The 54,606-nt window shown below is 69.9% G+C and carries 56 protein-coding genes and 2 tRNA genes (2 of these 58 only partly in view); 33 read left to right on the forward strand and 25 right to left on the reverse strand.

Going from position 1 to position 54,606, the window contains the following annotated elements; all coding sequences use genetic code 11:
* The 4 genes in view from K4L06_RS14555 to K4L06_RS14570 are tightly spaced (at most 41 nt apart) and all read left to right on the forward strand, a layout consistent with a single transcriptional unit that may run on beyond the window.
* Positions 1-859: the 3' portion of an efflux RND transporter periplasmic adaptor subunit gene (locus K4L06_RS14555; protein WP_221672060.1), read on the forward strand. Its footprint begins 302 nt before the window's first position; 859 of the gene's 1,161 nt are visible here — the last part of the coding sequence; its start codon lies beyond the left edge, outside the window; its stop codon occupies positions 857-859.
* Positions 856-4,026 carry a multidrug efflux RND transporter permease subunit gene (locus K4L06_RS14560; RefSeq protein ID WP_305068580.1) on the forward strand — a complete coding sequence of 1,057 codons (3,171 nt, stop codon included), beginning with the start codon at positions 856-858 and terminating at the stop codon, positions 4,024-4,026. Before K4L06_RS14555 ends, K4L06_RS14560 begins: the two co-directional genes overlap by 4 nt.
* A gap of 41 nt (positions 4,027-4,067) precedes the next feature.
* Positions 4,068-4,778 (forward strand): heavy metal response regulator transcription factor, encoded by a 711-nt coding sequence (locus K4L06_RS14565; RefSeq protein WP_221672061.1) that lies wholly within the window; start codon positions 4,068-4,070, stop codon positions 4,776-4,778.
* A complete protein-coding gene (locus tag K4L06_RS14570) occupies positions 4,775-6,169 on the forward strand; it encodes a heavy metal sensor histidine kinase (RefSeq protein ID WP_221672062.1) in 1,395 nt (464 codons plus the stop codon). Before K4L06_RS14565 ends, K4L06_RS14570 begins: the two co-directional genes overlap by 4 nt.
* Positions 6,170-6,185: 16 nt before the next feature.
* On the opposite strand, the gene rnk is transcribed toward K4L06_RS14570, so the two are convergent.
* Positions 6,186-6,620, reverse strand: coding sequence for a nucleoside diphosphate kinase regulator (gene rnk, locus K4L06_RS14575; protein WP_221672064.1), 435 nt, complete (start codon positions 6,618-6,620; stop codon positions 6,186-6,188).
* 250 nt (positions 6,621-6,870) lie between these two features.
* On the opposite strand from rnk, the gene K4L06_RS14580 reads away from it, so the two are divergent.
* The 3 genes from K4L06_RS14580 to idi all read left to right on the forward strand — a co-directional run bounded on the left by K4L06_RS14580 (position 6,871) and on the right by idi (position 9,030).
* Positions 6,871-6,955 (forward strand) — tRNA-Leu (locus K4L06_RS14580).
* Positions 6,956-7,553: 598 nt separating this feature from the next.
* Positions 7,554-8,087: a hypothetical protein gene (locus tag K4L06_RS14585; RefSeq protein WP_221672065.1), complete on the forward strand. Its 534-nt coding sequence runs from the start codon at positions 7,554-7,556 to the stop codon at positions 8,085-8,087.
* 388 nt (positions 8,088-8,475) lie between these two features.
* Positions 8,476-9,030: an isopentenyl-diphosphate Delta-isomerase gene (gene idi / locus K4L06_RS14590; protein ID WP_221672067.1), complete on the forward strand. Its 555-nt coding sequence runs from the start codon at positions 8,476-8,478 to the stop codon at positions 9,028-9,030.
* 59 nt (positions 9,031-9,089) lie between these two features.
* On the opposite strand, the gene K4L06_RS14595 is transcribed toward idi, so the two are convergent.
* Positions 9,090-9,557 carry a GNAT family N-acetyltransferase gene (locus K4L06_RS14595; RefSeq protein ID WP_221672069.1) on the reverse strand — a complete coding sequence of 156 codons (468 nt, stop codon included), beginning with the start codon at positions 9,555-9,557 and terminating at the stop codon, positions 9,090-9,092.
* Positions 9,558-9,671: 114 nt separating this feature from the next.
* Between K4L06_RS14595 and K4L06_RS14600 the strand changes: the two genes are divergently transcribed.
* From K4L06_RS14600 to K4L06_RS14610, 3 genes are all read left to right on the forward strand, one after another.
* Positions 9,672-10,151 (forward strand): VOC family protein, encoded by a 480-nt coding sequence (locus K4L06_RS14600; protein WP_255595146.1) that lies wholly within the window; start codon positions 9,672-9,674, stop codon positions 10,149-10,151.
* A gap of 125 nt (positions 10,152-10,276) precedes the next feature.
* Positions 10,277-10,555 carry a hypothetical protein gene (locus K4L06_RS14605; protein ID WP_255595147.1) on the forward strand — a complete coding sequence of 93 codons (279 nt, stop codon included), beginning with the start codon at positions 10,277-10,279 and terminating at the stop codon, positions 10,553-10,555.
* Positions 10,556-10,668: 113 nt separating this feature from the next.
* Positions 10,669-11,052: a nuclear transport factor 2 family protein gene (locus tag K4L06_RS14610; protein ID WP_221672070.1), complete on the forward strand. Its 384-nt coding sequence runs from the start codon at positions 10,669-10,671 to the stop codon at positions 11,050-11,052.
* Positions 11,053-11,147: 95 nt separating this feature from the next.
* On the opposite strand, the gene K4L06_RS14615 is transcribed toward K4L06_RS14610, so the two are convergent.
* From K4L06_RS14615 to rnd, 11 genes are all read right to left on the reverse strand, one after another.
* Entirely contained in the window at positions 11,148-11,405 is a 258-nt protein-coding gene (locus tag K4L06_RS14615) for a hypothetical protein (protein ID WP_221672072.1), read from the reverse strand.
* Positions 11,387-11,914 carry a hypothetical protein gene (locus tag K4L06_RS14620; protein WP_221672073.1) on the reverse strand — a complete coding sequence of 176 codons (528 nt, stop codon included), beginning with the start codon at positions 11,912-11,914 and terminating at the stop codon, positions 11,387-11,389. Before K4L06_RS14620 ends, K4L06_RS14615 begins: the two co-directional genes overlap by 19 nt.
* Before the next feature lie 17 nt (positions 11,915-11,931).
* On the reverse strand, positions 11,932-12,336 hold the full coding sequence (locus K4L06_RS14625) for a hypothetical protein (RefSeq protein WP_221672074.1): 405 nt from the start codon (positions 12,334-12,336) through the stop codon (positions 11,932-11,934).
* Between the two features lie 65 nt (positions 12,337-12,401).
* Complete coding sequence (locus K4L06_RS14630) at positions 12,402-12,614, reverse strand: hypothetical protein (protein ID WP_221672075.1); 213 nt, start codon at positions 12,612-12,614, stop codon at positions 12,402-12,404.
* Positions 12,615-12,782: 168 nt separating this feature from the next.
* Positions 12,783-13,034 carry a hypothetical protein gene (locus tag K4L06_RS14635; protein ID WP_221672076.1) on the reverse strand — a complete coding sequence of 84 codons (252 nt, stop codon included), beginning with the start codon at positions 13,032-13,034 and terminating at the stop codon, positions 12,783-12,785.
* 26 nt (positions 13,035-13,060) lie between these two features.
* The gene (locus K4L06_RS14640; protein WP_221672077.1) at positions 13,061-13,621 is read right to left on the reverse strand and encodes a hypothetical protein; all 561 of its coding nucleotides are present in this window, start codon (positions 13,619-13,621) and stop codon (positions 13,061-13,063) included.
* Positions 13,622-13,684: 63 nt separating this feature from the next.
* Positions 13,685-13,933 carry a hypothetical protein gene (locus tag K4L06_RS14645; RefSeq protein ID WP_221672078.1) on the reverse strand — a complete coding sequence of 83 codons (249 nt, stop codon included), beginning with the start codon at positions 13,931-13,933 and terminating at the stop codon, positions 13,685-13,687.
* Between the two features lie 83 nt (positions 13,934-14,016).
* Entirely contained in the window at positions 14,017-14,277 is a 261-nt protein-coding gene (locus K4L06_RS14650) for a hypothetical protein (protein ID WP_221672079.1), read from the reverse strand.
* Positions 14,278-14,383: 106 nt separating this feature from the next.
* Positions 14,384-14,830, reverse strand: a complete 447-nt coding sequence (locus K4L06_RS14655) for a hypothetical protein (protein WP_221672080.1) — start codon at positions 14,828-14,830, stop codon at positions 14,384-14,386.
* 291 nt (positions 14,831-15,121) lie between these two features.
* Positions 15,122-15,197, reverse strand: a tRNA-Ala gene (locus K4L06_RS14660).
* 40 nt (positions 15,198-15,237) lie between these two features.
* Positions 15,238-16,341, reverse strand: a complete 1,104-nt coding sequence (rnd, locus tag K4L06_RS14665; RefSeq protein ID WP_221672082.1) for a ribonuclease D — start codon at positions 16,339-16,341, stop codon at positions 15,238-15,240.
* 191 nt (positions 16,342-16,532) lie between these two features.
* Here rnd and K4L06_RS14670 point away from each other — a divergent pair, with 191 nt between their 5' ends.
* Together K4L06_RS14670 and K4L06_RS14675 are read left to right on the forward strand one after the other, a co-directional pair.
* Positions 16,533-18,371 (forward strand): formylglycine-generating enzyme family protein, encoded by a 1,839-nt coding sequence (locus K4L06_RS14670; RefSeq protein WP_343225766.1) that lies wholly within the window; start codon positions 16,533-16,535, stop codon positions 18,369-18,371.
* A gap of 128 nt (positions 18,372-18,499) precedes the next feature.
* The gene (locus K4L06_RS14675) at positions 18,500-19,420 is read left to right on the forward strand and encodes a M48 family metallopeptidase (protein ID WP_221672085.1); all 921 of its coding nucleotides are present in this window, start codon (positions 18,500-18,502) and stop codon (positions 19,418-19,420) included.
* Between the two features lie 255 nt (positions 19,421-19,675).
* Here K4L06_RS14675 and phbB (K4L06_RS14680) read toward each other — a convergent pair whose 3' ends face one another.
* From phbB (K4L06_RS14680) to gluQRS, 4 genes are all read right to left on the reverse strand, one after another.
* Positions 19,676-20,416 carry an acetoacetyl-CoA reductase gene (gene phbB, locus K4L06_RS14680; protein ID WP_221672086.1) on the reverse strand — a complete coding sequence of 247 codons (741 nt, stop codon included), beginning with the start codon at positions 20,414-20,416 and terminating at the stop codon, positions 19,676-19,678.
* A gap of 114 nt (positions 20,417-20,530) precedes the next feature.
* Positions 20,531-21,016, reverse strand: a complete 486-nt coding sequence (phaR, locus tag K4L06_RS14685; RefSeq protein ID WP_221672088.1) for a polyhydroxyalkanoate synthesis repressor PhaR — start codon at positions 21,014-21,016, stop codon at positions 20,531-20,533.
* 166 nt (positions 21,017-21,182) lie between these two features.
* Positions 21,183-21,923, reverse strand: coding sequence for an acetoacetyl-CoA reductase (phbB, locus tag K4L06_RS14690; RefSeq protein ID WP_221672089.1), 741 nt, complete (start codon positions 21,921-21,923; stop codon positions 21,183-21,185).
* A 42-nt stretch (positions 21,924-21,965) separates the two neighbouring features.
* Entirely contained in the window at positions 21,966-22,952 is a 987-nt protein-coding gene (gene gluQRS / locus K4L06_RS14695) for a tRNA glutamyl-Q(34) synthetase GluQRS (RefSeq protein ID WP_221672091.1), read from the reverse strand.
* Positions 22,953-23,108: 156 nt separating this feature from the next.
* Here gluQRS and htpX point away from each other — a divergent pair, with 156 nt between their 5' ends.
* Positions 23,109-24,023 (forward strand): protease HtpX, encoded by a 915-nt coding sequence (gene htpX, locus K4L06_RS14700; RefSeq protein ID WP_221672092.1) that lies wholly within the window; start codon positions 23,109-23,111, stop codon positions 24,021-24,023.
* Positions 24,024-24,232: 209 nt separating this feature from the next.
* Here htpX and K4L06_RS14705 read toward each other — a convergent pair whose 3' ends face one another.
* Both K4L06_RS14705 and epmB read right to left on the reverse strand, forming a co-directional pair.
* The gene (locus tag K4L06_RS14705) at positions 24,233-26,326 is read right to left on the reverse strand and encodes an EAL domain-containing protein (protein ID WP_221672094.1); all 2,094 of its coding nucleotides are present in this window, start codon (positions 26,324-26,326) and stop codon (positions 24,233-24,235) included.
* 177 nt (positions 26,327-26,503) lie between these two features.
* A complete protein-coding gene (gene epmB, locus K4L06_RS14710; RefSeq protein ID WP_221672095.1) occupies positions 26,504-27,529 on the reverse strand; it encodes an EF-P beta-lysylation protein EpmB in 1,026 nt (341 codons plus the stop codon).
* A 234-nt stretch (positions 27,530-27,763) separates the two neighbouring features.
* On the opposite strand from epmB, the gene efp reads away from it, so the two are divergent.
* From efp to K4L06_RS14750, 8 genes are all read left to right on the forward strand, one after another.
* Positions 27,764-28,330: an elongation factor P gene (efp, locus tag K4L06_RS14715; protein WP_221672097.1), complete on the forward strand. Its 567-nt coding sequence runs from the start codon at positions 27,764-27,766 to the stop codon at positions 28,328-28,330.
* A gap of 296 nt (positions 28,331-28,626) precedes the next feature.
* A complete protein-coding gene (locus tag K4L06_RS14720) occupies positions 28,627-29,961 on the forward strand; it encodes a TRZ/ATZ family hydrolase (protein ID WP_221672099.1) in 1,335 nt (444 codons plus the stop codon).
* Positions 29,962-30,111: 150 nt separating this feature from the next.
* On the forward strand, positions 30,112-30,891 hold the full coding sequence (ubiG, locus tag K4L06_RS14725) for a bifunctional 2-polyprenyl-6-hydroxyphenol methylase/3-demethylubiquinol 3-O-methyltransferase UbiG (protein WP_221672101.1): 780 nt from the start codon (positions 30,112-30,114) through the stop codon (positions 30,889-30,891).
* Positions 30,888-31,583, forward strand: a complete 696-nt coding sequence (locus K4L06_RS14730; protein ID WP_221672103.1) for a phosphoglycolate phosphatase — start codon at positions 30,888-30,890, stop codon at positions 31,581-31,583. Before ubiG ends, K4L06_RS14730 begins: the two co-directional genes overlap by 4 nt.
* Positions 31,565-32,320 (forward strand): phytoene/squalene synthase family protein, encoded by a 756-nt coding sequence (locus K4L06_RS14735; protein WP_221672105.1) that lies wholly within the window; start codon positions 31,565-31,567, stop codon positions 32,318-32,320. Before K4L06_RS14730 ends, K4L06_RS14735 begins: the two co-directional genes overlap by 19 nt.
* An 89-nt stretch (positions 32,321-32,409) precedes the next feature.
* Entirely contained in the window at positions 32,410-33,348 is a 939-nt protein-coding gene (gene folE2 / locus K4L06_RS14740; protein WP_221672106.1) for a GTP cyclohydrolase FolE2, read from the forward strand.
* A gap of 197 nt (positions 33,349-33,545) precedes the next feature.
* Positions 33,546-35,264 (forward strand): diguanylate cyclase, encoded by a 1,719-nt coding sequence (locus K4L06_RS14745; protein ID WP_221672107.1) that lies wholly within the window; start codon positions 33,546-33,548, stop codon positions 35,262-35,264.
* On the forward strand, positions 35,261-36,106 hold the full coding sequence (locus K4L06_RS14750; protein WP_221672108.1) for a hypothetical protein: 846 nt from the start codon (positions 35,261-35,263) through the stop codon (positions 36,104-36,106). Before K4L06_RS14745 ends, K4L06_RS14750 begins: the two co-directional genes overlap by 4 nt.
* A 22-nt stretch (positions 36,107-36,128) precedes the next feature.
* Here K4L06_RS14750 and K4L06_RS14755 read toward each other — a convergent pair whose 3' ends face one another.
* The 3 genes from K4L06_RS14755 to yidD are packed head-to-tail and all read right to left on the reverse strand — an operon-like array spanning position 36,129 to position 38,532.
* Positions 36,129-37,028: a M23 family metallopeptidase gene (locus K4L06_RS14755; RefSeq protein WP_221672109.1), complete on the reverse strand. Its 900-nt coding sequence runs from the start codon at positions 37,026-37,028 to the stop codon at positions 36,129-36,131.
* Positions 37,025-38,356, reverse strand: coding sequence for a dihydroorotase (locus K4L06_RS14760; protein ID WP_221672110.1), 1,332 nt, complete (start codon positions 38,354-38,356; stop codon positions 37,025-37,027). The genes K4L06_RS14755 and K4L06_RS14760 overlap by 4 nt, the downstream gene beginning before the upstream one ends.
* Positions 38,341-38,532: a membrane protein insertion efficiency factor YidD gene (gene yidD, locus K4L06_RS14765; RefSeq protein ID WP_255595651.1), complete on the reverse strand. Its 192-nt coding sequence runs from the start codon at positions 38,530-38,532 to the stop codon at positions 38,341-38,343. The genes K4L06_RS14760 and yidD overlap by 16 nt, the downstream gene beginning before the upstream one ends.
* A 408-nt stretch (positions 38,533-38,940) precedes the next feature.
* Between yidD and dksA the strand changes: the two genes are divergently transcribed.
* The 3 genes from dksA (at position 38,941) to K4L06_RS14780 (ending at position 40,943) form a co-directional block, all read left to right on the forward strand.
* Complete coding sequence (gene dksA, locus K4L06_RS14770; protein WP_221672112.1) at positions 38,941-40,050, forward strand: RNA polymerase-binding protein DksA; 1,110 nt, start codon at positions 38,941-38,943, stop codon at positions 40,048-40,050.
* Positions 40,051-40,177: 127 nt separating this feature from the next.
* Positions 40,178-40,339, forward strand: coding sequence for a hypothetical protein (locus K4L06_RS14775; RefSeq protein ID WP_221672113.1), 162 nt, complete (start codon positions 40,178-40,180; stop codon positions 40,337-40,339).
* A 259-nt stretch (positions 40,340-40,598) separates the two neighbouring features.
* A complete protein-coding gene (locus K4L06_RS14780) occupies positions 40,599-40,943 on the forward strand; it encodes a hypothetical protein (protein ID WP_221672114.1) in 345 nt (114 codons plus the stop codon).
* Positions 40,944-40,961: 18 nt separating this feature from the next.
* Here the strand turns inward: K4L06_RS14780 and K4L06_RS14785 are convergent, their stop codons facing one another.
* The 3 genes from K4L06_RS14785 to cysS form a co-directional block, all read right to left on the reverse strand.
* Positions 40,962-42,191, reverse strand: a complete 1,230-nt coding sequence (locus tag K4L06_RS14785) for an MFS transporter (RefSeq protein ID WP_221673648.1) — start codon at positions 42,189-42,191, stop codon at positions 40,962-40,964.
* A 116-nt stretch (positions 42,192-42,307) separates the two neighbouring features.
* Complete coding sequence (locus tag K4L06_RS14790; RefSeq protein WP_221672115.1) at positions 42,308-42,760, reverse strand: SufE family protein; 453 nt, start codon at positions 42,758-42,760, stop codon at positions 42,308-42,310.
* Between the two features lie 22 nt (positions 42,761-42,782).
* The gene (gene cysS / locus K4L06_RS14795; RefSeq protein ID WP_221672116.1) at positions 42,783-44,186 is read right to left on the reverse strand and encodes a cysteine--tRNA ligase; all 1,404 of its coding nucleotides are present in this window, start codon (positions 44,184-44,186) and stop codon (positions 42,783-42,785) included.
* Positions 44,187-44,636: 450 nt separating this feature from the next.
* Here cysS and K4L06_RS14800 point away from each other — a divergent pair, with 450 nt between their 5' ends.
* The 9 genes from K4L06_RS14800 to argH form a co-directional block, all read left to right on the forward strand.
* Entirely contained in the window at positions 44,637-45,104 is a 468-nt protein-coding gene (locus K4L06_RS14800; protein WP_221672117.1) for a hypothetical protein, read from the forward strand.
* Between the two features lie 388 nt (positions 45,105-45,492).
* Positions 45,493-46,497, forward strand: a complete 1,005-nt coding sequence (locus tag K4L06_RS14805) for an N-acetylornithine carbamoyltransferase (RefSeq protein WP_221672118.1) — start codon at positions 45,493-45,495, stop codon at positions 46,495-46,497.
* A 153-nt stretch (positions 46,498-46,650) separates the two neighbouring features.
* Entirely contained in the window at positions 46,651-47,847 is a 1,197-nt protein-coding gene (locus K4L06_RS14810; protein WP_221672119.1) for an argininosuccinate synthase, read from the forward strand.
* Positions 47,848-48,013: 166 nt separating this feature from the next.
* Positions 48,014-49,108, forward strand: coding sequence for an acetylornithine deacetylase (locus K4L06_RS14815; RefSeq protein ID WP_221672120.1), 1,095 nt, complete (start codon positions 48,014-48,016; stop codon positions 49,106-49,108).
* Complete coding sequence (locus K4L06_RS14820) at positions 49,105-50,433, forward strand: acetylglutamate kinase (RefSeq protein WP_221672121.1); 1,329 nt, start codon at positions 49,105-49,107, stop codon at positions 50,431-50,433. Before K4L06_RS14815 ends, K4L06_RS14820 begins: the two co-directional genes overlap by 4 nt.
* Entirely contained in the window at positions 50,433-51,059 is a 627-nt protein-coding gene (locus K4L06_RS14825) for a GNAT family N-acetyltransferase (protein WP_221672122.1), read from the forward strand. The genes K4L06_RS14820 and K4L06_RS14825 overlap by 1 nt, the downstream gene beginning before the upstream one ends.
* Positions 51,052-52,017: an N-acetyl-gamma-glutamyl-phosphate reductase gene (gene argC, locus K4L06_RS14830; protein ID WP_221672123.1), complete on the forward strand. Its 966-nt coding sequence runs from the start codon at positions 51,052-51,054 to the stop codon at positions 52,015-52,017. The genes K4L06_RS14825 and argC overlap by 8 nt, the downstream gene beginning before the upstream one ends.
* A 188-nt stretch (positions 52,018-52,205) precedes the next feature.
* Positions 52,206-53,537: a proline--tRNA ligase gene (gene proS, locus K4L06_RS14835; protein WP_221672124.1), complete on the forward strand. Its 1,332-nt coding sequence runs from the start codon at positions 52,206-52,208 to the stop codon at positions 53,535-53,537.
* A gap of 87 nt (positions 53,538-53,624) precedes the next feature.
* Positions 53,625-54,606, forward strand: partial view of an argininosuccinate lyase gene (argH, locus tag K4L06_RS14840; protein WP_221672125.1) — the 5' portion only. Its footprint extends 308 nt past the window's final position; the window shows 982 of its 1,290 coding nt (coding positions 1-982); it begins with the start codon at positions 53,625-53,627; its stop codon lies off the right edge, out of view.

Consider the following 54,606-nt stretch of genomic DNA (forward strand, 5'->3'; position numbering starts at 1 on the left):
CCAGTTGTTGGCGCGCATCGACGACCGCGCGATCCGCGCCGGTCTCGACGGCGCCCAGGCGCAGCGCGAGCGCGACGCCGCGCAACTGCGCGCGGCCCAGTCCGACCTGGGCCGGTTCCGCCAGCTGTCCGGCGCGCAGCTGATCGCCAAGCAGATGCTCGACCAGCAGGCCGCCTCGGTGCAGCAGTTGCAGGCCACCGCGCAAGGCAGCCAGGCGGCGATCGACGCCGCCCAGGTGCAGCTGTCCTACACCCGCATCGTCTCGCCGATCGACGGCCGGGTCGGCTTGCGCCGGGTCGATCCGGGCAACCTGGTGCGCAGCGGCGACGAACAGGGATTGGTCACGGTGCAGCAGGTCGATCCGATCTCGGTGGTGTTCGCCCTGACCCAGGACCAGTTGCCGGCGCTGCGCGCGGCCCAGGCCGCCGGGCCGGTCGCGGCGCAGGCGCTGGACCGCGACGCCGGCCAGGTGCTGGGCGAAGGCGAACTGCGGGTGATCGACAATCAGGTCGACGAAGCCACCGGCACGGTGCGTTTGCGCGCGGTATTCGGCAACGCCGGCGACCGCCTGTGGCCGGGCCAGTTGGTCAGCGTGCGGGTGCGCACCGGCGAAGAGCGCGGTGCGACCGTGGTCGCCAGCGACGCCGTGCAGCGCGGCGTCGACGGCAGTTTCGTCTACCGTCTCGGCGGCGACGGCAAGGTCGCGGCGGTGCCGGTGCAGGTCGGCTACCAGGACGAGGCGCTGGCGGTGGTGCGCGGGGTCGCCCCGGGCGACACCGTGGTCCGCGACGGCCAGTCGCGGCTCAAGCCCGGCAGCGCGGTGGTCGCGGCCAAGCCCGCGCCGACGGTGACGCGATGAGCGCGCCGTCCGGCCGGCACGGCGCCGGCTCGACCACCCAACGGCTGGTGCAGCGCGCCTCGATCTCGGCCTGGTTCGTGCGCCATCCGGTCGCGACCACCCTGCTGACCGCAGCGGTGGTCCTGCTCGGCGTGTTCGCCCAGCCGCGCCTGCCGGTGGCGCCGCTGCCGCAGGCCGAGTTCCCGACCATCCGCATCGGCGCCAGCCTGCCCGGGGCCAGCCCGGACACCATGGCTTCGGCGGTGGCCACGCCGCTGGAGACCCAGCTCACCGCGGTGCCGGGCATCACCGAGATGACCTCCAGCAGCGCGCTGGGCACGACCTCGATCACCCTGCAGTTCGCGCTCGGCAAGAGCATCGACACCGCCGCGCAGGAAGTGCAGGCGGCGATCAACGCCGCCGCCGGGCGGCTGCCCGCGGACATGCCCTCGCTGCCGACCTGGCGCAAGGTCAACCCGGCCGACAGTCCGATCCTGGTGCTGAGCGTGGTCGCGCCGCAGATGTCGCTGACCGAACTCAGCGACCTGGTCGAGACCCGGCTGGCGCGCAACCTGACCCAGATCGACGGCGTCGCCGAAGTCTTCATCGCCGGCCAGCAACGGCCGGCGATCCGGATCCAGGCCTCGCCCGAGCGCCTGGCCGCGCTGGGCCTGACCCTGGCCGACCTGCGCGAGGTCGCGCGCAACGCCAGCGTCAACCAGGCCAAGGGCGCGCTGGTCGGCGAGCGGCGCATGTCGACCCTGGCCGCGAACGACCAGTTGTTCCGCGCCGAGGACTACGAAAAGCTGGTGGTGACCTACCGCGACGGCGCGCCGGTGCGCCTGGGCGAGGTGGCCAAGATCGGCTTCGGCGCCGAGAACGACTACGTCTACGCCTGGCCCAACGGCCAGCCCGGCCTGGCCCTGGTGATCAACCGCCAGCCCGAGGCCAACATCATCGCCACCACCGACGCGGTGCTGGCGGCGTTGCCGCGATTGCAGGCCGGCTTGCCGGCCAGCGTCGAGGTCGCGGTGCTCAACGACCGCACCCGCACCATCCGCGCCTCGCTGCACGAGGTCGAACTGACCCTGGGCGTGACCGTGCTGCTGGTGGTGCTGGTGATGGGTCTGTTCCTGCGCCAGCTATCGGCGACGATGATCGTCGGCGCGGTGCTGCTGGTCGCGCTGGTGGCGACCTTCGCCGCGATGTACGCGCTGGGCTACAGCCTCAACAACCTGACCCTGGTGGCGCTGGTGATCGCGGTCGGCTTCGTCGTCGACGACGCGATCGTGGTGATCGAGAACATCCACCGCCACCGCGAGGCCGGGTTGGGCGCGCTGGAGGCGGCGCTGAAGGGCGCCGGCGAGATCGGCTTCACCGTGGTCTCGATCAGCCTGTCGCTGATCGCCGCCTTCATCCCCTTGCTGTTCATGGGCGGCGTGGTCGGGCGCTTGTTCGCCGAGTTCGCGATGACGGTGACGGTGGCGATCCTGATCTCGATCGTCGCCTCGCTGACCCTGGCGCCGATGCTGGCGGCGCGCTACATGCGCGCGCCGCCGAAGCACGACGCGGCGCGCCCCGGCTGGCCGCAGCGCCTGATCGCCGGCTACGACCGCAGCCTGCGTTGGGCGCTGGACCGCCAGCGCGCGGTGCTGGCCGCGTTCGCCGCGACCCTGGCGGTGGCGGTGCTGGCCTACAGCCTGATCCCGAAGGGCTTCTTCCCGCTGCAGGACACCGCCTTCGTGTTCGCCACCACCGAGGCGGCGCAGGACATCTCTTTCGAGCAGATGCGCGCCAAGCACCTGCAACTGGCCAAGATCGCCGAGGGCGACCCGGCGATCCAGACCTATATGCATTCGGTCGGCGCCACCGCCGGCAGCCAAAGCCTGTCCAACGGCCGCTTCTGGTTCATCCTCAAGGACCGCGGCGACCGCGACGTCTCCGCCGACCAGTTCATCGACCGGATGCGGGCCAAGTTCGCCGCGGTGCCGGGCATCGCCATCTATATGCGTTCGGCGCAGGACATCAACCTCGGCGTCGGCCCGGCGCGCACCCAGTACCAGTACGCCCTGCGCGGCCAGGACAGCCGCGAACTGTCGGTCTGGGCCGACCGTCTGACCGAGCGCCTGCGCGCGCTGCCGCAACTGCAGGACGTGTCCAACGACCAGCAGATCGGCGCCGCGGTGACCCGGCTGAGCATCGACCGCACCGCCGCGGCGCGTTTCGGCCTCAGCGCCGCCGACATCGACCAGGCCCTGTACGACGCTTTCGGCCAGCGCCAGATCAACGAATTCCAGACCGAGACCAACCAGTACAAGGTGATCCTGGAAATCGACCCGCGCCTGCGCGGCCGGGTCGACAGCCTGGCGTATTTCCACCTGCGCTCGCCGATCAGCGGGCAGATGGTGCCGTTGTCGGCGGTGGCCAAGGTCGAGCCGGCCGAGAACGGCCCGCTGTCGATCGGCCACAACGGCATGCTGCCGGCGGTCAACATCTCGTTCAATCTCTCGCCCGGCGTGGCCTTGGGCGACGCGGTGAGGCTGGTCGAAGGCGCCGCCGGCGAGATCGGCCTGCCGGCGTCGATCTCCGGCAATTTCCAGGGCAGCGCGCAGGCTTTCCGCGATTCGCTGGCGACCCAGCCGCTGCTGATCCTGGCCGCGCTGCTGGCGGTCTACATCATCCTCGGCGTGCTCTACGAGAGCTTCGTCCATCCGCTGACGATCCTGTCGACCCTGCCGTCGGCCGGGGTCGGCGCGGTGCTGATGCTGTGGCTGTGGAAGCTGGATTTCTCGATCATGGCCCTGATCGGCATCGTGCTGCTGATCGGCATCGTCAAGAAGAACGGCATCCTGCTGGTCGACTTCGCCCTCGACGCCCAGCGCCAACGCGGCCTGTCGCCGCGGGAGGCGATCCACGAGGCCTGCCTGACCCGGTTCCGGCCGATCATGATGACCACCTTGGCGGCGCTGCTCGGCGCGGTGCCGCTGATGCTCGGCCTGGGCACCGGCTCGGAGCTGCGCCAGCCGCTGGGCGTGGCGGTGGTCGGCGGCCTGCTGGTCAGCCAGTTGCTGACCCTGTACACCACGCCGGTGATCTACCTGGCCCTGGACCGGCTGTTGCTGCAGCGTCGCCGCGTGGCGGCGATGCAGGCGCCGGCGGACGCTTCCGCGGCCGTCGCGGAGGGGTAGGATGAGCCCCCGGAGCCCCTAGCGATGAAGCGCCTGCCGCGATGAAGCTGCTGATCGTCGAAGACGAGGTCAAGACCGCCGACTACCTGCGCGACGGCCTGGCCGAGCAGGGCTGGACCGTCGACGTCGCCCGCGACGGCGTGTCCGGCCTGCATCTGGCGCGCGAACTCGACTACGACGTGATCGTGCTCGACGTGATGCTGCCGGGCATGGACGGTTTCGCCGTGCTGCGCGAGCTGCGCACGCGCAAGCAGACCCCGGTGATCATGCTGACCGCGCGCGACCGCGTCGACGACCGCGTGCACGGCCTGAGCGCCGGCGCCGACGATTACCTGGTCAAGCCTTTTTCCTTCATCGAACTGCTGGCGCGGCTGCAGGCGCTGGTCCGGCGCGGCCGCCAGCAGGAGCCGACCGAGCTGGTCGTCGGCGACCTGCAGATCAACCTGATCGCCCGGCGCGCGTTCCGCGACGGCGTGCGCCTGGACCTGACCGGCAAGGAGTTCGCCCTGCTGGCCCTGCTGGCCCAGCGCCGCAGCCAGATCCTGTCCAAGACGGTGATCGCGGCGCAGGTCTGGGACATCAACTTCGACAGCAACACCAACGTGGTCGAGGTCGCGATCAAGCGCCTGCGGACCAAGATCGACGGCCCGTTCCGCAGCAAGCTGCTGCACACCGTGCGCGGCATGGGCTACGTGCTGGAGGTGCGCGAGGACGAGCGCGAAGGCCTCGCGCCCGGGCGGGTGCCGGCATGAGCCGCCTGTCGATCGCCCAGCGCCTGGCGGCGATGTTCGCCCTGGCCGCCTTGCTGGTGTTCGCCCTGGTCGGGGTGGTGCTGCACCAGGTGCTGCGCGACCAGATCGTGCGCTACCAGCACGCCGAACTCAGCACCAAGCTGCGCTCGGTCGCGCACAGCGTGGCGCTGTGCGACTCGCCGGAGCGCTGGCGCAAGGTCCAGGACAAGGTCGAGAACCTGACCACCAGCGAGCGCAATACGCGCTTCTGGGCCTGGAGCGACAGCGCGAATTTCCGCATCGGCGCCGACCACGTGCTGCCGGTGCGCGCCGCCGCGGCCCGCGATTTCGGCATGGGCACGCTCGAACAGCCCGGCATGAGCTCGCCCTACCGGACCCTGGAGCAGGTCGTGCCGGCCTACGGCCAGCGGCCGGCGGTGCGGTTGTGGATCGGCATCGATTCGCAGCCCTACGTGGCCGCGCTGCGCTCGTTCGCGCTGGCCTTCGTCGCCCTCGCCCTGGTCGGCACCGCCCTGGTGGCCTTGCTCGGCCACTGGATCGCCCGGGTCGGCCTGCGGCCGCTGCAGCGGCTGTCGAGCCAGGCGCGGACGCTGAGCCCGAGCAATCTGTCGCAGCGCCTGCGCATCGAACAGTTGCCGCCCGAGCTCGGCCACCTCAGCGGCGCCTTCAACGGCGCCCTGGACCGGCTGGAGGCGGCCTATACCCGGCTCGACGCCTTCAACGCCGACGTCGCCCACGAATTGCGCACGCCGCTGGCCAACCTGATGGGCCAGACCCAGGTCGCGCTGTCGCGGCCGCGCGAGGCGGCGCAACTGGAAGAGGTGCTGCAGTCGAACCTGGAAGAACTCGAGCGCATGCGCGGCATCGTCAACGACATGCTGTTCCTATCGCGCGCCGACCAGGGCGACATCGCCCTGGACCGCGCCTGCGTGCCGCTGGCCGCGGAGGTGGCCAAGACCGGCGAGTTCCTCGAGTACCTGCTGGAAGAGGCCGGCATGCGCCTGCGCATCGACGGCGCGGTCGACGCCTGGATCGACTCGGCGCTGTTCCGCCGCGCCATGACCAATCTGCTGCACAACGCGGTCCAGCACGGCGCGCCGGGTTCGGAGATCGTGGTCGAGCTCGGCCCCGGCATCGTCGCCGGCGGCGCCCGGGTGGCGGTGCGCAACCGCGGCCAGACCGTGGCCGCGGAGCATCTGGGGCGGATGTTCGATCGCTTCTACCGCGCCGACGCGGCGCGCGAGCACCGCGGCGAGCGCCACCACGGGCTCGGCCTGTCGATCGTCAAGGCGATCGCCGTGCTGCACGGCGGAGCGGTGTTCGCCGACAGCGGCGACGGCGTCACCACGGTCGGCTTCAGCCTGGCCGAACCGGCCGCGTTGCGCGCCTGAGGCGCGGGCGCCGCGCTCAGCGGTGCAGGTCGCCGGCGGCCTCGGGCTGATAGCGCAGGCCGAGCACGCGCAGCTGCGCGCTGCGTCCGCCCGGCAGCGGCCAGGCGATGCGCGCGCCGACCCGCAGGCCGAGCAGGGCGCTGCCGACCGGGGCCAGGATCGAGATCCGTTCGGCACGGCCGTCGGCGTCGCGCGGATAGACCAGGGCGGCCTCGCGTTCCTCGCCGGTGGCCTCGTCGACGAAGCGGATGATCGAATTCATGGTGATCACGTCGGCCGGCACCTGGGCCGGTTCGACCACCTCGGCGCGATCGAGCTCGCGGCGCAGGCCGCCCAGGTCCAGGCCGGGCGGGGCCTGGTCGAGCAGGGCTTCCAGCCGGTCGCAGTCCAGCCGCGACAGCAGCAGCGGCGGCGGCAGGCCGGAGGGGTGGGGCAGTTGTCGTTCGTTCATTGCGGGCTCCATAAGCGAGAACGGGCGACGCACTGCGTGCGCCGCCCGCGGTTCAGGGATGTCCGCGGACCTTAGCCCGCGCCCGCGGGCGCTTCAAGCCGGCCCCGACGCAAGCCGTTCCCAGGCGGAGCGCGCCTGTGCCGGATCGGGCGGCAGGCGGCGGATGAAAAAATTTATGACAAAGTCGTTGACAGCCGGTCCGCTGCAAAGCAACATACGCGCCTCGCAACGCTGAACGGCGACGCGAAAGGCCCAGGTGGCGGAATTGGTAGACGCACTAGTTTCAGGTACTAGCGGGTAAAACCGTGGAGGTTCGAGTCCTCTCCTGGGCACCAACGATAAACGACGACGAAGCTGGTAAATAGATTCGACGTCGAAGACAAGGCGAGCTGAGAAGCTCGCCTTTTTCTTTTTCTTTTTCTTTTTCCGTTTCGTTTCCTTCGCGCCGTCCGCGCATCGTCGCGGCCGATCCGCGCAACGCCCGTCGGACAGCAACCGCGCTCCGGGCGCCGGCGTCCGTCCATGCGGCATGGCCGCGCCCGGCAAGACGGCACGTTTTCTTCCCCTGTCGGCGGTACCGTCCGCCCCGTTCGGACGCTGGCCGGGGTCGCAGCCAGGGCGACGGGCGAGGCTTAACCTGTCGGTCCGCTTCGTTGCGGTGGGGGCGGCCAGTGCCGGCCTTCCCTTTCGTGGAGTGAATGCTCCAGCGCCGGATTCATAAACTTGACCGCGGTCACGGTCGAATTCAGGAAATTGCCTGGTCATAGACCATCGGCTAGGCTTTGCCGGGCAGCACCGGCCGTACAGGCCGCCGCCGTGGGGAGGCCGGGAGCGATCTCGGGGTCCGGCGGACCGCCTGCGCGGTGGACCCGGGGCGCGCCGTCGCATCCGCCGGGCCACGTTAGGAATTTCAGTTCACTAAGGAGAGGTCCCATGAAGAAGTTTGGTCTGACGGTCGTGCTGATGCTCGCGACGACGTCCGCCGCGGCGAATGAATTCATTCCCTACTACGGCAACAACCCGTTCGTGTTCTGCAAGGTCGGCGTGCCGCAGGACTGCTGGGTGCCGAAGAACATCGCCACCGGCGAGTACCGCGTGCTCAGCCGCAAGTGCTTCAAGCCTTGGTCGGCCAAGCTGTTCTCGCGCGTGTGCAAGCAGGCCTTCCCGAACGGCATGCCGGCCGGCGGCGACGCCGCCCTCGGCGCAGCGGCGGTCGGCCAGGCGGCGACCACCGGCAACTACGACGACATCAAGGACAAGGCCGACGCTTACAGCAAGGACAATTCGTCCTACGCCGACGCCTACGAGAAGAAGATGAACTACTCGCAGATCGAGAAGAAGGCGAACGCGAGCGGCCAGAACTTCAACGACATCAAGGCCCGCGCCGACGAGTACAGCCGCAGCACCGGCTTCGACCCGAACGCCTACGTGTCCGAGCAGCGCGATCCGGCCCGTGTCGATCCCTGATCGAAGCCGAGTCGGTTGCGTCCGCGACGGCCCCGAGCGATCGGGGCCGTTGTCGTTTGCGCCTGCGGACTTGGGTCCGACCGAACGGCCGGGCCTGCGGGCCTCGGCAGTGCGCGCGCAGGATCGAGCCCGCAGGAGCGGGCGCGCAGGAACGAGCCCGGCGTCGCCCGCTCGCCGGTTCCTCGCTTCGCTGCTCGCCCCGACCCGGCCGCCCGGTCGCGGCGTAACCTTCGGCTAACGTCCCGGACGAGACGCCCGGCGCACCCGCGCCGAGACGCGCGGCGCGCCGTGGGCAACGCGGCGGCGCGGGCTTGCCCGGCCGTGACGCCTCGCACGGATGCGCGCGGCAGCGCTGGCATAGTCCTGTCCGGGGAAAGAGGGGCCGACAATGGAAGAACGTCTGATCCTGGTCGACGGCGACGATCGCGCCGTGGGCGTCGGAGAGAAAATGCGCGTGCACCGCGACGGGGTGCTGCATCGCGCGTTCTCGATCTTCGTGTTCGACGAAGCCGGGCGGCTGATGCTGCAGCAGCGCGCCACCGGCAAGTACCACTCCGGCGGACTGTGGAGCAACACCTGTTGCGGCCATCCGCGCGAAGGCGAGGCCACCGAGGCCGCGGCGCACCGGCGCCTGGGCGAGGAGATGGGCTTCGATTGCGAGCTGCGCGGGGTCGCCCGCATCGTCTACCGGATCGAGGTCTCGCAAGGCCTGATCGAACACGAATACGACCATATCTTCGTCGGCCGCTACGACGGTCGGCCGCGGCCGAACCCGCTGGAAGTGCGCGACTGGGCCTGGCGCAGCGCCGCCGACCTGGATGCGGCGCTGCGCGACCGGCCGCAGGACTTCAGCGGCTGGCTGCGCTACATCCTCGAGCGCGGCGGTCCGGAAGAGCTGGAGCGCTGGCGCGAAGCGGCCGGCGAAGGCCTGGCGTCGCGCTGAGCGGCGCCAGGGCATGAAGACCGCCTGGGCCGGCGCGGCGAATGCGGCGGCCGAAGCGGTTACTGCGCCGCGCGCAGCGCCAAGGTCATGAACACGCTGTTGGGATCTTCGGCGTAGTCGGCGAACGGCGCGCACTCGACGAAGCCGTGGCGCGCATACAGCGCCCGCGCCGGGGCGAACCCGGCCATCGAGCCGGTTTCCAGGCTCAGCCGGCGGTAGCCGCGGCGGCCCGCCTCGGCGAGCAGGTGCCGCAGCATGTGCGCGGCCACGCCCTTGCGCCGATGCGCAGCGGCGGTGCGCATCGACTTGATTTCGCCATGCCCGCGGTCCAGTTCGCGCAGCGCGCCGCAGCCGAGCAGCCGGCCCTGTTCCCACACCGTCCAGAAGCTGATCCCGGGCTGGCGCAGGCCGTCCAGGTCGAGGGCGTGGATGCTTTCCGGCGGCGAGAGTTCGGCCATGTTGCGCAGGTGTTCCTGCAACAGGGCGTGGATCTCGGGGCCGCTCAGGTCGTCGGGTCGGATGTCCATCGGCAAGTTCGGGCCAGGGCGGCAGAGTGAGCGGCGGTCGCGGACGGCGCCGGTGCGCCCGCGTGCCTTAGGGGGCGTGTCGTAGGGCCGCGTGTCGTAGCGCAGGTTAACGCAATGACGGGCCGCGTCGCTCACGTGCGCCGTACGCGGCGGCGACTACAGTCGGGCCCTCCCGCGCATGCCGGACCGGAGAGCGCCCATGCCGACCCAAGCCCGTCCCTTCCTGATGTTCACCGGCCAGGCCGAGCAGGCGATGAACCGCTACGTCGCCCTGTTCGCCGACGGCCGCGGCTCGACCTGCGCCGCTACGGCGCCGAAGGGCCGGGGCCGGAAGGCAGCATCCTGGTCGCGCGCTTCCGCGTCGCCGGGCTCGAAGTCATGTGCAGCGACAGCCACGTCCAGCATGCCTTCGGCTTCACCCCGTCGATCTCGCTGTTCGTCGATTGCGACGACGAGGCCCAGCTCGACGCCCTGGCCACCGGCCTGAGCGAGGGCGGCTCGGTGCTGATGCCGCTGGACGATTACGGCTTCAGCCGCCGCTTCGCCTGGGTCGCCGATCGCTACGGCGTGTCCTGGCAGCTCAATCTGCCCTGAGCCGGGCGCGCCCGGCCGTCCGACGCGGCCAATAGCGTGACTTGTGCACGTTTTGCGCGGCGTAATTGGAGCCCGCCAGGCGCGCGGGTAGGATGAAGCCAACGCAGGTCCGGGTTTCGTCCGCGATGGCGAAGGCGGGCGACACCGAGGTGGTCATGGTCGAACGCGAACGCCGCAACAGCGACAAGAAGCTCAATGCCGCCGAACTGCGCGCCGGGCTGACGCCGGCGCAACTGGACGCTTTGACCACGCTGGAATTCTTTCGCTGGGAGCTGCGCTTCGTGCGCCGGCCGCTGTTCCAGGACCCGATCCCGGTGGTGTTCAATCGCGACGGCAGGAAGTACGCCGTGCTCGAGCCCGACGGCAGCCTCAACGAGAATCCGGGCTTCAAGATCCGCGATTGAGGCGCTTGCCGGTGGCGGCGGCGCACTGCAAGATCGGAGCGCCGCGCATCGCGCAAGCGCGCTCGCTTCGCCGCATTGCGGCGGTACTCGTTCCCTATCCCGGATGGAGCCCCATGGACGCCGCCCAGGCCCGCGCCCTGATCGAACGCTATATCGCCGCCTACAACGCCTTCGACATCGACGGCATGCTCGCGACCCTGTCGCCGCAGGTGCGGTTCGAGAACTGGAGCGGCGGCCAGCTGACCGCTGAGGCCGACGGCATCGAAGCGTTTCGTGTCTTGGCCGAACAAGGCGCGCAGTTGTTCGCGCAGCGCGAGCAGCGCGTGCTCGGCCTGCGCCTGGACGGCGCCCGTGCCGAAGCCGACATCGGCTACCGCGGCCGCCTGGCGCTGGACCTGCCCGGCGGCCCGCCGGCCGGCACCGTGCTGGAACTGCAGGGCGCCAGCGAGTTCGGCTTCGCCGACGGCTGCATCGTCCGCATCGTCGACCGCAGCTGAGACGGGCGGGCGCGGTCCACCGCTGCAGGATGCGCAGCTTCTGCGCCGGGTTTGCATTGGCTGGATCCAGCTGTCTCGCTGCGACGAGAAGAGGCTCAAGCTCGGCCGGACGGCTTGCGGATCCTGAAAGACAGCCAGGAAACGGGCAGGCAGAGCAAAAAAGCGACGGCCAATGAGGCCGAGCTCGATATCCAGTCGCCTGTATGGTGCAGTTGGTAGTAGCACTTGCCAGTAGGCGGGCAGGGCGCAACCACATAGGCGATGTACAGGAAGAGCACGCAGATGGCGGCAGCATAGGCGCCGAGCAGCGCCAGAAGCAGGAGCAGCGCGCGTTTCAGGATTCTGGGCGGCATTGGTTCTCTGGAGCCCCGTCGGCGGGCGTGGAGGGCGGCGCTGATTGAGACCCACCGAACGCCGCGCAGAAATGGTGTACCTCGCCGCGTCTGTTCGTATAGGGCGGGTACACCGCCAGGCATTTGTTCAGAGCCGATTCCCGTTGCGATGCGGTCAAGACTTCGGGCGCTTGCTCGACCATGCTGCCCAGCAGGCCGATGTAGCTCATCGAGACGAATCCTTCGTCCCGTGTTTCGATACGATCGAGCAAGCGAGTAGCCATCGTGGGAGGCCGATCGGTCACATAGCGTTCCGGAAATCCGATGTTGGGCGGATGCGACGTGCCCATATTGCAGGCCACCAGATCCAGCAGTTCCTCATCGTCCAGTTCGCCCAACCGGGTGGCCAGTTCCTGTTCGCTCAGCTCCCAGGTATTGGGCAGCCCGTAGCAACTGGGTTCGGCCCAGCGCGGCGGAGCGCAGGCCGCCGCCAGGGCGGTCAGAAGCAGTATCGACAGGAGTCTGGACATGCGGCCCAATGTCCGGATCAAGCCGGACCGCGAAGCGGCATCGGCTGGAATGGAGGCCTGGCGTTCGAGTCCCGGGGCCGATGCGGCGCGGCAACCAAAATCACTACTTCCGCCGAGCGCTCGTACCGTCCCCAGGGCAAGACCAAGTAGCGCTTGATATGCAAGGACCCATGCAGGTTGAACGGCACCATGTAGTAAGTCTCTACCAGGAACGGGCCTACGACTGTCGCGGACACCGTGTCGCGCGTCATCGCGACGGGGTCGCCGGTCATATCCCTGCCGCGGATGCCTTTGCGTTGCAGGTCCTGAAACGTGTCGTCGGTGCAGGCGTCCAGGCTTTGCCACGCCGTGAGGTAGCCGGCGCCGAGGACGAGCAGGCAAACCGTCGCCGCGCCGAGCAGGGTTTTTTTCCAAATGGTCATCCGACCACTCCTTGGGGAGCGGCGGGGACTAAGCCGCGCCGCAAGTAAGTCGCTCGGAAGAATCGCTAGATATCATCCAATGGGAAGGTCTGCAGGCGTACATCCGACGCTTCGATCAGCCAACGCGCATCCAGGCCGGGCGCCCCGGCCCACTCGAGGTCGTAGGCGGCCGCAGGAAGATGTGGCCGGATCTGTTCCAGATACTCCTTACAACGCCTAAAAGGCAGTTCCGGATCGTTGCCGTGGTCCAGTTGCTTCGATAGTACGAACATATTCATTGCCTACATCGAGTTGCGCCGGACATTGGCCCCGGCTGGGCTCGGATTGTCATGGGGCGTCTGGCCAGGGTCGATTCGCGAAGCGTTCATCGCCGTCATTGGACGGAAAGGGGCGGTACATGCCGAACGCCATTTGAGCCAAGCGCGCGATGCGGCGTCGGCCGTGTGTCAGGCCCTGGTCGCCAGAAGCTCGCGACAGGCTTCGAGAATATCGGCAACGCAGGATCCAGCCGTGATGCCGACCTGCTCATGGCCGTACTGCTCGTGGCCGAGCAGGAGAAAGGCAGCGAGCGTCTCCGGAAATCCGAGCTTTTCGCCGATGGCGGCGATCAGGCCGCAGCCGAGGTTGGGGTCTATCGTTCCCGCCAAGATACGGCTCGCAACACGATGGGCATCCTCGATCGACTCGAAATTCTGCATGGCGCTTCCTGTGGCCGATGTTCGAACTAGGCTCGGGCCGCAAAGGGCTTCGGATTGAATGCACGGCCTGGCGGCCGCCTGGGCGGCAAGCAGTCGTGGCCGCGACTGACGATTTTGCCCGCCAGTTGATAGCACTCGAACAGCTGATGGCCGTTGCTGTGGCCGGCATGGACCAGGAAGGACGTGGCGCCGTCGCGTTGGGCTTGGTGGACCCGGCGGGGAGCGCCGGGCAGTCGGCCCAGGCGGGTCGCGGCGACCGGTCCGTCTGCGATAGGGCGGGTAATGAGGTAGATGTGGCCTTCGTTGCTCGACAGATGCGCCAGTCCGGTAAAGACGAAGACGCCTTCCGGGTTTTCGACGATGCCATGGACGTTCTCGTTCAGCACCGTCTCCAAGTCGCCGTCGGCGTCCTGGAATACGAGCTTGCCGATCCATTCCCCGGCATCGGTTCCCGAGAGGCGGCCGCCGAACGCCTCAAGCGTGTGGTCCGCGACCACGACCCGATGCGGACGTTCCGGCACGGGCGCGGATTGCTCGGCGGAGCAGCCGCTAAGAAACAGGACCGCTATCAGCGGTAACGAACGCATGGCCGGACTCCTGTCGCTGAAGTGGTGTGTCGAACGCGCCGATTCGGAACGCTCCTCGCAGGGCTACTCGTTGGGAGCGGATGCCGTAGACCTGTTCCTGCTGGCGGTCGCATACAGGCGGATGCCGATGACGATCAGCGCCTGGACCAGCAGGCCCGCCAGCCACCATTGCGGCCAGAGGAACCCTATGGCCAGCGACGCGGCGCATAGGACGGATACCAGCACTTTGGCCGTGAGACTCGCGCGGGCGGCGATCACGAACCAGCCCGTCGAAGCCAAAGCCGCCAAGGTGGCGATGAGTGCGTAAGGCATGGCAAGGCTCGGTTCGTCGAGAAGTATCGGCTGCGGCCTGGCACAGGGCAAAAGCGAATGCCGGGACGCCGTCGGATGGATGGTCAAGCGTCATCGGAGCCGCTTTGCGCAATGGCGACCCTGATGCTCTCTCGCAGATGTTGGTGATGCCAGGTGCTTGGGCCGCGCGCATGGCCGGTGATGCGAACGGCGCTATGGATCGGGTCTTCCCAGGCGACCACGACCTCCACGGAGATCTGTTCGCCAGCGAGGTCCACCGACCATTCCAGGGCCGGACCGCCTGCGAGGGCCGCCAGTTCCTGCGCCGGCAGTTGCCGGACCGCTTCCAGCTTTCCTGCGAGCATGGAGTATGCGTCTGTCGTTTGCATCTGATCGGGTAGGTATCCAGTCCCAAGGCTCAATCAAGGCGATGAAGCGACTGCTGCGCGGTCGGTCGATGCGGCAGAGCCTTCAAGGCTGGCATGCGACGGTTATCGACGCGATCTTCTCATCTCGAGCCGGTATCTGCAGCCAACAAGCCGCGTCCATGGCGTAGTACTCGTAGAAGCGTCCCGTCTCCCGGTCTGCGATGAGCGGTGGGCCATACAGGGCCCGCATCTTGTTGAAGGAATCTTCCGGACACAGACGCTTCGGAGTACACCCTCCCGAGCGTGCGGAGTGGAGCCCGGCCGCGACGCCCTCGCTGAAGGACACGCGCAGGTTTGGGTAGTCGTAGTGAAGGTCGAGATAGCCTGATTCCTCAACCTTGCGCGCAGGTTTGCCCAGACGCGCGATGACGGTGCGTGGGGTGTCTCCTATGGCGACGCCGCCGAGTGACAGCTCGCCCTCAGGGACGATCCCTTCTCCGGCAAAGGCCAGGGCAGGCAGGACCAGCAAGGCGCCGAGTGCTTTTTTCATGCCGTTGTCCCTGAGCCGACAGCGTGGTGTGCGGTACTGGCATAGACGTCTTCAGGTTGTCTCCGCCGTGGCTGACGCGCACCGCATGGCATGGCGGCCTCCTGGCTGAGGTTCGGGCCCGGCGGTCGGTCGGATGCCGGCTGTCGTCGTAGCCCGTCGGATTGGCAGCCCGGCCGTAAGCGTACGGGGTTCCCGCACGTGATCGCTACTCGCGAAATCCCGGCACGGCGAAACCGGAAGGGCCGTCCGGGCAAAAAAAAACCGACGAAGAATCGTCGGCTTTTTAGGACTTGGTGGAGCGGAGGAGGATCGAACTCCCGACCTTCGCATTGCGAACGCGACGCTCTCCCAGCTGAGCTACCGCCCCAAGTCAGGGCGAGAAGTTTAACGGGGCCGGACGCGTCGCGCTAGTCCCTGCCGCCGAGCAGGGGAGTCAGGGACGGTTCCAGGGCGGTGCGGCGCCAGCCGGACAGGGCGTCCGGCCAGACGCCGTGGTCGAGCAGGGCTTCGAGCCAGCGGCGCGAGGCGAGCACGCCGTCGGGCAGGCCGAGGGCGGCGCTGCAAGCGGCGACGGCCTCCTGCAACTGGCGCAGGCGCTGCTTGTCGCGGGTTTCGGCGACGCTGGCGTCGGGGGCCTGGTCTTCGTCGGCCAACGGTGTCGACAGTGCCTGCCAGATCGCCTCGCCGAGCTTGCGCGGCGCCTTGGGATGGGCGTCGAGCAGGCGCTGCAGGGCGTCGCGGTCGGGCGGAGCCTGTTTGGCCAGGGTCGCGGCCAGTTCGTTGTCGAGGATCCAGCTGCGCGGCTTGTCGCTGTCGCGGGCGTAGCCGTCGCGCCAGCGCAGCAGGCGCAGCAGGCGGCGCTGCGCGGCGAGGTCGAAGAACTGGGCGCTGCGCATCGACAGGTGCGGCCAGCGCTCGGGCGCGTCGTTCTCGGCGTTGACCACGGTGCGCGCGGCGTCCTCGGCCAGCCACTCGCGGCGGCCGAGCTGGCCGAGCAGGCCGTCCAGGGCGTCGTGCATGGCGAACAGGTGGCGCACGTCGTCGGCGGCGTACTCCAGCTGCGAGGGCGACAGCGGGCGGCGCAGCCAGTCCGAGCGGGTCTCGCCCTTGGCCAGGGTCACGCCGGTCAGTTGTTCGACCAGCTTCTGGTAACCCAGGCCGCCGCCGATGCCGGCCAGGGCCGCGGCCTGCTGGGTGTCGAACAGCGGCTTGGGCACCACGCCGCAGGCGCGCTTGAACGCGACCAGGTCTTCGCTGGGGCTGTGGGCGATCTTGAGGATCGCGGTGTCGGCCAGGATCGGCGCCAGCGCCTCGGTGATGCCGGGGCGCAGCGGGTCGACCAGCAGGATCAGCGGTTCGTCTTCGCCGGCGCGCTCGATCGCGATCTGCACCAGGGCCAGTTGCGGCCAATAGGTGCGCTCGCGGATGAACTCGGTGTCCAGCCCGATACGGGCGGGCTTGGGGTCGAAGTGCGCCAGCAGCGCGTCGGGCGTGGTGATCCAGTGAGGCATGAGTCGTCGTTCGGGCGCGGCGGCCGTATCGGTGCCGGGGCGGGCGACAATAGCCTACTTTCCGCGCCGGGGCGCGAAGCGCGACCGACGGCACGCTCGGCGGGGCCGGCGCGGGCGCCGCGGCGGCGGGAACGCGGCCGTGGCGGCGCGGTCGAAGCGCTATGCTGGGGCGGTCCCAGGTTGGCGAGGTCGTGGGTTTGCGCGCATTGGTGGGTTCGGGCATCGCGGTGTTGGCGCTGCTGGTCGGGTGCTCCGACCGGGACGGCAAGACGTCCGCGCCGCCGGCCGCGACCCGCGCGCCGATCATCACCGTCAGCGCCGATCAGGCGGTCTCGCCGGTGCCGGCCTGGCGCGCGCCGGCGGTCGCGGTCGATGCGGGCAATGCAGCTGCCCTGCGCAAGCGCGCCGACGCCGCGCTGGCCGCGCGCGACCTGTACGCCAGCGCCGATTCGGCGATTCCGATCTATCTGGCCCTGCGCGGCTTCGCGCCGACCGACCGAGCGGTCGCCGCCGGCCTGGACCGGGCGGTGGCGCTGTTGCTGCTGGAAGGCGAAGCCGCGCTCAAGCGCATCGACGAGGAGCCGCTGGCGCTGCGCGAGGCGCACCAGGCCGCGGCGGTGGCGCGCGCGGTCGCGCCGGAGCACCGCAAGGTCGAGGCCTATCTGGAACGGCTGGACCGCGCCGACCAGGCCCAGGAGGCCAACCGCCTCGGCGAGGAGGCGCTCAACGCCGGGCGCATCGGCGAGACCGGCCAGGGCGGCGCGCTGACCCAGTTCCGCGAGGCCCTGGAACTGCGCCCCGGCGACGTGCGTGCGGCGCAGGGCATCGCCGCGGCCGAGAGCGCGCTGATCCGGCGCGCCGAGGTCGCCGCCGATCGCGACGACTACGCGCAGGCCGAGCGTTGGCTGGCCGCGGCGGCGCAGGTCCGGCCGAAGCTGGACACCGCGGCCGACGCCCAGGGCCGGATCGCCGCGCAGCGCCTGGCCCGCATCGGCCACCTGCGCGACGCCGGCGTCGCCGCGCTGCCGCGTCCGGGCGGCATCGACGAGGCGCGCGGCCTGCTCGCGACCCTGTTGCGCATCGCCCCGGCCGGCGACCCGGCGGCGATCGAGCTGCGCGAGCGGATCGAGCTGGCGACCCATTACGGCCTGTTCCGCCCCGGCCAGGTGTTCACCGATGCGATGAACTTCGGCGGCCGCGGCCCGGCGATGGTGGTGATCCCGCACGGCGCGTTCCGGATGGGCGCCGACGCGGTCGAGTCCGGTTCCAGCGATGCCGAGCGGCCGCTGCGCACGATCCGTTTCGACCGCGGCCTGGCGATGTCGCGCTACGAGATCACCGTCGGCGAGTTTCGTCGCTTCATGAATTCCACCAAGCACCGCGCCCGCGCCACCCGCCGCGGCTATTCCACCGCCTACGACGAGCGCAGCGGCAACCTGGTCCGGCGCGGCGGGGTCGACTGGCGTTCGGACTACGCCGGCCGGCCGGCAGCCGACAACATGCCGGTGGTGCACGTCAGCGCCAAGGACGCGGTGGCCTACACCGAGTGGCTGTCGGCGATCACCGGTCAGCGTTACCGGCTGCCGAGCGAGGCCGAGTTCGAATACGCCTTGCGCGCCGGCACCCAGGGCCGCTTTCCATGGGGCGACGGCTCGCCGCCGGCGCGCGCCGGCAACCTGACCGGTAGCCTCGACGCCTCGCCCAGCGGCCGCCATTGGCGCAACGCTTTCGACCGCTACAGCGACGGCGCCTGGGGGCCGACCCCGGTCGGCCGCTACGCGCCGAATGCATTCGGCCTTCACGACATGGCCGGCAATGTCAGCGAGTGGGTAGCCGACTGCTGGCACGACAATTACCGGCGCGCGCCCCGCGACGGCGCGGCCTGGTTCAATCCGGGCTGCCGCACGCGGGTGTTGCGCGGGCCGTCGTGGTCGAGCTCGCCGGCGCAGTCGCGCGCGGCCTGGCGCCAGGGCACCAGCGCCGACACCACCAACGGCCGCCTAGGGTTCCGGGTGGTGCGGGAGATTTGACCGGAGCGGGCCGCGCGGCATGATGGCGCGGCCAGCGTCGGCGATGGGGGCGGGCGGCGCGCGAGCGCGGCCCGGCCGGTCAGCAACGAAGCGGGCGAGGGCCCGCGCGCAGTTTCGGGAGTAGGCAGATGCGGATCGATCCTATGGGCGGCGCGAGCCGCGGGCAGCGGCGCGGTTTCGGCGGGTTCCGCTGGTGGATCCTGGTCCTGTTCGCGATCTACGCGGCCTGGCAGTGGTTCGGCAGCGCCAAGACCGACCCCTATACCGGCGAGACCGCGCATTACGGCACCACCGCCGACGAGGAGGTCCAGCTCGGCGCGCAGGCGTTCCAGCAGGTGCTCGGCGACGCCAACGCGCAGCGCGCGCTGCTGCCGGCCAACGCGCAGCAGAGCCAGGCGGTGCGCGAGATCGCCCAGCGCCTGATCGGCAAGGTGCCGCAGGTCGCCGAATCGCTGGCGAAGGCGAACCAGCAGCAGGCGCCGACCGATTACCGCAGCTTCCAGTGGGACGTGGCGGTGATCGATTCGCAGGAGGCCAACGCCTTCTGCCTGCCCGGCGGCAAGATGGCGGTCTACACCGGGCTGTTTCCGGTCACCCAGAACACCGACGCCTTGGCGGTGGTGATGGGTCACGAGATCGCCCACGCCCTGCTGCGCCACGGTTCGCAGCGCATGGCCCAGCAGAAGCTGGTGCAGATGGGCCAGGTCGCCGCGGGCATGGCGGTGGGCGGGATGGACCCGCAACAGCAGCAGATGGTGATGGCCGCGCTCGGCGCCGGCGCGCAGTACGGGCTGATCCTGCCGTACGGGCGCAACCACGAGACCCAGGCCGACCAGGTCGGGCTGATGCTGGCCGCGGCGGCCTGCTACGACCCGCGCCAGGCGGTGCCGTTGTGGGAGCGCATGTCCCAGCTCGGCGGCGGCCAGCGCCCACCGGAGTTCGCCTCGACCCACCCGGACCCGGCCAACCGGATCCAGACCCTGCAGTCGCTGATGCCGCGTGCGCTGCAGTTCTATCAGGCCAACTGCGCCAGCCGGCCGTTGCGGTGAGGCGGGGCTAGGGCAACAGCAACAGCAACAGCAACAGCAACAGCAACAGCAAATCCCCCCTGGCCCCCTTTTTTCAAAGGGGGGAACAGCAAGGGCCGTTGCTGGAACGAAAAAGCCCGCCGGTTGGCGGGCTTTTTTCATTGAGGATCGGTGCCGGCGTCCTTGGAGTCGAGACGACATCGCAATAGATGGGGGTCCTGGCCCCGGCTTTTACGATTCCCCATTCCCGATTCCCGATTCCCGACCCCCGGCCCCTCAGAAACTCATAAACAACCCGCCATTGACCGGAATATTGGCGCCGGTGATGAAGCCTGCGTCGTCGGCGGTTAGGAACTCGACGGTGCGGGCGATCTCGCTGGGCTGGCCGAGGCGGCCGACCGGGACGCTGTCGAGGATCCGGCTGCGGATGTCCTCGGGCACCGCCATCACCATCGCGGTTTCGCAGTAGCCCGGCGAGACCGAGTTGACGGTGACGCCCTTGCGCGCGACCTCGCGCGCCAGGGCCATGGTGAAGCCGTGCATGCCGGCCTTGGCCGCGGAGTAGTTGGTCTGGCCGAACTGGCCGGTCTGGCCGTTGACCGAGCTGATGTTGACGACGCGGCCGAAGCCGCGCTCGGCCATGCCGTCGACCGCGTGCCGGCACAGGTTGAACACGCCGTCGAGGTTGACGTCCATGACCTCGTCCCAGGCGCGCTTGTCCATCTTGCGCAGGCTGCCGTCGCGGGTGATGCCGGCGGCGTTGACCAGGATGTCGACCGTGCCTTCGCGTTCGAGAATGCGGCCGATCGCCGCGCCGCAGTCGTCGTAGTCGGCGACGTTGGCGGCCTCGAAGCGCACGTCCAGGCCCTCGGTCAGGCGTCCGAACTCGGCGATGCGCTCTGCGCGCGTGCCCAGGTCGAGCGCGATCACGCGCCGGCCGGCGCGGGCCAGGGACTTGCAGATCTCGCTGCCGAGACCGCCGATGCCGCCGCTGACGACGGCGATGCGCTTGTGCATGGATTACCCCAACTGGAAAGCCGGACGCGGCGGCGACACGCGCTCGGCAGCCGTCCGCGGACGGCTTCGGTCAACGACGGGGCGCGCCGGCGGCGCGCAAGAAAAAAGCGCGGCTCAACGCTCGCGCTTGTCGGTCTTGTTCCGCGGCGTGGTCGGTTGGCCTACGCTGCCGGAAAGGTTCTGCTGGAACTCTTTCCACATGGTGAGGTTGCGCTCGGTGAGCTGGTTCATCATCGCCCAGGGGGTCTGGCCGAGCATGCCGCCCATCTGGTTGCGGAACTGCTGCTGCTGGTCCAGGAACAGCTGCATCGAGCGTTCCAGGTAGCTGCCCATGAAGCCCTGCAGCGAGTCGCCGTAGAAACGGATGATCTGGCTGAGCAACTGGGTCGACAACACCGGTTCGCCGTCCTGCTCGTGCTCGGCGATGATCTGCAGCAGCACCTGGCGGGTCAGGTCCTCGCCAGAGCGCGCATCGCGCACCTCGAACTCCTCGCCGTCGACGATGAGCTGGCGCACGTCCTCGATGGTGATGTAGCTGGAGATCTCGGTGTCGTAGAGACGACGGTTGGGGTACTTCTTGATGACGCGGGTCGAGGCCATGGAGCTTTGGCTCTAAAACGTGGTGCCTTGCAGCATGGCGCAGGCCGCGAGGGCTTGCAACAGGGTCGGCACAATGGCCGCGACGGGCGGTCGCCGCGGCCGCCGGTCGCGGCGCCGTCCGGCTGCGCGCCGGAGACCCTGAACAGGTCTCCGGCGTCGGACCGGTTCACCAGCCCATGTACTGGCCGCCGTTGGCGGACAGGTTGGCGCCGGTGATCCAGCCGGCTTCGTCGGGGATGAAGAAACCGACCGCGTAGGCGATCTCCTCCGGCGTGCCCAGGCGCCCGGTCGGGATCTGGGCGATGATCTTGTTGCGCACGTCCTCGGGTACGGCCATCACCATGTCGGTGCCGATATAGCCGGGCGAGACGGTGTTGACGGTGATCCCGAACTTGGCGTTTTCCTGCGCCAGCGAGATGGTGAAGCCGTGCATGCCGGCCTTGGCCGCGGCGTAGTTGGCCTGGCCGTACTGGCCCTTCTGGCCGTTGATCGAGCTGATCTGGACGATCCGGCCCCACTTGCGTTCGCGCATGCCCTCGATCACCGGGCGGGTGACGTTGAAGCAGGAATTGAGGTTGGTGCCGATCACGTCGGTCCACTGCTGCGCAGTCATGCGGTGGAAGGTGGCGTCGCGGGTGATGCCGGCGTTGTTGACCAGGATGTCGACCGGGCCGAGCTGGCGCTCGACCTCGCGCACCAGCGCCTCGGCCTGCTCGGGCGAGGACACGTCGCCCTGGGCGATGGCCACGTCGAAACCCTGTTCCTTCAGCTGCGCCTGCCAGGCGCGGCCCTTGGCTTCGTCTCGATAGTTGGTCGCGACCTTGTGCCCCAGTTTGGCGAGGCGTTGGACGATCGAGGTGCCGATGCCACCGGTGCCGCCGGTGACCAGTGCAACGCGTGACTGCATGCTGTGCTCTCCATGACCGCGCAGCGCGGTATCGGCCCGATTCTAGACAGCATTCGGGGCCGGCGTGTTGTGCACAGCAGCGAGGGTCTTAGCACATTTTGGAATCTGTGCCGGACTGAACGAAACCCGGGCCTGGTCGAGCAATTCGGTGACAGTCGCTACCTCGGCCAGCGGCGCGGGATCCTGGCCGAGCGTGTGCCAGGCGGCACGCAGCGCCGGCAGCGGGTCGGCCGGGTCGAGCGGGCGCGCGGCGTCGGACTTGGACAGCTTGCGCCCCTGCGCGTCGAGCAGCAGCGGCAGGTGCGCGTAAGCCGGGGTCGGCAGGCGCAGCGCGCGTTGCAGCAGGATCTGGCGCGCGGTCGAGTCGAGCAGGTCGGCGCCGCGGACCACGTCGGTGATGCCCTGTTCGGCGTCGTCGACCACCACCGCCAGTTGGTAGGCCCAGTAGCCGTCGGCGCGGCGCAGGACGAAGTCGCCGACCTCGGCGGCCACGTCCTGGCGTTGCGGGCCGAGCACGGCATCGTCGAACTCGACCGTCGCGTCGTCGGCCACGCGCAGGCGCACCGCCGGCTGCGGCGCGGCCTGCTCGGCGGCGCGCGCGGCGCCGACGCAGCGGCGGTGGATGCCGCCGGCGGCGGCCAGCTCGCTGCGGCTGCAGCGGCATTCGAAGGCCAGGCCGCGCTCGAGCAGCTCGGCCAGGGCGGCGCGGTAGAGCGCGCCGCGCTCGCTCTGGCGCCGCACCGGCTCGTCGCTTTCCAGGCCGAACGCGGCCAGGGTGCGCAACTGGCGGTCGGCGGCGCCGGGAACTTCGCGCGGCGGATCGAGGTCTTCGATACGCACCAGCCAGGCGCCGCGGCGGTGGCGCGCCAGCAGCCAGCTGCCGAACGCCGCCAGCAGCGAGCCCGGATGCAGCTCGCCGGTGGGCGAGGGCGCGAAGCGCCCGCGGTACGGCGCCGGCCGGCCCGGTTCGGGCGCGGCCGCAGCCGGGACGCCGGGGTGTTCGGGCGGGGACGAAGGATGTCCGGACAATGAACGAGGCCCTTGGCGACGACGGGTGGCAGACGGATTCTCGTTGAATTAACGGCGGTTTCGCCACATTTGAGGACGAGCGGCGACGTCGCCGCATCGACAGGGAGGTCGCACGAAGCCGCGCATGGTGCGCGGCAACCCAAGCAAGTTACGACCATGTTCAAACGCATAGCGCTGTTCCTCGCCACCAACCTGGCCGTGCTGGTCCTGCTCGGCATCGTCATGTCGGTGTTGCAGAACGTATTCGGCATCCGCCTGGGCAATCAGGGCGCGATCCTGGTGATGGCCGCGGTGTTCGGTTTCGGCGGTTCGCTGATCTCGCTGCTGATGTCGAAGTGGATCGCCAAGCGGACCACCGGCGCCTACGTGATCGAGCAGCCGCGCAACGCCGACGAGCGCTGGCTGGTCGAGACCGTGCGCCGCCAGGCCGAGGCGGCCGGCATCGGCATGCCCGAGGTCGCCATCTACGAGGCGCCGGAAATCAACGCCTTCGCCACCGGCGCCAACCGCAACGACGCCTTGGTCGCGGTCTCCACCGGCTTGCTGCGGGCGATGACCCCGGACGAGGCCGAGGCGGTGCTCGCGCACGAGGTCAGCCACGTCGCCAATGGCGACATGGTGACGATGGCCCTGGTCCAGGGCGTGCTCAACACCTTCGTGCTGTTCGCCGCGCGCATCGTCGGCGGCTGGATCGACGCGATGCTCAACGGCGAGCGCGAGTCGCGCGGCCCGGGCGTGTTCTATTTCGTCGTGGTGATGGTGCTGGACGTGGTGTTCGGCATCCTGGCCAGCATGATCGCGATGGCGTTCTCGCGTTACCGCGAGTTCCGCGCCGACGCCGGCGGCGCCCGCCTGGCCGGGCGCGAGAAGATGATCGCCGCGCTCAAGCGGCTGTCGCTGACCTACGGCGAGAGCACGCTGCCGAACCAGGTCCAGGCCTTCGGCATCAGCGGCGCGGTCGGCCACGGCCTGTCCAAGCTGCTGCGCAGCCATCCGCCGCTGGAGGAGCGCATCCAGGCGCTGATCGACGCGCCGCAGGAGCGCTCCAGCGGGCGTGCGGTGGTGCGGTAAGCGACAGCAACAGCAACAGCAACAGCAACAGCAAATCCCCCCTGGCCCCCCTTTTTCAAAGGGGGGAACGGCAAGGGCGGTTCGCCAGCGATGAGGCAACAAAAAACCCGCCGGATGGCGGGTTTTTTGTTGACGGGAGGAACCCCGGTCTTAGCCTTTTCCCGAGTCCCGAGTCCCGAGTCCCGAGTCCCGAGTCCCGATTCCCGGCCTTACTGGAAGTCGTAATCCATCTCCGGGCCGGCCGCGGCCAGGAAGTGGCCCTGGGCGTAGTCGATGCCGGCGCCGAACAGCAGGCTCATGCTGGAGGCGTCCTGGACGAACTCGGCGATGGTCTGCTTGCCCAGCTCGCGCGCCTTGTCGGCGATCTCGCGCACGCGCAACTGGTGGTCGGGGTTGCCGGTCAGGTCCTCGATGTAGCCGCGGTCGATCTTGAGGAACGCGGCGTCGAAGTGGTTGAGCAACTGGAACGAGTTGAGGCCGGCGCCGAACTGCTCCAGGCCGATGCGCACGCCGTAGGGGGCGATGCGCGCCTGCAGCTCCTGCGCCGCGCGCAGGTTGGTGAAGACCTTGGACTCGGGCAGCTGCAGCACCAGCAGCTTGCCGTCGGCGCCGTACTTGGCCAGTTGTTCGACGATGTGCTGCTGCAGGCTTTCGTCCTGCAGCGAGGCCTGGGTGATCTTGACCAGCAAGGTGGTGCGGCGGCCCTGGCGCATGCGCTCGCCGATGATCTGGATCGCCTTGCCGACCACCCAGCGGTCGATCTCCCACAGCAGGCCGTGTTCCTCGGCGATCTGCAGGAACGACAGCGGCTGCACCAGTTCGCCGCCGACCTCGCCCGGGGCCGCGCTCTGCATGCGCAGGTAGGCCTCGTACATCTCGATCGGCTCGCCGTGCAGGTTGATCAGCGGCTGGTAGTTCATCACGAAGCGATCGGCGTCGAGCGCGTCGCGGATGCGCGCGACCCAGGCGGCGATGCGTTCTTCCTCGGCGCGGTCGACCGCACCCGGATCGAACAGCTCGCTGCGGTTGCCGCCGACGTCGCTGGCCGACTGCAGGCACTGGCTGGCCTTGCCGAGCACGGCAGTGATGCTGGCGATCTTCTCGCCGATCTGCACGCCGCCGAGGCTGGCGGTGGCGCTCAGCGCCAGCGGACCGGCCTCGAGCACCTGGTCGGCGAAGGTGGCGCGGATGCGTTCGGCCAGCTCCGCGGTATGGCTGTGGTCGCTGTGCCGGGTCAGCACCGCGAACTGGTGCTCGGCGAAGCGCGCGACCACGTCGTCGGGGCCGACCGCGGCACGCAGGCGCTCGCCGCAGGCGGCGATCAGCTGGTCGGCCTGGTCCAGGCCGATTTCCTGCAGCAACTGGTTGTAATGGTCGGGCTCGACCAGCAGCAGGCCGTGGTGGGCCGAGTTCTGCGCCGCGTCCGAGACCGCGTCTTCCAGCGCGCGCAGGAAGGTGGCGCGGTTGAACAGGCCGGTGACCTGGTCGCGCTGGCGCAGCGCTTCGACTTCGCGCGCCAGTTCCGGGTCGACTTCCTGCCGGCGCAGCACCACCTGCAGGCAGTGCTCGCCTTCGTAGGTGGCCGGGGTGAATTCCATCACCGCCGGGAAGGCGTTGCCGTCCAGGGTGCGGGCCTGGGTCTCGTAGCTCGGCGGCGGCGGTTCGCCCTTGCTGAGCTGCTTGAGCAATTGCTTGAAGCCGTCGACCTGGCCGGGCGCGACCATGTCCAGCAGCGACATGCCTTCGATTTCCTCGAAGGACTCGAAGCCGAACATGTCCAGATACGCCGCATTGGCGCGGATATGCATGCCTTCGTGGATGTAGGCGATCGGATCGCGCGAGGAGTCGATCAGCGCGTCGCAGCGGCGTTCGGTCTCGCGCACCTGGGCCTCGAGCCGGCGCAGCGAACGGCGCGCTTCCAGGTCGGCCCATTCGGCGCGCACCGCGTTCTGCAGGTGGGCCAGGTTGGAGCGCAGCACCACGCCGCGCGCGCCGATCTCCAGCGCGCCGATCAGGATCGAATCGTCGACGGTCTCGGTCAGCACCAGCACCGGCAGGTCCTTGCCGCTGGCGTCGACGCTCTGCATCAGCTTGGACAGGGCGACGTTGCGCGAGTCGCGCGCCGCCAGGACCAGGTCCGGCGGGTGCTGCAGGATCAGCGCGGCTACTTCCTGCTCGTTTTCCGGCCGGGTCGGCCGCACCGCGATGCCGCTGTTGCGCAGGCCGCTGACGATGGCCTCGGCCGCCTCGACGCTGTCGTCGACGATCAACAGGCGCAATACCATGTCTTTGCCGAATTGCATTGACCACCTCCGTGGGCCGGGTTTATGACATGAAGGGCCGGCCTCGTCCATGCAAGGTCGAAAATCTGTGACCCGTTGTTGGGTTCGATCCGCCGCAGCCTCGCGCGGCCGGCGCATGGCGGCGCCGGTCGGCGGTTTCGCGTCGTTCCCCGATCAAACCCCGATCAGATTACAAGCTTACAACGGTCGCTTGCCGGGATCGCCTGCCACTTCTCGCACCAGCTTGGGCACCAGGTAGCCGGAAATGCGCGCCGCCAGGGCGCGGTGCAGGGCCAGGGCGCGCTCGTCGGAGACCTCGAAATGGGCCGATCCCTGGACCCGGTCGAGCTGGTGCAGGTAGTAGGGCAGCACGCCGGCGGCGTAGCTGCGCTCGCTCAGCGCGGCCAGGGCGTCGACGTCGTCGTTGACCCCGCGCAGCAGGACCGCCTGATTGAGCAAAGTGGCGCCGGCGGCGCGCAAGCGGGCCATCGCCGCGTCGACCGAGGCGTCGAATTCGGCGGCGTGGTTGGCGTGCAGGACCACCGCGACCGGCCAGGGCAGGCCGCGCAGCCAGGCGCTCAGCTCGGCGTCGACGCGCTCGGGCAGGACCACCGGCAGGCGGGTGTGCACGCGCAGGCGGCGGATGTGCGGCACCGCGGCCAGGGCCTGGGTCAGCTCGGCCAGCTTGGGCGTGGCCAGCGACCAGGGGTCGCCGCCGGACAGGATCACTTCGTCGATGCCGGGGTCGGCGGCGATCGCCGCGACCGCCTCGCGCCAGCCGGCCGCGGCCGCGGTTTCCTCGGCATAGGGGAAATGGCGGCGGAAGCAGTAGCGGCAGTGGATCGCGCAACTGCCGGTGGCGATCAGCAGGGCGCGGCCGCGGTATTTGCGGATCACCCCGTGGCCGGCCTTGGCCGCGCCGTCGCCGACCGCGTCCAGGCTGAAACCGGGCATCGGCCGCAGTTCCTCGTCCAGCGGCAGGACCTGGCGCAGCAGCGGGTCGGCCGGATCGCCGTGGCGCATGCGGGCGACGAAGCCGCGCGGCACCCGCAGCGGGAACTGGGCCGCGGCCTGGTCGGATAGTCCCAGCGCGGCCTGCTCCAGGCCGAGCAGGGACAGCAGCTCGCGCGGGTCGCGCAGGGCCTCGCGCCAGGCCGCCTGCCAGCGTGCGCCGGGGCGGTCGGGGGCGGGCGGCTGCATCGGGGCCGGGGCTGCGGTTATCATGTCGGGCTGATTAGGGTGGCCGGATCTGCCGGCGCCGGCCCGGGCCGTAGGCCGGGGCGGCGCGCAGCCCGACATTCTAGCCTTACCCGTCCGATCGCGGTTTCTAGCGACGGATCCCAGCGGCGGATCCAAGCGGCAGCGGGCCCAGCGGCGGACCCGGGCGATGCGCCCGGGCGCCGGCCGCGGGCGCGGGGCGCCGCCTCATTACTTTCCAAATTCGCAGGAGCTTCAAGCATGGCCAGCTTAGGCATGAACGACGTCAAGACCGGACAGAAGATCCTGGTCAACAACGACCCGTGCATCATCACCGAGACCGAGTACGTCAAGCCGGGCAAGGGCCAGGCCTTCACCCGCGTCAAGTACCGCAGCATCAAGTCGGGCCGGGTGGTCGAAATGACCATGAAGGCCACCGACAACGTCGAGCAGGCGGACGTGGTCGATACCGACATGCAGTACCTGTACTCGGACGGCGAGTACTGGCACTTCATGAACCAGGAGTCCTTCGAGCAGGTCCAGGCCGACAAGGCCGGCATGGGCGGCGCCGAGAAGTGGCTCAAGGGCGAGGAAGAGTGCGTGGTGACGCTGTGGAACGGCGTGCCGATCGCGGTCCAGCCGCCGAACTTCGTCGAGCTGAAGATCACCGAAACCGATCCGGGCGTGCGCGGCGACACCTCGGGCGGCGGCGGCAAGCCGGCGACCCTGGAAACCGGCGCGGTGGTGCGCGTGCCGCTGTTCGTCGGCCAGGAAGAAATGATCAAGGTCGACACCCGCTCGGGCGAGTACGTCAGCCGAGTGAAGTGATCGAGTGAAGTGATACGGTCCGGTCCGCGACCGCCGCCGGCGGTCGCGGGCGGCCGCGATCGCGCCGCGGCGTACGCTCGCGGCGCGGTTTGCCGGCATTGCCGCTTTCGCCGCCGCCCGCGCGGCGCGGGCGAGGGCGGCGCACAATGCGTTGCGGCGCCGGTCGCCGTTTTGCGGCGCTCGCGGGCGCCGCGCAGCAGTCAGCACGACCCGTACGCGGACGGCGACCCCGGCCGCGTTTTCGCAACACCCGGCCGACCCGGCCTCGGGCGGTCCGGCCATCCGAGCGAGCGCAGATGACCAGCGAACCCCAAGCCATTGCCTGCGACCTGTTGATCGAAGCGGGCTGGGTGGTGCCGGTCGAGCCGCATGCGGTGGTGCTGGAAGCCCACGCCGTCGCGGTGCGCGGCAGCCAGATCCTCGACGTGCTGCCGATCGCCCAGGCGCGGGCGCGCTACGCGCCGGCCGAGACGGTCTCGCGCCCGGACGCGGCGCTGATCCCGGGCCTGGTCAACGCCCACACCCACAACCCGATGACCCTGCTGCGCGGCATCGCCGACGACCTGCCGCTGATGGAATGGCTGCAAGGCCATATCTGGCCGGTCGAGGCGGCGGTGATCGGGCCGCAGTTCGTCGAGGACGGCATCGCCCTGGCGATCGCCGAGATGCTGCGCGGCGGCACCACCTGCGCCAACGAGAACTATTTCTTCCCCGACGTGCAGGCCGCGGTGTACAAGCGCCACGGCTTCCGCGCCCGGGTCGGCCTGCCGGTGATCGATTTCCCGACCGCCTGGGCCAAGAGCTCGGACGAGTATTTCGATCGCGCCGGCGAAGTGCACGACCTGTGGCGCGACGATCCGCTGGTCGCGACCGCGTTCGCGCCGCATGCGCCGTACACGGTCAGCGATGCGAACTTCGAGCGCATCCGCATGCTCGCCGACCAGCTCGACCTGCCGGTCCACCTGCACACCCACGAGACCGCGCAGGAAGTCGCCGACTCGATCAAGCTGCACGGCCAGCGTCCGCTGGCGCGGCTGGACCGGCTCGGCCTGGTCAGCGACCGCCTGATCGCGGTGCACATGACCCAGCTCACCGACGCCGAGATCGAGCTGTGCGCGCAGCGCGGAGTCAGCGTGGTGCACTGCCCGGAATCCAACCTCAAGCTGGCCTCGGGCTTCTGCCCGGCCTGCAAGCTTGAGCGCGCCGGGGTCAACCTGGCGATCGGCACCGACGGCTGCGCCAGCAACAACGACCTGGACATGTTCGGCGAGACCCGCACCGCGGCGCTGCTGGCCAAGGCCGTGGCCGACGACGCCAAGGCGCTGGATGCGTTCCGCGCGCTGCGCGCGGCGACCCTCGGCGGCGCGCGCGCGCTCGGCTACGAAACCCGGATCGGTTCGATCGAGGCCGGCAAGCAGGCCGACCTGGTCTGCGTCGATCTGTCGCAGTTGGAGACCCAGCCGCTGCACCACGTGGTTTCGCAGCTGATCTACGCCACCGGCCGGCACCAGGTCAGCGACGTCTGGATCGCCGGCCGCGCCAAGCTGCGCGAGCGCGTGCTGGTCGACATCGACGTCGCCGGCCTGCTCGCCAACGCGCGCCAGTGGCGCGAGCGCATCGCCGCGATTTGAGCGGACGGGCGCTCGCGCGGCGTTAACACCGCGGCCCGGGCGCTTGGCCACACTAAGGCGGCGGCGGACCCGGTCCGGCGCCCGACAGGCGAGGGGCCGATCGCGCGCCCGCGCCGCCACCGACCGGCAACGGTCCGAACGGTAACGAACATGAGCGCTCACAGCACCTCCCCCCATTCCGGCGACACGCACGACACCGGTGACACCGGGTCCGCGAGCGGCCGCGACAATTTCAGCCAGGCCGAACTGGACAAATTCGGCGCCCTCGCCAATCGCTGGTGGGACCCGCAAGGCCCGCAGAAGCCGTTGCATGCGATGAACCCGGCGCGGTTGGGCTATGTCGCCCAGCGCGTGCCATTGCGCGAGGCGCAGGTGCTCGACGTCGGCTGCGGCGGCGGCCTGCTCAGCGAGGCGCTGGCCGCCTCCGGCGCGCAGGTGATCGCGATCGACCTGGCGCCGGAACTGATCAAGGTCGCCAAGCTGCACCGGCTGGAAACCGGGGTCGCGGTCGATTACCGGCTGCAGTCGGTGGAAACCCTGGCCGAGGAAATGCCGGGCCGCTTCGATGCGGTCACCTGCATGGAAATGCTCGAGCACGTGCCCGACCCGGCGGCGATCGTGCGCGCCTGCGCCAGGCTGCTCAAGCCCGGCGGGCGGCTGTTCCTGTCCACCCTCAACCGCACCCCGGCGGCGTTCGCGCTGGCCATCGTCGGCGCCGAATACGTCGCCCGCGTGCTGCCCAAGGGCACCCACCAGTACCGCGATTTCATCAAGCCGTCCGAACTGGCGGCGTGGCTGCGCGAAGCCGAACTGCAGCTGGAAGACGTCAGCGGCCTGATGTACGAGCCCTGGCGCAACGCGGCGCGGGTGATCTCGCGCACCGACATCAACTACCTGGCCTGCGCGCGCAAGCCCGGGGACGCGGCATGAGCGCGGCCGCGCAGTCCGCCGCGACCGCCTTCCCGAAGGCGGCGCTGTTCGATCTCGACGGCACCCTGCTCGACAGCGCGCCGGACATGCTTGCGGTCGCCAACCGCATGCGCGCGGCGCGCGGGGTCGGCCCGATGCCGCTCGACGCGCTGCGCCCGCACGTGTCCAAGGGCGCGCGGGCGATGCTCGGCGCGGCGTTCCCGGAGCTGGACGCCGCAGGGCGCGACGGCCTGGTGGGCGAATTCCTGGATCTGTACGAGGCCGAACTCGGCCTGCACGGCGCGCCGTTCGCCGGAGTCGAGGCGATGCTGGCCAAGCTCGAGGCCGCCGGCTGCGCCTGGGGCATCGTCACCAACAAGCCCGAATACCTGGCGCGCAAGCTGATGCCGCTGCTGGGCTGGGAAACCCGTTGCGCGGTGCTGATCGGCGGCGACACCCTGGCCGCGCGCAAGCCCGATCCGCTGCCGTTGACCGTGGCGGCCGAGCGCATCGGCCTGGCCGCGGCGGACTGCGTCTACGTCGGCGACGACGAGCGCGACATCCTCGCCGCGCGCGCCGCCGGCATGGCCTCGGTGGCCGCGCTGTGGGGCTACCGCCTCGACCACGACGATCCGCTGTCCTGGCGGGCCGACGTCATGCTCGAGACGCCGACGCAATTGCTCGAGCCTGGCGCATGGCCGGCGACGCGATGAACCTCGCCGCCGGCGAGGCCGACGAGCAGGCGCTGCACGAATTCGCCGGCAAGTGGCGCGCGCGCTGGCCGGAGTGGGCGGTGGCCGAAGTGTTCGTGCCGCGCGCCGAGCGCGCCACCGCGCTGGCCTGGGCGGCGCTGCAGCAGGAATTGACCGACGCCGCCTGGGGCGGCAGCGACGCCGCGCCGGGCGAGGCCAAGCTCGGCTGGTGGATGGAGGAGCTGCAGGGTTGGACCCAGGGGCGGCGCCGCCACCCGCTCGGCCTGGCCCTGCAACGCCGGCCGGCGCCCTGGGCGGCGCTGGCGGCGGCCCTGCCGGGGCTGCGCGACAGCCGCGAGCGCCCCGGCGACCGCAACGAGGCCTACGACGGCCTGCGCCCGCTGGCCGAGGCGGTCGCCGCGGTCGATGCGGCCCTGTTCGAACTGGTGCCCGGTCAGTTGCCGGTCGCTGCGGTGCCGGCGATCCAGGCCGCGCTGCTGGAAGCGCGGCTGCTGCTGCAGGGCGACGCGGCCGTGCCGTTGAGCCTGGTCGCACGGACCCTGGCCCGCCCGGGCGAGGGCGCGGCGGCCGAATGGGGCCGGGAACTGCTGGCCCAATGGCCGCACGGCGGCGGCGCGACCGTGCCGCGGCGGCTGTGGACGGCCCTGGCCCGGACCCGCCTGCAGCGCGGCGATGCGGCCCGGCCGTTGTCGCCGTGGGCGGCCTTGCTGGCGGCCTGGCGCGGGGCCCGCAACTGAGCGTTGCAGGGCCGGGGCCGGGCCGGCGGCCCCCCAGCCGCTAGAATGGCGGCGTTGCGTTCCCCCCACGCGCCCCCATCTCAGCCGTCGTGAATCCTCCCAACGCTCCTGCGCTCAAGCCCGTCCTGCCCGATGTCGCCTTCGATGCCGCCGCCGCGGCGCGGCCGCTCGACTGGGTGGGCATGTCCAACATCGCCCTGCCGCTGCGCGTCGCCGCCGGCGACGGCAGCGTCATCCAGGTGCCGGCCTCGGTCGACGTCGCGGTCGACCTGCGCAATGCCGACGCGCGCGGCATCCACATGTCGCGCATGTACCTGCACCTGCAGCACGCGTTCGCCAGTGAGACGGTGACCCCGGCCGGCCTGCGCCGCGCCCTGCAGAGCCTGATCGACGGCCAGGGCGGCCTGTCCGGCGCCGCGCGCCTGAGCCTGCGCTACGAACAACTGCTGCTGCGTCCGGCGCTGGCCAGCCACAACGCCGGCTGGAAGCGCTATCCGGTCGAGATCGATGCGCGCCTGATCGACGGTCACCTGCACCTGGGCCTGCGCTTCGCGGTCGAGTACTCCAGCACCTGTCCGGCGTCGGCGGCGCTGTCGCGCCAGCTCAACGCGGCGCGTTTCGCCGCCGATTTCGCCGCCGCGCATCCGCTGTCGACCGCGGTGGTCGGCGACTGGCTGGCCTCCGAGCGCGGCCTGGCGGCGACGCCGCACGCGCAGCGCAGCCGCGCCGACGTGCGGGTCGAACTGCGTCCGGCGTTCGACGAACTGCCGCTGGTGGCGTTGATCGACGCGATCGAGCAGGCGCTGGGCACGCCGGTGCAGACCGCGGTCAAGCGCGAAGACGAGCAGGCTTTCGCCAAGCTCAACGCCGAGAACCTGATGTTCTGCGAAGACGCCGCGCGCCGGGTCGCCGCGGCGCTGTCGCGCGACGCGCGGATCGAGCGCTTCGACGCCGAGGTCGCGCATTTCGAAAGCCTGCACGCGCACGATGCGGTGGCGCGGGTGACCGGGCAGGGCGCGCGCGACTGAACCCGCGCGTCGCCGCCGGCGCGCGTCGCCGGTAACGATCTGCATAATTGCGGCGGGCGCCGCGCTTCCTCGCTCGGCAATGTGTCGAGGCGTGTGCCAGCGCACAGATTGGTGCGCCAAATCGTGACGCTACCCACCCCCGGCCGGCGCACCGCATCGGCTATGCTCGGATCATTGGATCAGTGACCGGATGGGGCATGGGGAAACCCTGGCGTCGGAGCTGGCAGACCCTGTTGGCTCTGCTGGCCATGTGGGTGGCGGCGATCGCGTCGGCGCAATCCCCGGGGCTGTCCTCGTCCGACCCTCCGGCCTTTCGCGCGCCCGCTTTCGGCCTGGCCCGGCTCGGCCAGGACCCGGTGCCGGCGCGCGTGCTCGCCGGCGAATTCGACCATGCCTTCGAAGCCGTGTCCGGCAACGAGATCGCCGCGCCGCCGCGGCAGCCGACCTGGTGGCGGCTCAGCCTGCTCGGCGAGCTCAGCGCCGCGGCCGCGCCGCAACTGGTGGTCGGCCAGCCGAACCGGCGCGTGATCGAGCTATGGCGCCCCGGCGACGCGGTGCCGCTGCGCCGTTCGATCTACGGCCCCGACACCGACTTCGACCATTCGACCCGGTTCGTGGTGTTTCCCTTGCACGAAATGCGCCGGGGCGAGGTCTTGTACCTGCGCCTGCAGACCGTCGATTCGACCAAGTCCAAGCTGGCGTTCGCGCCGCTGGCCCAGGTGCATCGCCAGGACATGCTGCACGTCGGCCTGCGCAGCGTGGTGCTGACCGCGCTGGGGGTGGCAGCGGTGCTGGCGTTCGGCTTCTGGGCCGGATTGCGCGAGCGCGGGTACGCCTACCTGGGCCTGACCCTGGTGCTGCAGATCCTGACCCTGACCGCCGACGGCGGCGAGATGCGCGCGGTGCCGTGGCTGAGCCAGATCGCCCCGGACGGACGCACCAACGTCGTGCTCAACACCGCCGCGGTGCTGGCCAGCATCCGCTTTCTGATCTTCTTCCTCGGCCTGCGCACCAGTCAGCCGCGGATCGCGCGGATCCTGGATTACTGCAGCATTTCGCTCGGCGCGCTGCTGGTGGTGTCGGTGTTCCGGACCTGGAAGCACAGCGCGCTGTACGGCAACCTCAACCTGCTGCTGGTGATCGCGCTGGTGCTGTACTGCACCGCGGTGGCCACCCGCCGCCGCCAGCGCGAGGCCTACTTCCTGCTGCTGGTCTGGACCCCGCTGATGGCGGTGCTGGTGGTGCGGGTCGGCGCTATCCACCAATGGTGGCCGGAATACGCCTGGCTCGAATACGCCTTCCCGGTCGGCCTGGCGTTCGGCGGGCTCGGCCTGCTGCTCGGCCTGACCTCGAAGCTGCAACAGCTGCGCCGCGACCGCGACACCGCCAACCGGCTCGCCACCTACGACAGCCTGACCGGGGCGATGACCCGCGCGGCGATCTCGCAGAGCCTGCGCGGCGCGGTCGAAAGCGCGCACCGTTCGCACCGGCCGATGTCGGTGGTGTTCTTCGATATCGATCACTTCAAGCGCATCAACGACGAGCACGGCCACCGGGTCGGCGACGAAACCCTGCGCATCGTCTCGCTGCGCACCCGCAACCGCCTGCGCGCCTACGACCTGTTCGGCCGTTACGGCGGCGACGAAGTGCTGGTGGTGCTGGCCGACACCCAGTTGCGCGACGCGGTGCGGGTGGCCGAGCACTTGCGCGAATCGGTCAGCGGCAGCCCGCTGTCGATCGACGGCCGATTGTTGCCGGTCAGCCTGAGCCTGGGCGTGGCCGAACTGCTGCCGGGCGAGACCCCGGAGCAATTGCTCGAGCGCGCCGACGCCGCGCTGTACGCGAGCAAGTCGGCCGGCCGCGACCGGGTCACCGGACACACCAACGAGCCGGCCGAAACCGAGGCGGTGTCGTGAACTTCGAGCGCAGCCGGCCGGCTTTGTGCGCGCCGGCGCAACTGCGCACCGGCGACGTGCTGCTGCTGCGCCATCGCAACGAGCTGGCGCGGCTGTACGCCTGGCTCGGCGACAGCGACTACGACCACATCACCCTGGTCGGCCGCGCCGGCTGCCTGATCGAGCTGGGCGCGGACGGGGTGAGCGAACCGGCGCTGGCCGAGCGCCTGGCCGATCCCGACCTGAGCGCCGCCGAAGTGCGCCGGCCGCAGGCCGGCGGCGAGGCGGCGCAGGACACCGACCGCATCGCCGTGCTCGCCCATGCGCTGTCGCTGCGCAAGCCGGTCCATGCCGGCGACCCCCTGCGCGCGCTCGGCGTGCTGGCCGCGCTGCGCGAGCGCGACTGGCCGGCCCGGCCCAGCCTGCGCCGGGTCTTGCACGAGGCCTTGCGCCGCGTCGCCGAGGCCGACGCGCAGGCGATGACCGCGAGCGAATTCGTCTACCGCTGCCTGGCCGAGAATCCGGTCCACGGGCGCGGCGGGCCGGGATGGCGCCTGCCGCCGGTGCCGGCGCGGAGCCTGCCGTGCCCGGAGTTGGACGAAGCGGCGCTGTGGGCCCGGGTCGAGCCCTGGTTGCCGGCGTCGCGGCGCTGCGACTGGGCGACGGCGAGCGCCGAGGCGCCGATCGGCGAGGCCGGGTTCGCGGTGGCGCTGGCCCAGGCCCGCGCGCGGCTGGGCCTGATCGCGACCGGCGCCGGCCTGCTCGCGGCCGGGCCGCGGGTCGCCAATCCGAAATGGCTGCGGTTGCGCGAGCTGGAGCTGTCGCCCTCGCTGCCGGCGCTGGGCGCGCTGCTGGCGAACTGAGCTGCGCCTCCTGAGCTGCGCCTCAGGGCGCGGCCGGCGCCTTGCTGGCGCGCACCGCATCGCCGCGTTCCAGCACCAGCAAGGGATCGATGCGCACGTCGAACCAGTTCATGCCCCAGTGCAGGTGCGGCCCGGTCGCGCGTCCGGTCGCGCCGACCGCGCCGACGGTCTGGCCCTGGGCGATGCGGTCGCCGACCTGGACGTCGATGCGCGAGAGGTGGAGGAAGTTCGAACTGATGCCGTGGCCATGGTCGAGCACCACGGTGCCGCCGGTCAGGTACAGGCCGGGCTTGGCGAAGCTGACCACGCCCGCGGCCGGGGCCAGGATCGGCGTGCCCGTAGGCGCGGCGATGTCCATGCCGGAATGGCCCGAGCCTTTCTGGCCGTTGTAGACCCGCTGGTTGCCGAAGCGGCCGCTGATCCGCCCGCGCACCGGCCAAACGAAGGCCTGGGCGAAGTCGGCGCGGTCGTCGTCGCGCAGCCGCGCGGCCACCACCTCGGCCTGCTCGCGTTCGATCCGCGCGGCGATTTCCGGTGGCGGGTTGACCGTCTTCGGCGGCACGCCCTGGATGTATTCGGTGGGGAAGTCGCGCGCAGTCACCGCGATGCGCGCGCGCTCGACCCGGCCCGGCGCGGTTTCGACCTCGACCTCGAGCGGGCCGGCCGCATCGCGGCCGACCCCGAACACCACCGAGCCGTAGCCGGTGCTGCGCAGGCTGCGGCCGGCATAGCGCACGGTGCTGCCGGGCGGCACCCGGCCGATCACCATCGCGCCCTGCTGCACCGTTTCGGGGAAGACGATGCGCGCATCGGCGCGCGCCGGCGCGCCGGCCGCGGCCGGCGCCTGGGCCGATGCCGGGGCGGCGCTCAGGCCTGCCGTCGCCAGGCACGCCGCCAGCGCGGCGGCGAGGCCGCGGTTCATCGGGCGAAGGCCAGGCGCTGCCCGTTCGGAGCGCCGACCAGCGCCGTGCCGTCCCAGGCCAGCACGCCGTTGACCCAGGTCGAGGCGATCGAGCTATGGAAGGTGCGGCCTTCGAACGGCGACCAGCCGCACTTGGACAGCACGTCCTCGCGCCGCACCGTGTACGGCGCGTCGTCGATCAGCACCAGGTCGGCGAAATAGCCTTCGCGCAGGAAGCCGCGATGCTCGACGTCGAACAGCTTGGCCGGGGCGTGGGCGAATTTGTCGACCACCTGGGCGGTGCTCAGGCGGCCTTCGTGGACCAGTTCCAGCGCCGCGTTGAGGGCGAACTGGACCAGCGGCAGGCCGCTCGGCGCGCCGGTGTAGGGGCGCGCCTTTTCTTCCAGCGTATGCGGGGCGTGGTCGGTGGCGAGCACGTCGATCACGTCCTCGGCGACGGCGCGGATCAGCGCTTCGCGGTCGGCCGGGTCCTTGATCGCCGGGTTGCACTTGATCAGGTGGCCGAGCTTTTCGTAGTCGTCGCGGTCGAAGCGCAGGAAGTGGATGCAGGTCTCGGCGGTGATGCGCTTGCCTTCGATCGGGCCGGCCTGGAACAGAGCCAGCTCGTCGGCGGTGCTGATGTGCAGCACGTGCAGGCGGGTGCCGTGCTTGCGCGCCAGCGAGATCGCCAGCTCGGTCGACTTCTTGCAGGCTTCGCGCGAGCGGATGTCGGGATGGAACCGGGCCGGGATGTCGTCGCCGTACTGCGCCTTGTAGCGCGCCAGCTCGGCGTCGATCATCGGCGTGTCTTCGCAGTGGGTGATGATCGGCGTCGGCACGTCGCGGAAGATCGCGTCGAGGGTGACCGGATCGTCGACCAGCATGTTGCCGGTCGAGGCGCCCATGAACACCTTCACCCCCGGCGCGGTGCGCGGGTCCAGCGACTGGATCGCGGCCAGGTTGTCGTTGCTGGCGCCGAGGTAGAAGCCGTAGTTGCCCCAGGCGCGGCCGGCGGCGCGGCGGTACTTGTCCTCCAGCGCGGCCGAATCCAGGGTCGGCGGGTTGGTGTTGGGCATGTCCATGAACGTGGTCAGCCCGCCGGCGACCGCGGCCGCCGATTCGGTGGCCATGTCGGCCTTGTATTCCAGACCGGGTTCGCGGAAATGCACCTGGTCGTCGATCATCCCCGGCAGCAGCCGGCGGCCGGCCGCGTCGACCACGGTTTCGTTGCCGCGCGCGTCCAGGCCGCTGCCGATCTGGGCGATGCGGCCGTTCTCGATGCGCAGGTCGCCGTCGTACTCGCGGCCTTCGTTGACCAGCCGGGCGTTGACGATCAGTGTCGATGACATGTGTGTTTTCCGGAGTCCAGGGGCGGTACGGGGTCGTGGCCGCCGGGGTGCAGGGGGTGGCAGCGTGCCAGGCGTCGCAGTGTCAGCCAGCTGCCCCTGAACGCGCCGAAGCGGTCGATCGCCTCCATCGAGTAGGCCGAGCAACTGGGGTAGAAACGGCAACGCTGGCCCAGCATCGGGCTGATCCAACGCTTATAGCCACGAAGCAGGGCGATGAGGAGACGGTCGATCACGTTTTCTTAATGCCGGCAACGGTAGGGACTGGCGCAGGAAACGCGCGTCGCGAAAGCCCTCGGGTGCTGCGTCTGGCCGGTGATTTGGCGCGGTTGCCGCAGGTGCCGCAGCAGGGTATAACAGCGCGCTTTCCCCAAACAAGGCAAGTGCGAGACGAAGGTCCGCCGCGGCGCGGAAGCGATGCTACCGTGTCTGCCCGGGCCGGGCGAAAACCGGCCGTACGCCGGATTTCACTTGCGGTCAGCGAACGCATGTGCATTTGATGACCGGGTGGGTCATGCTTGGCCCGCGAAGCCCTTTCGGACGGCGCGTCCGGGGGCGCCCTCAGGGAATAGAAGGACAAGCCGCTCGTGGCAGTGAAAAAACCTGCGAAGAAGGCCGCCCAGGCCGCCAAGAAGACCGTCAAGCCGGCTGCGAAGAAGGCGGCCAAGCCTGCGTCCAAACCGGCGCCGCAAAAAACGCCGGCCAAGCCGCCGGCCAAGCCGGCGGCCAAAGCGGTGACCAAGGCGGCCAAACCGGCGGCGAAGAAGGCGGCGGTCAAGAAGGCCGCAGCGCAGAAACCCGCAGCGAGCAAGCCGGCGGCCAAGAAGGCCGCAGTCGTAAAGAAGGCGGCGCCCGCCAAGGCGCCCGCAGCGAAGAAGCCGGCCGCCAAGCCGGCGCCCGCGGCGAAGAAGGCGCCTCCCGCGGCGGCGAAAAAACCCGCACCCGGCAAGGACAGCGCAGCGAAGAAGCCCGAGCTTAAAAAAGTTGAAGTGAAAAAGCCCGAAGCTGTGAAGCCCGCAGTCAAGCCGGCTGCCCCACCGCCCGCGCCGCAGGCCGCCCGCAAGGCCCCTCCTGCAGCGCAGGTCGACAGCACCTCCGACCGAATCAAGAACACAGTGACCCAGACAGCATCCAGCAAACCATCCGCGGGCAAGCCCGCGACTCCGGCCGCTCCGGCGCCGCGTCCGGCCGGCAAGGTCGCCGTCGCCGTGACCGCCAAGCAGGCGGCGCCGGCTCCGAAGACCAAGGTCAAGGTCGTGGCTTACCAGAACGACCCGGCCACCGGCCGGCCGATCGTGCCGAACGGCTACAAGCCGGGCTCCGACGAGGAGTACATGAGCCCGCTGCAGCTGGAGTACTTCCGCCAGCGCCTGCTGCAGTGGCGTACCGACCTGGTCGAGGAGTCCAAGCAGACCATCGAGAACCTCAAGGACGAAGTGCGCGACGTCGGCGACGAAGCCGAACGCGCCACCCGCGAGACCGAGAACTCGCTCGAACTGCGTACCCGCGACCGCTATCGCAAGCTGATCAGCAAGATCGACAGCACCCTCAAGCGGGTCGATTCCGGCGACTACGGCTTCTGCGTCGATACCGGCGAAGAAATCGGCCTGGAGCGCCTGGAGGCGCGCCTGACCGCCGAGCGCACCATCGACGCCCAGGAGCGCTGGGAGCATCTGCAGAAGCAGATGGGCGACTGAACCGTCGCTCCGGCCCGGCCTGATCAAAGCCCCGCGAAAGCGGGGCTTTTCGTTGGCGGCCGAGGCGGTGCGCTGCCAGCCGCGCCGGGTCGGCCTGGGCGCGAGGCACCCGCCACGAGTCGGCGGCTTGATCGCCGAGGCTTTTCGCGCCGAGGACGAGGCCTCGATCCCGCTCGTGCTAGGCCTGCTGGACGACGATAGCCAGCTCCATGAGGCGATCTTCGGCGTGGGCCACGCCGTCGAGAGCTTTGCGCCGGAGCGGTATTCGCCGCGCTGGCGCACAGTCTGACGACGCTGCGCCAGCGGGCGCCGGAGTGGTTCGGCCCTGCTGGATGCCCGGATACTCGATTCGCCGCCGCACCATGGCGGATTTCTCGATGCGTTCGCACCGCCGCAGGAGGCGGTGGGTGCGCCGGAGATCGCGATTCCCGATGAGATCGCCGCCGAGCCCGGCTACGCCGCCTGCAGCGACGGGCTAGCCGCCGGCGGCTGCCGGCGCCCGGACGCGGTGCTATGGTGTCCGCACTCGCGCAACCCGGCCGCCGTGCATGGACGATCTGCTGTTACTGGCCGCACCTGCGCTGATCGTCGGCCTCAACCTCGTGCTGTGGCGGCTGTCCTATCGCTTCGACCGCATCGCCGGCCCGGCCTTGTTCGCGCTCAACCTGCTGGCCGGTTCGCCCTTGATCGGCGTGGGCGTCTGGCAGTGGGCCAGCCTCGATGCCGAGCCCAGCGTCGCCGGCAGCTATGGCGACGTGCTGGCGGCGGTCGCGGCGGCGGGGTTGAACGCCCTGATCGCCCTGATCGGCGCGGTCGCGGCGGCCGTGCGCAAACCGGCGCCTGCACCGCGTTCCGAGGCGGACCGCCGGCGGGTCAGACTGCGCAGCGATTGATCCGGCCGCGGTGCGGCCTCATTGCAGCTCGCGCAGGTCCAGCCGGCGCAGCTTCGGCGCCAGTTGCGCGGTCGCGGCGACCACCACCAGGGTCATGCAGCCGCCGAAGATCACCGACGGCACCAGGCCGAGCAGGCGCGCGGCGAGACCGGACTCGAACGCGCCGAGCTCGTTCGAGGAACCGATGAAGATGCCGTTGATCGACGACACCCGGCCGCGCATCTCGTCCGGGGTCGACAACTGCAGGATGGTCGAGCGCAGCACCACCGACACGCCGTCGCACATGCCCGACAGCATCAGCATCAGCGCCGACAGCCAGAACTCGCGCGACAGGGCGAAGCCGATGATGCACAGGCCGAAGCCGGCCACCGCGTACAGCAGCAGGCGCCCGGCGTGCTTCTGCGGCGGATGCCGGGCCAGCCACAGGCCGACCAGCACCGCGCCCGCGGCCGGCGCGGCGCGCAACACGCCCAGCGCTTCCGGGCCGTAATGCAGCACGTCGTGGATGAAGGCCGGCAGCAGCGCGACCGCGCCGCCGAACAGCACCGAGAACATGTCCAGCGCCTGCGCGCCGAGCACGACCTGGTGATTGAACACGAAGCGCAGGCCTTCGCCGATGCTCTTGAACACCGGCGCGCGCTCGCTCGGCGCCGGCGGTTCGGTCACCCGCAGGGTGCTGATCGCGATCGCCGCGGCGACGGCGAAGCCGGTCGCGACCAGGTAGGCCGAGGTCTTGCCGCCCCAGGCCACCAGCACGCCGCCCAGCGCCGGCCCCAGCACCAGCCCGGTCTGCATGACCACGCTGCTGACCCCGGCGCCGCGCGCGTAGTGCTTGCGCTTGAGCACGCGCGCGAACAACGACATGTACACCGGGCCGAGGAAGGCGCGGACCACGCCGTTGAGCGCGATCGCCGCATAGATGGTCGCGGTGGCGAAGCCGAACCCGCCGGCCGGCAGCGTGCCCCAGGCGACCGAGGCCAACAGCGCGGTGGTCGCGACCAGGCCCAGGCAGGCGAACAGGCCGAGCTTGCGCCGTGGCAGGTGATCGACCGCGTAGCCGGCGAACAGGGCGAAGCAGAAGTAGGGCACCACCTCGGCCAGGCCGATCAGGCCCAGGGCGAAGGGATCGCGGGTCAGTTCGTAGACGTGCCAGCCGACCGTGACCGCGACGATCTGGTACGACAGCATGCCCAGCAGCCGGTACACCAGCAGGCCGACGAAACCGGGGTTGCGCAGCAACGGGCGCAGACCTTCGGAATCCGGGCCCTCGGAATCGGAACCCTTGAAATCGGAGCCCTTGAAATCCGGGCCTTCTGACGCCGGATCGGATGTGTCGGTTTGGCCGGCGCTGGACGGGCCGGCGCTCACAGGCGCCGTTGCGCCTGCTCGCGGATGAAGGCCAGCAGCGCGGCCAGGCCGTTGCTGCGGGTCGGCGAGAGGTGCTTGGCCAGGCCGATGTCGGCGATGTAGTCGGCCGAGGTGGCGACGATCTCGCTCGCGCTGCGTCCGGAGTACACGCGCAAGGCCAGGTAGATCAGCCCGGAGACGATCGCCGAATCGCTGATCGCGTGGAAATCCAGGCGCTGCGCATCGCCCTCGACCGCGATCCAGACCATCGACTGGCAGCCGAGCAGGCGATGCTCTTCGGTCTTGTAGGCCTGCGGCAGGTCCGGCAGCTTGCGGCCGAGGTCGATCAGATACTGGTAGCGCTCGGACCAGTCGCCGAAGAAGGCGAACTCGTCGCGGATCGCGGCCTGAGCCTGGACGGCGCTGGGTTCGAGCGGAAACGGGGAAGCGGGGAGGGCGACGGCGTTCATCGAATCTGGGGTCCTGCGCGTGTCAGGACCCGGTTTCCTCGGTATTGAGTTCCGGGCGCTTGCGCACCCAGCGCACGCCCTGCGGCGTGTCTTCGAGCAGGATGTTCTCATCGGCCAACTGCTGGCGGATCGCGTCGGCACGGGCGAAATCGCGCGCCTTCTTGGCCGCGCTGCGCTCCTCGACCAGGGCCTGGATGCGCTCGTCGTCCTGGTCGCCGGCAGCGCCGGCGAACCACACCGCCGGATCCTGCTGCAGCAAGCCCAGGGCCAGGCCGGCGCCGAGCAGCTCGCGCTTGAGCCGGGCCTGTTCGGCCGGATCGGCGGCCTTGCGCGCCTCGGCGGCGATGCGGGCGATCTCGGCCAGGGCCTGCGGCGTGCCCAGGTCGTCGTCGAGGATGCGCTCGATCTCGTCCGGGATCCGCACCGGGCCGGCGTCGACCGCGGCCAGGTCGCGCAGGGTGCCGTACAGCCGGTCGAGGGTGCGCGCGCACTGCTCGATCAGCTTGTTCGACCAGTCCAGCGGCTGGCGGTAGTGGGCGGTCAGCAAGGCGTAACGCAGCGCCTCGGCCGGATGCTTCTCCAGCAGCTCGTGCACGGTCTCGATATTGCCGCGCGACTTGGCCATCTTCTCGCCGTCGAAGTTCAGCATGCCGTTGTGCAGCCAGAACCGGGCGAACACCTTGCCGCCGTGCGCGCATTCGCTCTGCGCGATCTCGTTCTCGTGGTGCGGGAACATCAGGTCGTTGCCGCCGGCATGGATGTCGATGGTCTCGCCCAGGTGGGCGGCGGCCATCGCCGAGCATTCGATATGCCAGCCCGGACGGCCGCGACCCCAGGGCGAGTCCCAGCCGGGCAGGTCGCCGCTGGAGGGCTTCCACAGGACGAAATCGCCGGCATCGCGCTTATAGGGAGCGACCTCGATGCGCGCGCCGGCGCGCATGTCGTCGATGTCGCGGCGCGACAGCTTGCCGTAGTCGGGATAGCTCTGGATCGCGAACAACACGTGGCCTTCGGCCTCGTAGGCGTGGCCGGCCTCGATCAGGCGTTCGATCATCGCCACGATCTGGCCGATGTGCGCGGTCGCGGCCGGTTCCAGGTCGGGCAGGCGCACGCCCAGCGCGCCCATGTCCTGGCGGTAGATCGCGGCGTAGTGCTCGGTGATGGCCGAGATCGGCACGCCCTGTTCGGCCGCGGCGGCGTTGATCTTGTCGTCGACATCGGTGATGTTGCGGGCGAAGGCCAGCGCGCCGTAACGGCGGCGCAGCAGGTCGGCCAACACGCCGAACACCACCGGGCCGCGGGCGTTGCCGATGTGGGCGTAGTTGTAGACCGTGGGGCCGCACAGATACATGGTCGGGCGGGCCTGATCCAGGGGAACGAAGGCTTCGACCTGTCGCGACAGGCTGTTGTAGAGATGCAGGCTCATGGCGGCACGGATGGGAGTCGGGTTCATTCTAGCGAAGGCACGCTCGCCGCGCCCGGACGCGATCGCGCCGGAGCGGCCGCGGCGCTGCGGCGATCGCCGGCTGCGACGGGATGGAGCGGGGCGGCGCCGGCCCGAGCCTCGCGGCATCGCCCGGGGTGCTGGGTGCGAGCGGCGGCCGGCGCCAGGTGCTGCGCGGCCGTCGTGGCTGCGCAGGCGGGCCTCCGGAGACTTCAGAGTCTGGTCGCGGTGAAGCCCTGGATCCCCGCTTTCGCGGGGATGACGGTAGGCAGGGATGACGGTGGGCAGGTTTGCCGGCGCTGGGCCGCGATCCTGGAGAGAGCCCGACAGGCCGCGTCCGGCCCGCCGCCGGGACCGGCCTAAAGGTGGGATTCAGGCCGTGCCGGCACACTGCTCTTACAATTTATTCACGAATCCGTCTCCGCGAGCCCGATGAACCGAACCGCCTTGCAGGCTTCGATCCTGGTGCTGGCCAGCGCCCTGGCTGCGGCGTCGTCGCTGCCGGCCGCAGCCCAGCACACCGTGATCCAGGCCGAAAACGTGCGTTTCGACTATGCCCAGGTGCTGCGGGTGACCCCGGTCTACCAGACCCTGCGCGCGACCACGGTCGAGCAGCAATGCGACCCCGAGCCCGCCAAGGACGAGAACTCGCGCCTGTCGCGGGTGGTCGGGGCGGTGCGCGAGGCCTTGGGCCGGGAGCGCAATCCCAAGCCGAGCACCGGCGACAACTGCCGCCCGGTGCCGGTCGACCGCGAGTTCCGCCGGCCGATCGCCTACGACGTCGACTACGTCTACAAGGGCGCCCGGTTCCGCTCGCGCCTGCCCGAGGACCCGGGCAACAAGCTGCGGATCCGGGTCGCGGTGACCCCGGTCATCACCCCGATCAGCACCTCGCGCTGAGCCCGGCGGCGTCCCGACCCGACCGTACGGCTTGCGCCCGGCCCCCGCGCATGCGAGCATTCGCGACCTCATGAACCCGAACTACGCCGACGCCGACGTTCTGACCTCCGCCTACATGGCGGCGGGCATGACCTCGCGCGCGCGTCGACCGTTGCCCTGCCAATCCGCTGGGTGACGGCGCTCGCCGTCGTTCGTGTAACAAGCACCACACACGAAAAGCCCAGCCTAGCGCTGGGCTTTTTTGCTTTTCGGCTCGGGAATCGGGAATGGGGAGTCGGGAATCGGCAGAGCAGTACGCCGTTGCCCGTTTCCCCTCGCGACTGCCGGCCACAGCGCCACCGCTCTAACCGATTCCCCCATTCCCGATTCCCCATTCCCGAGCCAACCGATGAAGCATTTCCTCAACACCCAGGACTGGTCGCGCAGCGACCTCGACGCGCTGCTGGCCCAGGCGGCGGCGTTCAAGCGCAACAAGCTCGGCGACCAGCTGCGCGGCAAGTCGATCGCGCTGGTGTTCTTCAATCCGTCGATGCGCACCCGCACCAGCTTCGAGCTGGGCGCGTTCCAGCTCGGCGCCCATGCCGTGGTGCTGCAGCCGGGCAAGGACGCGTGGCCGATCGAGTTCGACCTGGGCACGGTGATGGACGGCGACACCGAGGAGCACATCGCCGAAGTGGCGCGGGTGCTGGGCCGCTACGTCGACCTGATCGGCGTGCGCGCGTTCCCGAAGTTCGTCGACTGGGCCTACGACCGCGAAGACATCGTGCTGAAGTCCTTCGCCAAGTACTCGCCGGTGCCGGTGATCAACATGGAGACCATCACCCACCCCTGCCAGGAGCTGGCGCATGCGCTGGCCCTGCAGGAGCGTTTCGGCACCACCGACCTGCGCGGCAAGAAGTACGTGCTGACCTGGACCTACCACCCCAAGCCGCTCAACACCGCGGTCGCCAACTCGGCCCTGACCATCGCCACCCGCTTAGGGATGGACGTGACCCTGTTGTGCCCGACCCCGGAGTACGTGCTCGACCAACGCTACATGGGCTGGGCCGAGCAGAACGTCGCCGAGAGCGGCGGCTCGCTGACCGTCAGCCACGACATCGACAGCGCCTACGCCGGCGCCGACGTGGTCTACGCCAAGAGCTGGGGCGCGCTGCCGTACTTCGGCAACTGGGGCCCGGAGAAGCCCATTCGCGAGCAGTACAAGCACTTCATCGTCGACGAAGCCAAGATGGCGTTGACCAACGATGGCGTGTTCAGCCACTGCCTGCCGCTGCGCCGCAACGTCAAGGCCACCGACGCGGTGATGGACTCGCCCAACTGCATCGCGATCGAGGAAGCCGAGAACCGTCTGCACGTGCAGAAGGCGGTGATGGCCGCTTTGATCGGCCAGTAATCCGCTTCGCTCCCTCTCCCGCTTGCGGGAGAGGGCCGGGGTGAGGGCGTCGTTCGCCTTGGCTCCGCAACATCCACCCCATCCGTTTGCCCCCACCCCGACCCTCCCCCGCAAGCGGGGGAGGGAGCCAAACAGAGCAGAGACTTTCCGAACATGAGCAAAGACATCGTCCTCGCCTTCTCCGGCGGCCTCGACACCAGCTTCTGCGTGCCCTACCTGCAGGAGCGCGGCTGGGCCGTGCACACCGTGTTCGCCGACACCGGCGGCGTCGACGACGAGGAGCGCGCCTTCATCGAGCAGCGTGCCGCCGAGCTCGGCGTGGCCAGCCACGTCACCGTCGACGGCGGGCCGGCGATCTGGTCGGGCTTCGTCAAGCCGTTCGTGTGGGCCGGCGAGGGCTACCAGGGCCAGTACCCGCTGCTGGTGTCGGATCGTTACCTGATCGTCGAAGCCGCGCTCAAGCGCGCCGCCGAGTTGGGCACCAAGGCGATCGCCCACGGCTGCACCGGCATGGGCAACGACCAGGTGCGTTTCGACCTGGCGGTCAAGGCGCTGGGCGATTACGAGATCGTCGCGCCGATCCGCGAAATCCAGAAGGAGCACACCGAGGTCCGCGCCTACGAGCAGAAGTACCTGGAAGAGCGCGGCTTCGGCGTGCGCGCCAAGCAGAAGGCCTACACCATCAACGAGAACCTGCTCGGCCTGACCATGTCCGGCGGCGAGATCGACCGCTGGCAGGCGCCGGGCGAGGGCGCGGTGGGCTGGTGCAAGCCGCGCGCGCAGTGGCCGAGCGAAACCCTGTCGGTGAAGCTGAGCTTCGAGAACGGCGAAGCGGTCGCGCTGAACGGCGAGAAGATCGAAGGCCACCAGCTGCTGGCCAAGCTCAACGGCCTGTTCGCCCAGTACGGCGTGGGTCGTGGCCTGTACACCGGCGACACCACCATCGGCCTCAAGGGCCGGATCATCTTCGAAGCGCCGGGCCTGATCGCCCTGCTGACCGCGCACCGCGCGCTGGAAGAGGCGGTGCTGAGCAAGCAGCAGAACCGCTTCAAGCCCGACGTGGCGCGCAAGTGGGTGGAACTGGTCTACGAAGGCTTCTTCCACGACCCGCTCAAGGCCGACCTGGAAGCCTTCCTGGCCAGCTCGCAGTCCACCGTGAACGGCGAAGTGACCCTGGAAACCAACGGCGGCACCGTCAACGCGGTGGCGATCGAGTCCAGGCACATCCTCAACGCCAAGGGCGCGACCTACGCCCAGGCCGCCGACTGGGGCGTGGCCGAGGCCGAAGGCTTCATCAAGCTGTTCGGCATGAGCAGCACGCTGTGGGCGGAGATCAACCGCAAGGGCTGACGCCGCTCCAAGCCCCTCTCCCGCTTGCGGGAGAGGGGGTGGGGTGAGGGGCGGAACGCGGCGATCCCGCACACCCTCACCCTAACCCTCTCCCGCAAGCGGGAGAGGGGATGAAAGCGGCGCCGCTGCGGCGACGCATCTCACCGAACTCAACTACCAGCCGACCATGCTCCCCGAAGTCCTAAACCATCTGCAGGCCCTGGTCTCCTACGACACCCGCAATCCGCCGCGGGACATCGGCACCGACGGCATCTTCGATTACCTGCGCAGCCAGTTGCCGGGGTTCCGGATCGAAGTCACCGATCACGGCGCCGGCGCGGTGTCGATGCTGGCCGTGCGCGGCAATCCGCGCCGGCTGTTCAACGTCCACCTCGATACGGTGCCGTCGTCCGAAGCCTGGAGCGCGGATCCGCATGTGCTGCGGGTGACCGAAGACCGCGCGATCGGCCTGGGCGCCTGCGACATCAAGGGCGCGGCGGCCGGCCTGCTGGCCGCCGCGGCGGCGGCCGACGGCGACGCCGCGTTCCTGTTCTCGACCGACGAGGAAGCCAACGACGCGCGCTGCATCGCCGGTTTCCTCGGCACCGCGCACGGCTTCACCGAAGTGCTGGTGGCCGAGCCGACCATGAACGAAGCGGTGCTCGCGCATCGCGGCATCAGCTCGGTGCTGCTGAAGTTCCGCGGCGTCGCCGGGCACGCCTCCGGCGCCAACGCGATGCAGGCCAGCGCCCTGCACCAGGCGATCCGCTGGGGCGGCAAGGCGCTGGACTACGTCGAGGCGCAGGCGCACCAGCGCTTCGGCGGCCTGACCGGGCTGCGCTTCAACATCGGCCGGGTCGAGGGCGGGATCAAGGCCAACATGATCGCGCCCAGCGCCGAGCTGCGCTTCGGCTTCCGGCCGCTGCCCTCGCAGCCGATCGACGGCCTGCACGAAACCTTCGGCACCCTGGTCGACGCCGGCGCGATCGAGCGCTACGAGGAAACTTTCCGCGGCCCGCCGTTGCCGGCCGGCGGCGTCGCCGACGCCGAGCATCGCCGGCTGGAAGCGCGCGACCTGGCCGACGCGCTGGAGCTGCCGATCGGCAACGCGGTCGATTTCTGGACCGAAGCCTCGCTGTTCTCGGCCGCCGGCCTGACCGCGATCGTCTACGGCCCGGGCCACATCGCCCAGGCCCACACCGCCGACGAATGGGTCGCGCTGGAACAACTGCAAGGCTACGCCCAGAGCGTGGCGCGCATCATCGGGAGCAAGGCGCAATGAGCGTTTCCATGGACAACCACCTGCAGACCCGCCAGACCATCGTGCGGCTGCTGTCGAGCATGGCCAGCGCCAAGGAGATCTCGCAATACCTCAAGCGTTTTTCCCAGCTCGACTCCAAGCGCTTCGCGGTGGTCAAGGTCGGCGGCGCGGTGCTGCGCGACGACCTGGCCGCGCTGACCTCGTCGCTGGCCTTCCTACAGGATGTCGGCCTGACCCCGATCGTGATCCACGGCGCCGGCCCGCAGCTCGACGAAGAGCTGTCCGCCGCCGGCATCGTCAAGCAGACCGTCAACGGCCTGAGGGTGACTTCGCCCGAGGCGCTGGCGATCGTGCGCCGGGTGTTCCAGTCGCAGAACCTGAAGCTGGTCGAAGCGCTGCAGGCCGGCGACGGCCGCGCCACCTCGATCATCTCCGGCGTGTTCGAGGCCGAGTACCTGGACCGCGACACCTACGGCCTGGTCGGCGAGGTCAGGAAGGTCAACCTGGCGCCGATCGAGGCCAGCCTGCAGGCCGGCTCGATCCCGGTCATCGCCAGCCTCGGCGAGACCGCCGGCGGGCAGATCCTCAACGTCAACGCCGACTTCGCCGCCAACGAGCTGGTGCAGGTGCTGCAGCCGTACAAGATCGTGTTCCTGACCGGCACCGGCGGCCTGCTCGACGACAACGGCAAGGTGATCGACTCGATCAACCTGTCGACCGAGTACGAGCACCTGATCGAACAGCCGTGGATCAACGGCGGCATGAAGGTCAAGATCGAGCAGATCAAGGACCTGCTGGACAAGCTGCCGCTGACCTCGTCGGTGTCGATCACCAAGCCCTCCGAGCTGGCCAAGGAACTGTTCACCCACAAGGGCTCGGGCACCCTGGTCCGGCGCGGCGAGCGCGTGCTGCAGGCTTCGCGCTGGGAAGACCTCGACCTGGTCCGCCTGCGCGGCCTGATCGACTCGGCCTTCGGCCGCAAGCTGGTCGACGGCTATTTCGACGACACCAAGCTGAAACGGGCCTACGTCAGCGAGAACTACCGCGCCGCGATCGTGCTGATCGAGGCCGACGGCCGCACCTACCTGGACAAGTTCGCGGTGCTCGACGACGCCCAGGGCGAGGGCCTGGGGCGGGCGGTGTGGCAGATCATGCGCGAGCAGAACCCGAGCGTGTTCTGGCGTTCGCGCCACGGCAACCCGGTCAATCCGTTCTATTACTCCGAATCCGACGGCTGCCTGAAGCAGGAGAAGTGGAAGGTGTTCTGGTACGGCATGCACGGCTTCGACGAAATCGCCGCCTGCGTCGAGTACGCCGGCCGGCGCACGCCGACCCTGGAGGACTGATGGACGCGCAGAGCGATGCGTGGACGCGGCAACCTCGGCTGAGCGGCGAGCACGTCGCCCTGGAACCGCTGCGCCGCGAGCATGGCGACGGCTTGCGCGCGGCCCTGGCCGGCGGCGAGCTGGCCCAGGCCTGGTACACCAACGTGCCGGCGCCGGCAGGCGTGGACGGCTACATCGACGCGGCCCTGGCGATGCGCGACCGCGGCCAGGCCTGGCCGTTCGCGGTGCTGGACGCGCGCGGCGAGGTGGTCGGCAGCACCCGTTACTACGATATGGACGCGACCGTGCCGCGGCTGCAGATCGGCTATACCTTCTACGCGCCGCGGGTGCAGCGCACCGGCCTGAACACCCAGGCCAAGCGGCTGTTGCTCGGCCATGCCTTCGAAACCCTGGGCTGCATCGCGGTAGGCTTCGAGACGAGCTGGTTCAATCAGGCCTCGCGCACCGCGATCGCGCGCCTGGGCGCCAAGCAGGACGGCGTGCTGCGCAACCACCGCCGGCACGCCGACGGCAGCCCCCGCGATACGGTCGCCTTCTCGATCATCGACACGGAGTGGCCGGCGGTGAAGCGCAATCTGCAGTACAAGTTGGACCGACACGCAAGCGGAGCGGCAAGCCATGACTAAGACCCTGGGCATCGTCGGCGCGCGCGGCCACGTCGGCGCCGACCTGATCCGGCTGATCGCCGGCCACCCCGAGTTCGAGCTGGCCTTCGTGTCCTCGCGCGAACTCGATGGCCAGCGCCTGGCCGACCACATTCCCGAATACGCGGCCAAGGGCCCGCAGCTGCGCTACAGCTCGCCGAGCCACGACGAGCTGGCGGCGCTGGGCGCCGACGCGGTGGTGCTGGCCCTGCCCAACGGCAAGGCCGCCGCCTGCGTGGCCGCGTTCGACGCCGCCGGCGCCGAGCCGGTGATCGTCGACCTGTCGGCCGATTACCGCTTCGACGATCACTGGTACTACGGCCTGCCCGAGCTGACCCGCGGCCAGTACCACGGCCAGCGCCGGATCAGCAATCCGGGTTGCTACGCCAGCGCGATGCAGCTGGCGATCGCGCCGCTGCTGAACGTGCTGGAGGGCGCGGTGCAGTGCTTCGGCGTGTCCGGTTACTCCGGCGCCGGCACCACGCCGTCGGACAAGAACGACCCCGACAAGCTGCGCGACAATCTGATGCCGTACGCGCTGACCGGACACCTGCACGAGCGCGAGGTCACCCGCCACCTCGGCCACCCGGTCGAGTTCATGCCGCACGTGGCGGCGCATTTCCGCGGCCTGACCGTGACCTCGAACCTGCACCTGTCGCGCCGCTTCGAGCGCGAGGAACTGGTCGAGCACTATCACCGCCATTACGACGGCGAACCGATGGTGCGGGTGCTGGATGAGGCGCCTTGGGTGAGCCGCATCGCCGGCCGCCACCATGTCGAGATCGGCGGTTTTTCGATGTCCGAGGACGGCCGCCGGGTGGTGGTGGTGTCGACCCTGGACAACCTGCTCAAGGGCGCGGCGACGCAGGCGCTGCAGAACCTCAACCTGGCCTTCGGCCTGGACGAACTGACCGGCATCGACGCGCACCCGCGACCGTGACGCTCCCACTCTCCCTCCTTTGTAGAGGGGGGCAGGGGGATTTGCTGTTGCTGTTGCTTCTGGATCGAAGCGAAGGACAAAAGCAACGGCCGAAGCCAATCCCCCCTGGCCCCCCTTTTCCAAAGGGGGGAATCCGATAGGAGGGATTCGTTGGTTGGGTTGGTTGCAGCGTTCGGAGTGAAGCCGCCATGCGTCTGTCGCGTTATTTCTTGCCCGCGTTGAAGGAAAACCCCGCCGAGGCGCAGATCGCCTCGCACCGGCTGATGCTGCGCGCCGGGCTGATCCGGCAGGAAGCGGCCGGCATCTACACCTGGCTGCCGGCCGGCCTGCGCGTGCTGCGCAAGATCGAGGCCGTCGTCCGCGACGAACTCGATCGCGCCGGCGCGCTGGAGCTGCTGATGCCGACCCTGCAGCTGGCCGACCTGTGGCGCGAGAGCGGGCGCTACGAGGCCTACGGCCCGGAAATGCTGCGCATCCGCGACCGCCACGAGCGCGAGCTGCTGTACGGGCCGACCAACGAGGACATGGTCACCGCGATCTTCCGCGCCCATGTGAAGTCCTACCGCGCGCTGCCGATGAACCTGTACCAGGTGCAGTGGAAGTTCCGCGACGAGCAGCGGCCGCGCTTCGGCGTGCTGCGCGGGCGCGAGTTCCTGATGAAGGACGGGTACTCCTTCGACCTCGACGAGGCCGCGGCGCGGCGCAGCTACCGGCGCATGTTCGTCGCCTATCTGCGCATCTTCGCCCGGCTCGGCATCCGCGCCATCCCGATGCGCGCCGAAACCGGGCCGATAGGCGGCGACCTGTCGCACGAGTTCCTGGTCCTGGCCTCGTCCGGCGAGTCGGCGGTGTATTGCGACCGCGGCGTGCTGGAGCTGCCGATTCCCGGCGACGACATCGACTACGACGGCGACCTGGAACCGGTCGTGCGCCAGTGGAGCACGCTCTACGCCGCCACCGAGGACGTGCACGACATCGAGCGCTTCGAGCGCGAAGTGCCGGCGGAGCGGCGGGTGCAGACGCGCGGGATCGAAGTCGGCCAGGTGTTCTACTTCGGCACCAAGTACTCGCAACCGATGAAGGCCGCGGTGACCGGCGCCGACGGCGCCGAGCACGCCATCCACGGCGGTTCCTACGGCATCGGCGTGTCGCGCCTGGTCGGCGCGATCGTCGAGGCCGGTCATGACGAAGCCGGCATCGTCTGGCCCGAGCCGGTGGCGCCGTTCCGGGTCGGCCTGATCGATCTCGACCCGGCCGATGCGGCGGTGTCGGCTACCTGCGACGACCTGTACGCGCAATTGCAGACGCGCGGCCTGGACGTGTTGCACGACGACACGCCCGAGCGCGCCGGCGTGAAGTTCGCACACATGGACCTGCTCGGCCTGCCCTGGCAGATTGTGGTCGGCCGGCGCGGACTGGAGCGCGGCATCGTCGAACTCAAGCGCCGCGCGACCGGCGAGCGTATCGAACTGGCGCCGGCCGATGCGGTGGCGCGCTTGTCCATGAAAAGCAACGAGTGAAGAGAAAACAGGAACGAGTAAAGGTCGCCCCGGCTCGTTCCTCTCCACCCGTTCCTCCCGAATCCAGATTTCAGCGAGCCCCTCCCCATGTCCGATCTGCTTTGGCAAAAACCCGGCGTCAAGGTCGACGCGCGGATCCAGAACTTCCTCGCCGGCGAAGACGTGATTCTCGACCGCGAATTCTTCCTGTTCGACATCCAGGCCAGCCGCGCGCACGCGCAGGGTCTGCAGCAGATCGGCATCCTCAGCGCCGAGGAACTCGACGGCCTGTCGCGCGAACTGGAGGCGCTGGCCGAGGACTTCCGCGTCGGCCGCTTCGTCCTCGACGAGCGCTACGAAGACGGCCACTCGGCGATCGAAGGCCGGCTGATCGAACGCCTCGGCGACGCCGGGCGCAAGATCCACACCGGCCGCAGCCGCAACGACCAGATCCTGGTCGCGACCCGGCTGTGGCTGAAAGACCGGTTGAGCCGCGTCTACGCGCTGTGCCGCGAAACCGCCGAAGTCGCCCTGGCGCGGGCCGAAGCCGAGGCCGGCTTGCCGCTGCCGGGTTACACCCACCTGCAGCGAGCGATGGTGTCCAGCGCCGGCATGTGGTGGGGCGCCTGGGCCGAAGGCTTCATCGACAACGCCGTGCGCGCGCGCCAGACCCTGGACTGGGTCGACGCCAATCCGCTCGGCAGCGCCGCCGGCTACGGCATCAACCTGCCGCTGGCGCGCGAACACACCACCCAGGCGCTGGGCTTCGGCCGCCTGCAGCTGATCGCGACCTACGCCCAGCTCTCGCGCGGCAAATTCGAACTCGCCGCGATCGACGCGCTGTCGACCGCGCTGCTCGACCTGCGCCGCCTGGCCTGGGATCTGAGCCTGTTCACCAGCGCCGAGTTCGGCTTCGTCGCTCTGCCGGCCGAGTACACCACCGGCAGCTCGATCATGCCGAACAAGCGCAACCCCGACGTGATCGAGCTGATGCGCGCCAGCTATTCCGCCGCCGCCGCCGCGCGCGCCGAGATCGAGCATTTGCTGTCGCTGCCTTCGGGCTACCACCGCGACCTGCAATTCTCCAAGG

The organism is Lysobacter sp. BMK333-48F3, assembly GCF_019733395.1.
GTDB lineage: Bacteria > Pseudomonadota > Gammaproteobacteria > Xanthomonadales > Xanthomonadaceae > Lysobacter.

What these genes read in the sequence shown, in the direction of transcription:
- K4L06_RS14560 (WP_305068580.1), top strand. Translation starts at nt 856, where the DNA reads ATGAGCGCGCCGTCCGGCCGGCACGGCGCCGGCTCGACCACCCAACGG.
- K4L06_RS14565 (WP_221672061.1), top strand. Translation starts at nt 4,068, where the DNA reads ATGAAGCTGCTGATCGTCGAAGACGAGGTCAAGACCGCCGACTACCTG.
- K4L06_RS14570 (WP_221672062.1), top strand. Translation starts at nt 4,775, where the DNA reads ATGAGCCGCCTGTCGATCGCCCAGCGCCTGGCGGCGATGTTCGCCCTG.
- rnk (WP_221672064.1), bottom strand. Translation starts at nt 6,620, where the DNA reads ATGAACGAACGACAACTGCCCCACCCCTCCGGCCTGCCGCCGCCGCTG.
- K4L06_RS14585 (WP_221672065.1), top strand. Translation starts at nt 7,554, where the DNA reads ATGAAGAAGTTTGGTCTGACGGTCGTGCTGATGCTCGCGACGACGTCC.
- idi (WP_221672067.1), top strand. Translation starts at nt 8,476, where the DNA reads ATGGAAGAACGTCTGATCCTGGTCGACGGCGACGATCGCGCCGTGGGC.
- K4L06_RS14595 (WP_221672069.1), bottom strand. Translation starts at nt 9,557, where the DNA reads ATGGACATCCGACCCGACGACCTGAGCGGCCCCGAGATCCACGCCCTG.
- K4L06_RS14600 (WP_255595146.1), top strand. Translation starts at nt 9,672, where the DNA reads ATGACGGGCCGCGTCGCTCACGTGCGCCGTACGCGGCGGCGACTACAG.
- K4L06_RS14605 (WP_255595147.1), top strand. Translation starts at nt 10,277, where the DNA reads ATGGCGAAGGCGGGCGACACCGAGGTGGTCATGGTCGAACGCGAACGC.
- K4L06_RS14610 (WP_221672070.1), top strand. Translation starts at nt 10,669, where the DNA reads ATGGACGCCGCCCAGGCCCGCGCCCTGATCGAACGCTATATCGCCGCC.
- K4L06_RS14615 (WP_221672072.1), bottom strand. Translation starts at nt 11,405, where the DNA reads ATGCCGCCCAGAATCCTGAAACGCGCGCTGCTCCTGCTTCTGGCGCTG.
- K4L06_RS14620 (WP_221672073.1), bottom strand. Translation starts at nt 11,914, where the DNA reads ATGTCCAGACTCCTGTCGATACTGCTTCTGACCGCCCTGGCGGCGGCC.
- K4L06_RS14625 (WP_221672074.1), bottom strand. Translation starts at nt 12,336, where the DNA reads ATGACCATTTGGAAAAAAACCCTGCTCGGCGCGGCGACGGTTTGCCTG.
- K4L06_RS14630 (WP_221672075.1), bottom strand. Translation starts at nt 12,614, where the DNA reads ATGAATATGTTCGTACTATCGAAGCAACTGGACCACGGCAACGATCCG.
- K4L06_RS14635 (WP_221672076.1), bottom strand. Translation starts at nt 13,034, where the DNA reads ATGCAGAATTTCGAGTCGATCGAGGATGCCCATCGTGTTGCGAGCCGT.
- K4L06_RS14640 (WP_221672077.1), bottom strand. Translation starts at nt 13,621, where the DNA reads ATGCGTTCGTTACCGCTGATAGCGGTCCTGTTTCTTAGCGGCTGCTCC.
- K4L06_RS14645 (WP_221672078.1), bottom strand. Translation starts at nt 13,933, where the DNA reads ATGCCTTACGCACTCATCGCCACCTTGGCGGCTTTGGCTTCGACGGGC.
- K4L06_RS14650 (WP_221672079.1), bottom strand. Translation starts at nt 14,277, where the DNA reads ATGCTCGCAGGAAAGCTGGAAGCGGTCCGGCAACTGCCGGCGCAGGAA.
- K4L06_RS14655 (WP_221672080.1), bottom strand. Translation starts at nt 14,830, where the DNA reads ATGAAAAAAGCACTCGGCGCCTTGCTGGTCCTGCCTGCCCTGGCCTTT.
- rnd (WP_221672082.1), bottom strand. Translation starts at nt 16,341, where the DNA reads ATGCCTCACTGGATCACCACGCCCGACGCGCTGCTGGCGCACTTCGAC.
- K4L06_RS14675 (WP_221672085.1), top strand. Translation starts at nt 18,500, where the DNA reads ATGCGGATCGATCCTATGGGCGGCGCGAGCCGCGGGCAGCGGCGCGGT.
- phbB (WP_221672086.1), bottom strand. Translation starts at nt 20,416, where the DNA reads ATGCACAAGCGCATCGCCGTCGTCAGCGGCGGCATCGGCGGTCTCGGC.
- phaR (WP_221672088.1), bottom strand. Translation starts at nt 21,016, where the DNA reads ATGGCCTCGACCCGCGTCATCAAGAAGTACCCCAACCGTCGTCTCTAC.
- phbB (WP_221672089.1), bottom strand. Translation starts at nt 21,923, where the DNA reads ATGCAGTCACGCGTTGCACTGGTCACCGGCGGCACCGGTGGCATCGGC.
- htpX (WP_221672092.1), top strand. Translation starts at nt 23,109, where the DNA reads ATGTTCAAACGCATAGCGCTGTTCCTCGCCACCAACCTGGCCGTGCTG.
- K4L06_RS14705 (WP_221672094.1), bottom strand. Translation starts at nt 26,326, where the DNA reads ATGCAATTCGGCAAAGACATGGTATTGCGCCTGTTGATCGTCGACGAC.
- epmB (WP_221672095.1), bottom strand. Translation starts at nt 27,529, where the DNA reads ATGATAACCGCAGCCCCGGCCCCGATGCAGCCGCCCGCCCCCGACCGC.
- efp (WP_221672097.1), top strand. Translation starts at nt 27,764, where the DNA reads ATGGCCAGCTTAGGCATGAACGACGTCAAGACCGGACAGAAGATCCTG.
- K4L06_RS14720 (WP_221672099.1), top strand. Translation starts at nt 28,627, where the DNA reads ATGACCAGCGAACCCCAAGCCATTGCCTGCGACCTGTTGATCGAAGCG.
- ubiG (WP_221672101.1), top strand. Translation starts at nt 30,112, where the DNA reads ATGAGCGCTCACAGCACCTCCCCCCATTCCGGCGACACGCACGACACC.
- K4L06_RS14730 (WP_221672103.1), top strand. Translation starts at nt 30,888, where the DNA reads ATGAGCGCGGCCGCGCAGTCCGCCGCGACCGCCTTCCCGAAGGCGGCG.
- K4L06_RS14735 (WP_221672105.1), top strand. Translation starts at nt 31,565, where the DNA reads ATGGCCGGCGACGCGATGAACCTCGCCGCCGGCGAGGCCGACGAGCAG.
- K4L06_RS14745 (WP_221672107.1), top strand. Translation starts at nt 33,546, where the DNA reads ATGGGGAAACCCTGGCGTCGGAGCTGGCAGACCCTGTTGGCTCTGCTG.
- K4L06_RS14755 (WP_221672109.1), bottom strand. Translation starts at nt 37,028, where the DNA reads ATGAACCGCGGCCTCGCCGCCGCGCTGGCGGCGTGCCTGGCGACGGCA.
- K4L06_RS14760 (WP_221672110.1), bottom strand. Translation starts at nt 38,356, where the DNA reads ATGTCATCGACACTGATCGTCAACGCCCGGCTGGTCAACGAAGGCCGC.
- yidD (WP_255595651.1), bottom strand. Translation starts at nt 38,532, where the DNA reads ATGCTGGGCCAGCGTTGCCGTTTCTACCCCAGTTGCTCGGCCTACTCG.
- K4L06_RS14780 (WP_221672114.1), top strand. Translation starts at nt 40,599, where the DNA reads ATGGACGATCTGCTGTTACTGGCCGCACCTGCGCTGATCGTCGGCCTC.
- K4L06_RS14790 (WP_221672115.1), bottom strand. Translation starts at nt 42,760, where the DNA reads ATGAACGCCGTCGCCCTCCCCGCTTCCCCGTTTCCGCTCGAACCCAGC.
- cysS (WP_221672116.1), bottom strand. Translation starts at nt 44,186, where the DNA reads ATGAGCCTGCATCTCTACAACAGCCTGTCGCGACAGGTCGAAGCCTTC.
- K4L06_RS14800 (WP_221672117.1), top strand. Translation starts at nt 44,637, where the DNA reads ATGAACCGAACCGCCTTGCAGGCTTCGATCCTGGTGCTGGCCAGCGCC.
- K4L06_RS14805 (WP_221672118.1), top strand. Translation starts at nt 45,493, where the DNA reads ATGAAGCATTTCCTCAACACCCAGGACTGGTCGCGCAGCGACCTCGAC.
- K4L06_RS14810 (WP_221672119.1), top strand. Translation starts at nt 46,651, where the DNA reads ATGAGCAAAGACATCGTCCTCGCCTTCTCCGGCGGCCTCGACACCAGC.
- K4L06_RS14815 (WP_221672120.1), top strand. Translation starts at nt 48,014, where the DNA reads ATGCTCCCCGAAGTCCTAAACCATCTGCAGGCCCTGGTCTCCTACGAC.
- K4L06_RS14820 (WP_221672121.1), top strand. Translation starts at nt 49,105, where the DNA reads ATGAGCGTTTCCATGGACAACCACCTGCAGACCCGCCAGACCATCGTG.
- K4L06_RS14825 (WP_221672122.1), top strand. Translation starts at nt 50,433, where the DNA reads ATGGACGCGCAGAGCGATGCGTGGACGCGGCAACCTCGGCTGAGCGGC.
- argC (WP_221672123.1), top strand. Translation starts at nt 51,052, where the DNA reads ATGACTAAGACCCTGGGCATCGTCGGCGCGCGCGGCCACGTCGGCGCC.
- proS (WP_221672124.1), top strand. Translation starts at nt 52,206, where the DNA reads ATGCGTCTGTCGCGTTATTTCTTGCCCGCGTTGAAGGAAAACCCCGCC.